The sequence below is a fragment of the Peribacillus sp. NPDC056705 genome, assembly GCF_043656335.1.
On sequence record NZ_JBHTYI010000023.1, the window covers coordinates 1 to 57,671 of the forward strand.

Annotated in this window: 58 protein-coding genes and 3 pseudogenes (1 of these 61 running past the window's edge); 13 read left to right on the forward strand and 48 right to left on the reverse strand. The window is 40.1% G+C overall.

The window, feature by feature from the left end:
• Positions 1–775: 775 nt before the first annotated feature.
• The 3 genes from ACFRAK_RS20605 to ACFRAK_RS20615 all read right to left on the reverse strand — a co-directional run bounded on the left by ACFRAK_RS20605 (position 776) and on the right by ACFRAK_RS20615 (position 3,923).
• A complete protein-coding gene (locus ACFRAK_RS20605; protein WP_394572371.1) occupies positions 776–2,242 on the reverse strand; it encodes an aminoacyl-histidine dipeptidase in 1,467 nt (488 codons plus the stop codon).
• Between the two features lie 38 nt (positions 2,243–2,280).
• Positions 2,281–2,889, reverse strand: coding sequence for a VanZ family protein (locus tag ACFRAK_RS20610; protein WP_387602882.1), 609 nt, complete (start codon positions 2,887–2,889; stop codon positions 2,281–2,283).
• 215 nt (positions 2,890–3,104) lie between these two features.
• On the reverse strand, positions 3,105–3,923 hold the full coding sequence (locus tag ACFRAK_RS20615) for a MerR family transcriptional regulator (protein ID WP_394572373.1): 819 nt from the start codon (positions 3,921–3,923) through the stop codon (positions 3,105–3,107).
• 106 nt (positions 3,924–4,029) lie between these two features.
• Between ACFRAK_RS20615 and ACFRAK_RS20620 the strand changes: the two genes are divergently transcribed.
• Complete coding sequence (locus ACFRAK_RS20620; protein WP_387603162.1) at positions 4,030–4,479, forward strand: GNAT family N-acetyltransferase; 450 nt, start codon at positions 4,030–4,032, stop codon at positions 4,477–4,479.
• 98 nt (positions 4,480–4,577) lie between these two features.
• Here the strand turns inward: ACFRAK_RS20620 and ACFRAK_RS20625 are convergent, their stop codons facing one another.
• Together ACFRAK_RS20625 and ACFRAK_RS20630 are read right to left on the reverse strand one after the other, a co-directional pair.
• A complete protein-coding gene (locus tag ACFRAK_RS20625) occupies positions 4,578–5,594 on the reverse strand; it encodes an ABC transporter permease (RefSeq protein ID WP_387704489.1) in 1,017 nt (338 codons plus the stop codon).
• Entirely contained in the window at positions 5,591–6,316 is a 726-nt protein-coding gene (locus tag ACFRAK_RS20630; protein WP_260285149.1) for an ABC transporter ATP-binding protein, read from the reverse strand. Before ACFRAK_RS20630 ends, ACFRAK_RS20625 begins: the two co-directional genes overlap by 4 nt.
• A 118-nt stretch (positions 6,317–6,434) precedes the next feature.
• Here ACFRAK_RS20630 and ACFRAK_RS20635 point away from each other — a divergent pair, with 118 nt between their 5' ends.
• On the forward strand, positions 6,435–7,034 hold the full coding sequence (locus ACFRAK_RS20635) for a TetR/AcrR family transcriptional regulator (RefSeq protein WP_387704491.1): 600 nt from the start codon (positions 6,435–6,437) through the stop codon (positions 7,032–7,034).
• A 227-nt stretch (positions 7,035–7,261) separates the two neighbouring features.
• Here ACFRAK_RS20635 and ACFRAK_RS20640 read toward each other — a convergent pair whose 3' ends face one another.
• From ACFRAK_RS20640 to ACFRAK_RS20660, 5 genes and pseudogenes are all read right to left on the reverse strand, one after another.
• Positions 7,262–7,453 (reverse strand): hypothetical protein, encoded by a 192-nt coding sequence (locus ACFRAK_RS20640; protein WP_076370632.1) that lies wholly within the window; start codon positions 7,451–7,453, stop codon positions 7,262–7,264.
• A 614-nt stretch (positions 7,454–8,067) separates the two neighbouring features.
• Positions 8,068–8,901 carry an STAS domain-containing protein gene (locus tag ACFRAK_RS20645; RefSeq protein ID WP_387704493.1) on the reverse strand — a complete coding sequence of 278 codons (834 nt, stop codon included), beginning with the start codon at positions 8,899–8,901 and terminating at the stop codon, positions 8,068–8,070.
• Positions 8,902–9,313: 412 nt separating this feature from the next.
• Positions 9,314–9,975: pseudogene (locus tag ACFRAK_RS20650) on the reverse strand (class I SAM-dependent methyltransferase).
• Between the two features lie 35 nt (positions 9,976–10,010).
• Complete coding sequence (locus tag ACFRAK_RS20655) at positions 10,011–10,139, reverse strand: hypothetical protein (protein WP_394572375.1); 129 nt, start codon at positions 10,137–10,139, stop codon at positions 10,011–10,013.
• Between the two features lie 93 nt (positions 10,140–10,232).
• Complete coding sequence (locus tag ACFRAK_RS20660; protein WP_387602899.1) at positions 10,233–10,853, reverse strand: class I SAM-dependent methyltransferase; 621 nt, start codon at positions 10,851–10,853, stop codon at positions 10,233–10,235.
• Positions 10,854–11,101: 248 nt separating this feature from the next.
• Here ACFRAK_RS20660 and ACFRAK_RS20665 point away from each other — a divergent pair, with 248 nt between their 5' ends.
• Positions 11,102–11,380 (forward strand): PadR family transcriptional regulator, encoded by a 279-nt coding sequence (locus ACFRAK_RS20665; protein WP_370662603.1) that lies wholly within the window; start codon positions 11,102–11,104, stop codon positions 11,378–11,380.
• A 16-nt stretch (positions 11,381–11,396) separates the two neighbouring features.
• Positions 11,397–12,116 (forward strand): pentapeptide repeat-containing protein, encoded by a 720-nt coding sequence (locus ACFRAK_RS20670; RefSeq protein ID WP_387602902.1) that lies wholly within the window; start codon positions 11,397–11,399, stop codon positions 12,114–12,116.
• A 207-nt stretch (positions 12,117–12,323) separates the two neighbouring features.
• Here the strand turns inward: ACFRAK_RS20670 and ACFRAK_RS20675 are convergent, their stop codons facing one another.
• The 7 genes from ACFRAK_RS20675 to ACFRAK_RS20705 all read right to left on the reverse strand — a co-directional run bounded on the left by ACFRAK_RS20675 (position 12,324) and on the right by ACFRAK_RS20705 (position 22,038).
• Positions 12,324–13,214, reverse strand: a complete 891-nt coding sequence (locus tag ACFRAK_RS20675) for a PhzF family phenazine biosynthesis protein (RefSeq protein ID WP_387704497.1) — start codon at positions 13,212–13,214, stop codon at positions 12,324–12,326.
• Between the two features lie 444 nt (positions 13,215–13,658).
• Positions 13,659–14,630 carry a UDP-glucose 4-epimerase GalE gene (gene galE / locus ACFRAK_RS20680; protein WP_387602905.1) on the reverse strand — a complete coding sequence of 324 codons (972 nt, stop codon included), beginning with the start codon at positions 14,628–14,630 and terminating at the stop codon, positions 13,659–13,661.
• Between the two features lie 97 nt (positions 14,631–14,727).
• Positions 14,728–18,330 carry a CDP-glycerol glycerophosphotransferase family protein gene (locus ACFRAK_RS20685; RefSeq protein WP_394572377.1) on the reverse strand — a complete coding sequence of 1,201 codons (3,603 nt, stop codon included), beginning with the start codon at positions 18,328–18,330 and terminating at the stop codon, positions 14,728–14,730.
• Positions 18,331–18,484: 154 nt separating this feature from the next.
• Complete coding sequence (galU, locus tag ACFRAK_RS20690; RefSeq protein WP_260285161.1) at positions 18,485–19,372, reverse strand: UTP--glucose-1-phosphate uridylyltransferase GalU; 888 nt, start codon at positions 19,370–19,372, stop codon at positions 18,485–18,487.
• Between the two features lie 395 nt (positions 19,373–19,767).
• On the reverse strand, positions 19,768–20,409 hold the full coding sequence (locus ACFRAK_RS20695) for an NAD(P)-dependent oxidoreductase (RefSeq protein ID WP_387602913.1): 642 nt from the start codon (positions 20,407–20,409) through the stop codon (positions 19,768–19,770).
• A 529-nt stretch (positions 20,410–20,938) separates the two neighbouring features.
• Positions 20,939–21,346: a disulfide oxidoreductase gene (locus ACFRAK_RS20700; protein ID WP_260285163.1), complete on the reverse strand. Its 408-nt coding sequence runs from the start codon at positions 21,344–21,346 to the stop codon at positions 20,939–20,941.
• Between the two features lie 2 nt (positions 21,347–21,348).
• Positions 21,349–22,038: a DsbA family protein gene (locus ACFRAK_RS20705; protein ID WP_387704507.1), complete on the reverse strand. Its 690-nt coding sequence runs from the start codon at positions 22,036–22,038 to the stop codon at positions 21,349–21,351.
• Positions 22,039–22,351: 313 nt separating this feature from the next.
• On the opposite strand from ACFRAK_RS20705, the gene ACFRAK_RS20710 reads away from it, so the two are divergent.
• Positions 22,352–22,786: an Rrf2 family transcriptional regulator gene (locus ACFRAK_RS20710; RefSeq protein WP_260285165.1), complete on the forward strand. Its 435-nt coding sequence runs from the start codon at positions 22,352–22,354 to the stop codon at positions 22,784–22,786.
• A gap of 45 nt (positions 22,787–22,831) precedes the next feature.
• Here the strand turns inward: ACFRAK_RS20710 and ACFRAK_RS20715 are convergent, their stop codons facing one another.
• Entirely contained in the window at positions 22,832–25,702 is a 2,871-nt protein-coding gene (locus ACFRAK_RS20715; protein ID WP_394572379.1) for an SH3 domain-containing protein, read from the reverse strand.
• 592 nt (positions 25,703–26,294) lie between these two features.
• Here ACFRAK_RS20715 and ACFRAK_RS20720 point away from each other — a divergent pair.
• From ACFRAK_RS20720 to ACFRAK_RS20735, 4 genes are all read left to right on the forward strand, one after another.
• Positions 26,295–26,900 carry a protein kinase family protein gene (locus ACFRAK_RS20720; protein WP_214790017.1) on the forward strand — a complete coding sequence of 202 codons (606 nt, stop codon included), beginning with the start codon at positions 26,295–26,297 and terminating at the stop codon, positions 26,898–26,900.
• A 34-nt stretch (positions 26,901–26,934) separates the two neighbouring features.
• Complete coding sequence (locus ACFRAK_RS20725; RefSeq protein WP_387602926.1) at positions 26,935–27,378, forward strand: DUF6376 family protein; 444 nt, start codon at positions 26,935–26,937, stop codon at positions 27,376–27,378.
• A gap of 124 nt (positions 27,379–27,502) precedes the next feature.
• Positions 27,503–27,931 carry an SRPBCC family protein gene (locus ACFRAK_RS20730; protein ID WP_394572380.1) on the forward strand — a complete coding sequence of 143 codons (429 nt, stop codon included), beginning with the start codon at positions 27,503–27,505 and terminating at the stop codon, positions 27,929–27,931.
• Positions 27,932–28,300, forward strand: coding sequence for an ArsR/SmtB family transcription factor (locus ACFRAK_RS20735; protein WP_394572381.1), 369 nt, complete (start codon positions 27,932–27,934; stop codon positions 28,298–28,300).
• 47 nt (positions 28,301–28,347) lie between these two features.
• On the opposite strand, the gene ACFRAK_RS20740 is transcribed toward ACFRAK_RS20735, so the two are convergent.
• From ACFRAK_RS20740 to ACFRAK_RS20790, 11 genes are all read right to left on the reverse strand, one after another.
• Positions 28,348–31,197 (reverse strand): YhgE/Pip family protein, encoded by a 2,850-nt coding sequence (locus ACFRAK_RS20740; protein WP_387603168.1) that lies wholly within the window; start codon positions 31,195–31,197, stop codon positions 28,348–28,350.
• Between the two features lie 2 nt (positions 31,198–31,199).
• A complete protein-coding gene (locus tag ACFRAK_RS20745) occupies positions 31,200–31,706 on the reverse strand; it encodes an RrF2 family transcriptional regulator (protein ID WP_076370178.1) in 507 nt (168 codons plus the stop codon).
• Positions 31,707–31,879: 173 nt separating this feature from the next.
• Positions 31,880–32,194, reverse strand: a complete 315-nt coding sequence (locus ACFRAK_RS20750) for a thioredoxin family protein (protein ID WP_387704515.1) — start codon at positions 32,192–32,194, stop codon at positions 31,880–31,882.
• 142 nt (positions 32,195–32,336) lie between these two features.
• Complete coding sequence (locus tag ACFRAK_RS20755) at positions 32,337–33,242, reverse strand: alpha/beta fold hydrolase (protein WP_387704517.1); 906 nt, start codon at positions 33,240–33,242, stop codon at positions 32,337–32,339.
• Positions 33,243–33,276: 34 nt separating this feature from the next.
• Positions 33,277–34,752, reverse strand: coding sequence for a sodium:solute symporter family protein (locus ACFRAK_RS20760; protein WP_387602938.1), 1,476 nt, complete (start codon positions 34,750–34,752; stop codon positions 33,277–33,279).
• The gene (locus ACFRAK_RS20765) at positions 34,749–34,949 is read right to left on the reverse strand and encodes a DUF3311 domain-containing protein (RefSeq protein ID WP_387704519.1); all 201 of its coding nucleotides are present in this window, start codon (positions 34,947–34,949) and stop codon (positions 34,749–34,751) included. The genes ACFRAK_RS20760 and ACFRAK_RS20765 overlap by 4 nt, the downstream gene beginning before the upstream one ends.
• Before the next feature lie 775 nt (positions 34,950–35,724).
• Positions 35,725–36,120: a VOC family protein gene (locus ACFRAK_RS20770; protein ID WP_387602941.1), complete on the reverse strand. Its 396-nt coding sequence runs from the start codon at positions 36,118–36,120 to the stop codon at positions 35,725–35,727.
• Positions 36,121–36,165: 45 nt separating this feature from the next.
• Entirely contained in the window at positions 36,166–37,443 is a 1,278-nt protein-coding gene (locus tag ACFRAK_RS20775; RefSeq protein WP_387602944.1) for a family 8 glycosyl hydrolase, read from the reverse strand.
• Positions 37,444–38,078: 635 nt separating this feature from the next.
• A complete protein-coding gene (locus ACFRAK_RS20780) occupies positions 38,079–38,765 on the reverse strand; it encodes a VOC family protein (RefSeq protein WP_387602947.1) in 687 nt (228 codons plus the stop codon).
• A gap of 191 nt (positions 38,766–38,956) precedes the next feature.
• Positions 38,957–39,604, reverse strand: a complete 648-nt coding sequence (locus ACFRAK_RS20785) for a pentapeptide repeat-containing protein (protein WP_387704521.1) — start codon at positions 39,602–39,604, stop codon at positions 38,957–38,959.
• Positions 39,605–40,100: 496 nt separating this feature from the next.
• Entirely contained in the window at positions 40,101–40,580 is a 480-nt protein-coding gene (locus ACFRAK_RS20790; protein WP_387602953.1) for a DUF4306 domain-containing protein, read from the reverse strand.
• A 130-nt stretch (positions 40,581–40,710) separates the two neighbouring features.
• Here ACFRAK_RS20790 and ACFRAK_RS20795 point away from each other — a divergent pair, with 130 nt between their 5' ends.
• Positions 40,711–41,382 carry a DUF6944 family repetitive protein gene (locus ACFRAK_RS20795; RefSeq protein WP_387704523.1) on the forward strand — a complete coding sequence of 224 codons (672 nt, stop codon included), beginning with the start codon at positions 40,711–40,713 and terminating at the stop codon, positions 41,380–41,382.
• Positions 41,383–41,484: 102 nt separating this feature from the next.
• Here the strand turns inward: ACFRAK_RS20795 and ACFRAK_RS20800 are convergent.
• Positions 41,485–41,857: pseudogene (locus ACFRAK_RS20800) on the reverse strand (VOC family protein).
• An 86-nt stretch (positions 41,858–41,943) separates the two neighbouring features.
• On the reverse strand, positions 41,944–42,345 hold the full coding sequence (locus ACFRAK_RS20805; protein WP_387602959.1) for a hypothetical protein: 402 nt from the start codon (positions 42,343–42,345) through the stop codon (positions 41,944–41,946).
• 167 nt (positions 42,346–42,512) lie between these two features.
• Between ACFRAK_RS20805 and ACFRAK_RS20810 the strand changes: the two genes are divergently transcribed.
• Together ACFRAK_RS20810 and ACFRAK_RS20815 are read left to right on the forward strand one after the other, a co-directional pair.
• On the forward strand, positions 42,513–42,932 hold the full coding sequence (locus ACFRAK_RS20810) for a MarR family winged helix-turn-helix transcriptional regulator (protein ID WP_387603171.1): 420 nt from the start codon (positions 42,513–42,515) through the stop codon (positions 42,930–42,932).
• Between the two features lie 12 nt (positions 42,933–42,944).
• Positions 42,945–44,144, forward strand: a complete 1,200-nt coding sequence (locus tag ACFRAK_RS20815) for an MFS transporter (protein WP_394572386.1) — start codon at positions 42,945–42,947, stop codon at positions 44,142–44,144.
• A gap of 68 nt (positions 44,145–44,212) precedes the next feature.
• On the opposite strand, the gene ACFRAK_RS20820 is transcribed toward ACFRAK_RS20815, so the two are convergent.
• The 17 genes from ACFRAK_RS20820 to ACFRAK_RS20900 all read right to left on the reverse strand — a co-directional run bounded on the left by ACFRAK_RS20820 (position 44,213) and on the right by ACFRAK_RS20900 (position 57,186).
• Entirely contained in the window at positions 44,213–45,412 is a 1,200-nt protein-coding gene (locus ACFRAK_RS20820; RefSeq protein WP_394572388.1) for a hypothetical protein, read from the reverse strand.
• A gap of 28 nt (positions 45,413–45,440) precedes the next feature.
• Positions 45,441–46,271 (reverse strand): hypothetical protein, encoded by an 831-nt coding sequence (locus ACFRAK_RS20825; RefSeq protein WP_394572390.1) that lies wholly within the window; start codon positions 46,269–46,271, stop codon positions 45,441–45,443.
• Positions 46,268–46,954 (reverse strand): ABC transporter ATP-binding protein, encoded by a 687-nt coding sequence (locus ACFRAK_RS20830; RefSeq protein WP_387602971.1) that lies wholly within the window; start codon positions 46,952–46,954, stop codon positions 46,268–46,270. The genes ACFRAK_RS20825 and ACFRAK_RS20830 overlap by 4 nt, the downstream gene beginning before the upstream one ends.
• Positions 46,951–47,331, reverse strand: a complete 381-nt coding sequence (locus tag ACFRAK_RS20835) for a GntR family transcriptional regulator (RefSeq protein WP_192206758.1) — start codon at positions 47,329–47,331, stop codon at positions 46,951–46,953. Before ACFRAK_RS20835 ends, ACFRAK_RS20830 begins: the two co-directional genes overlap by 4 nt.
• Positions 47,332–47,523: 192 nt before the next feature.
• Complete coding sequence (locus ACFRAK_RS20840; protein ID WP_260285187.1) at positions 47,524–48,279, reverse strand: AAA family ATPase; 756 nt, start codon at positions 48,277–48,279, stop codon at positions 47,524–47,526.
• A gap of 97 nt (positions 48,280–48,376) precedes the next feature.
• On the reverse strand, positions 48,377–48,961 hold the full coding sequence (locus ACFRAK_RS20845; RefSeq protein ID WP_394572392.1) for a YdbC family protein: 585 nt from the start codon (positions 48,959–48,961) through the stop codon (positions 48,377–48,379).
• Positions 48,942–49,493: a GrpB family protein gene (locus ACFRAK_RS20850; protein ID WP_394572393.1), complete on the reverse strand. Its 552-nt coding sequence runs from the start codon at positions 49,491–49,493 to the stop codon at positions 48,942–48,944. The genes ACFRAK_RS20845 and ACFRAK_RS20850 overlap by 20 nt, the downstream gene beginning before the upstream one ends.
• Positions 49,465–50,076, reverse strand: coding sequence for a GrpB family protein (locus ACFRAK_RS20855; protein WP_394572410.1), 612 nt, complete (start codon positions 50,074–50,076; stop codon positions 49,465–49,467). The genes ACFRAK_RS20850 and ACFRAK_RS20855 overlap by 29 nt, the downstream gene beginning before the upstream one ends.
• A gap of 6 nt (positions 50,077–50,082) precedes the next feature.
• A complete protein-coding gene (locus tag ACFRAK_RS20860; RefSeq protein ID WP_387602984.1) occupies positions 50,083–50,583 on the reverse strand; it encodes a hypothetical protein in 501 nt (166 codons plus the stop codon).
• A 61-nt stretch (positions 50,584–50,644) separates the two neighbouring features.
• Complete coding sequence (locus ACFRAK_RS20865; protein ID WP_394572395.1) at positions 50,645–50,992, reverse strand: hypothetical protein; 348 nt, start codon at positions 50,990–50,992, stop codon at positions 50,645–50,647.
• A gap of 501 nt (positions 50,993–51,493) precedes the next feature.
• Positions 51,494–51,634: a hypothetical protein gene (locus ACFRAK_RS20870; protein WP_387602987.1), complete on the reverse strand. Its 141-nt coding sequence runs from the start codon at positions 51,632–51,634 to the stop codon at positions 51,494–51,496.
• Between the two features lie 27 nt (positions 51,635–51,661).
• Positions 51,662–52,267 (reverse strand): undecaprenyl phosphate transporter UptA, encoded by a 606-nt coding sequence (gene uptA / locus ACFRAK_RS20875; RefSeq protein ID WP_387704565.1) that lies wholly within the window; start codon positions 52,265–52,267, stop codon positions 51,662–51,664.
• 105 nt (positions 52,268–52,372) lie between these two features.
• Complete coding sequence (locus tag ACFRAK_RS20880; RefSeq protein WP_394572397.1) at positions 52,373–53,539, reverse strand: MGDG synthase family glycosyltransferase; 1,167 nt, start codon at positions 53,537–53,539, stop codon at positions 52,373–52,375.
• A 237-nt stretch (positions 53,540–53,776) separates the two neighbouring features.
• Entirely contained in the window at positions 53,777–54,367 is a 591-nt protein-coding gene (locus tag ACFRAK_RS20885) for a DedA family protein (RefSeq protein ID WP_387704538.1), read from the reverse strand.
• Positions 54,368–54,385: 18 nt separating this feature from the next.
• Positions 54,386–55,087 carry a polysaccharide deacetylase family protein gene (locus ACFRAK_RS20890; protein WP_387704540.1) on the reverse strand — a complete coding sequence of 234 codons (702 nt, stop codon included), beginning with the start codon at positions 55,085–55,087 and terminating at the stop codon, positions 54,386–54,388.
• Positions 55,088–55,122: 35 nt separating this feature from the next.
• The gene (locus ACFRAK_RS20895) at positions 55,123–56,484 is read right to left on the reverse strand and encodes a sensor histidine kinase (RefSeq protein WP_387704542.1); all 1,362 of its coding nucleotides are present in this window, start codon (positions 56,482–56,484) and stop codon (positions 55,123–55,125) included.
• 3 nt (positions 56,485–56,487) lie between these two features.
• On the reverse strand, positions 56,488–57,186 hold the full coding sequence (locus tag ACFRAK_RS20900; protein WP_260285198.1) for a response regulator transcription factor: 699 nt from the start codon (positions 57,184–57,186) through the stop codon (positions 56,488–56,490).
• 423 nt (positions 57,187–57,609) lie between these two features.
• Between ACFRAK_RS20900 and ACFRAK_RS20905 the strand changes: the two are divergent.
• Positions 57,610–57,671: pseudogene (locus tag ACFRAK_RS20905) on the forward strand (COG4705 family protein) (it continues 644 nt past the right edge of the window).

Below are 57,671 nucleotides of genomic sequence, written 5' to 3' on the forward strand. Positions count from 1 at the left end.
GTCGTGTAATGAATATTTTCTGTTCGGCAGAAAAATTGGCCATAAAAAACACCCCATAAATGTTAGTTGGTGTCTAACATTTACGGGGCAGTTCAGATGAGACCAGCCTACAGTTTTTTCAAAAAAACGTTCCAGTTGATTTTCAGAAATCCGCTCCCTTTCCGCCGACTGTCTGACAAGCCTCCTCGGCACAAGCGCCTGTGGGGTCTCGGCTAGCCAGTAATTCGGCAGGAGTGTCGCAAATTTCTTCAATCCATTAAGGGTTACAGTAAAAAAACATCCGGGATAACCTGGTCTAAAACTTGTTTCGGAATAGACTAGCCTACGGTTTTTATTAAACAAACGTCTCAGTTGATTGGAACGGAAGGCGCGAGACTCCTGCGGGGAAAGCGCGTCCAGGGGAGACCCCGCAGGCGCCAAAGCGCCGAGGAGGCTCCCGGACCGCCCGCGGAAAGCGAGTGCCTGGAGAGGAAATCAACGACCCAGCCTTAATCATCGTCGGAATGAGACCATCCCGAACCCCCTTTTTAGACAAAAAGGTTTCAATCTAATGTTTTAAACAAAGTTGATTGGAACGGAAGGTACGAGACTCCTGCGGGAAATGCGAGTCCAGGGGAGACCCCGCAGGCGCCAAAGCGCCGAGGAGGCTCCCGGACCGCCCGCGGAAAGCGAGTGCCTGGAGAGGAAATCAACGGTCTATTCTTTATCAACTAAAAAAAGACATCCTATCAATTAACGATAGGATGTCTCTAAATCTATTGAATTCAACTGTCCTTTATATATCCTTCATTCTCTTTAATGTATAAACAAAGTATTCCCAGTTGTTTATGGTCGACGGGATGCTTAAGTGTTCTTCAGGTGTATGTACGGAAAACATATCCGGCCCGATTGAAACAGTATCCAACCCTGGTATCTTATCTATGAATACCCCACACTCGATCCCTGCATGCACAGCGATGATTTCAATATCTTCATGATATTTTTCTTTGTATGTCTCTTCAAATAATTTCTTGAGTTTCGAATCAGGATTATAGGGCCACTCGGGATAATCCGCGTCAACCAATAGCTCGCACCCAAGCATGTCGGCAATCGCCTTTGCTTGCGTGACCATATTATATTTGATGCTTTTGACCGAACTCCTGATTTCACTTTCGAATATCATTTCCGCTTCATTTGTTGTAACGACCCCTAGATTCGTCGAACTTTCCACTAATCCTTCTATTCCCATGCTCATTCCTTGAACGCCATGCGGGATTACCAGTAAGGAGGTAATGGCTTTAGTCACCGTCTCTTTGGAAAAAACATTTGAAGAAACCGTTTCGATTTTTTCAAACCTGATCAATACCTCAGGGTCGGAGGATTGCAGTTCATTTTTAAAAGTATTCTCCCATTGTTGAAGTCTCTCCATCATCTTCTGAACATCTTCTGCATGAATCAGTACAGTCGCCTCTGCTTCACGAGGAATGGCATTCCCTTTCAGCCCCCCGTTCATTTGCTGTATGTAGCAAGGGAATTCTGCCGTTAATTCATGTAATACTCTGCCCAAAAGTTTATTGGAATTCCCTCTTTCCTTATGGATGGACATACCGGAGTGTCCGCCTTTCAGCCCTTTAATCCTGATGTTATAAGATACAGCATCAACAATTGAAGCCGATTCCCATCCGATTGGCAGGACCTGCCGCACTCGTATTCCTCCTGCAGAGCTGACAAGCAGCTTTCCATCTTCCTCCGAATCGATATTGATCATCATTTTTCCCTTGAAGTGAGCCGGATCCACGGCAAGTGCCCCGTTCATTGTCGTTTCTTCTTCAGTCGTTATGACTATTTCAAGAGAGGGATGCGGAATATCATTTGCATCCAATAATGCCAAAGCATATGCAACAGCAATTCCATTATCCGCCCCCAAAGTTGTATCCGTCGCATACAACATGTCTCCCACAATCCTTAGTTGAAGCGGATCTTTCTCGAAATCATGAAGCGTGCCCTTGTTCTTTTCGCAAACCATATCCATATGCCCCTGGATAATGACGGTAGGTGCACTTTCATATCCAAATGTGGCAGGCTTTTTGATAATCACATTCAGCGCTTCATCCTGGATCACCTCCAGGTTCCTATCCTTAGCGAAGTGAACCAGATAGTCACTGATCGCTTTTTCATTAGCCGATCCTCTCGGGATTTCGGATATCGCTGCAAAATAATGAAACACCGGATGGCCCGATAATTCTTTTAACGTACTATACATGAAAAACATCCTTTCATTTTAAATATTTATACTGCCTCTCATCCCTTTACTTTTCCAGGACGGAATACTGCCACTCTCGTGAACAAAGGGTACAGAACGTACCCCAGATAAACACCAATCATATTCAGGATAAGGTCATCGACATCCAAACTTCCGCGCCGAAAAACAAACTGACAGATTTCGATGGCCGAAATCGAAAGTAATGGATAAAGAAATTTCCTTTTTGCGGAGGGTTCTTTCCCTTCCCTCGACAACAAATACAGCCCGAATGGAATGAACAGCCCCACATTGGCGCTAAGGTTATAAAATGACACAAGCCCGTTCATATCGTTCGATAAATATAAAAGAATCGTAGAAAAAGGGACCAAATTATACGAATATACCTGCCCTTCTGGTCGAAAGAACAGCAAAACCAATAATGATAAACTGTAGCCAAAGAGTATTGCCTGCCACAAAAGGCGCGGTATTCGGACCGTTTCACCTCGAAAAAAAAGAACCGCAAACGAAACGAAAAGAAGTATACAAAACCAGACAACGATGATCACTAAAGGATTCAAATATAATCGGAGCTGAAAGAAAAAAGGCAAACCGCACAAAAACAATGCTTGCGACAGCAAAAGGGAAAGCATGACCGATTTTAGAGACATATAACTCCCCCTTCTATTTCTTACCAATCATTGCATGTCCTTATATCCTAGGACAACTTTAAGAACCCGTCAACAACCGCAGAATATAAACCTGTCATTTAGAAAACTGCCAGTATGTTCGTCAAGAGGCAGCTTTTCAAGGCTAATCGATTGCTTGGAATGATTCATTCGCATGTTATAGTCCTCGCCCGAACTATGTGATTCTCTCCCCAGCCTTATTCCACTTCAACCATGATTTGCGTCAGGTAGTTTTCATACCCCTTTACCGCGACTTCATCCAAGATGTATTCTTCGTATGCAAACGATTTGAGGTTCAAGTTTTCACTCTCCATGAATTGCAATATTCTTTCGTACGTTTCGGAGATATTTTTATAACTGCCTTTATGATAGGCAATAACATAGAGTCCCTTCGGTTTTGAATAGAACGTGGGGGCTTTTCCCATGACTTTCGTGTACAAAAATGAATAGTCATCATGATTCCCGTCGATGATGTTTTCTTTACTAATCATGGCCCCGATAGGGAATCCTGTGTAAAATTCATTTTCCTTACAGAAATCAATGAAGTCAGATGTAGATTTTAAGAATTCGGCATCAGAAGAGTTCAGGATGGATTCACTAAGGAAGAGCTGTTCTTCCTCCTGAAGTTTCAAGGTGATTTGAGAGTCATCCATACAAATCGCTTTTTCAGTGAGGTATATTTTCGTTTCAATGATCTTCTGCACTCTGTGAAGGTTCTTTATCTTTTTTTCTAATTCTATGGTCTTTTCTTTGAAAAGCTCAATCAGTTCCATAGGTGACCTGTTAGTAAGAAACCATTTGATCTCTTTCAAAGGCATATTGAATTCTTTTAAAAGCGTGATGACCGAAAAAACTTCGAATTGTTGATAAGAGTAATACCGATAGCCCTTTTCGTTTTTTATATCGGGAGTAAGAAGCCCAATCTCATCATAATGAATGAGCGTTTGTTTTTTTACATTGCATAATTTGGCGAATTCGCCAGTAGTAAAATATTTGCCTACATTTCCATCGGACATTACGATCTCTCCTCTTGACTATATGGTAACCATATACCTTAGTGTATTAATATATCATGATAACAAAACGGATAACCAGGTGCGAAATGGGGAAGGAAAATAAATGATGAAGACCACTATACATGAAGTCTCGAACGAAAATGTAATGGATATTTTGAAATTGCAAATAAATGAAAAGCAAAAGGCTTACATCGAAACGACTGAGCAATGTTTAAACGACGCAAAGGAATGTAAATATTACAGACCAGTTGGGCTTTATTCGGATGATACCTTGGTTGGTTTTGCGATGTATGGTTTTTTCCCTGGGGAAGGTGAAAATGGCAGAGTGTGGTTAGACCGCTTTTTCATTGATGCTGAACATCAGGGTTTCGGGCTTGGAAATATCTTGTTGGAGGCTTTAATAAAAAGATTAATAAAAGAATATGATTGTCCTGAAATCTATTTAAGCATAGTTGAAGATAATCAGGCCGCCCTTCATTTGTATAGGAAATTCGGCTTTGCATTCAATGGCGAATCAGATTATAACAATGAAAAGGTCATGGTCAAAAAAGTATAAGTAACTAGATCTTTTTCAACTCAAAAGTATGTCCAGCAATACAAAAAAAGCCGGTTCCCCTTGTTCCAGGAATCCGGCTTTTTTTTAGATGGTTCATTTTAAAGTGCCCGGTACTTTTTTAAACTAATAATATTGATGGTGATAAAAACGGCTGCAAATGCAAGGAGAATGAGGAGATCAAGTAATACCTCATTGAACGTGAAGCCTTTGTACATAATGCCGTTCATGGCATCCGATGCATAATAGAGAGGCATGATCTTGCCGATTTTTTGCAGCCAGTCCGACATGCCATCCAATGGGAAAATCCCTGTAAAGAAGACTTGCGGCACGATGACCAGCGGTATGAATTGTACCATTTGGAATTCGGATGCCGCGAAACTCGATAGTAATGTACCAAGCGATAATGCAACGAGCGCGACCAGTATATTCGTCAGTAAAACGAGCCAAATGGAGCCAACAAGGACGATATCCAATACATTGACAGCATATAGGACGACAATTATGGTTTGAACGAGAGCAAATAAGCCATATCCGATCACATAGCCCGCTACGATTTCGTATCTTTTAATCGGGGTGGCAAGCAGCCGTTCCAGCGTACCACTTGTACGCTCTTTCAAAAGCGCGATTCCCGCTATTAAAAATACAAAGAAGAAGACGAAAAAGCTGACAAGCATCGGACTGAAAGTATCAAAACCCTTTGTGTCGGCATCCCCGTATACATATCGCTCCTCAATTGAAGGCGTGTTGTTTTCATTCCCTTGCAAAGCTTGCATCATTTGCATTTGAACGGCCTTTGCACGGGACGGTTCGTCGTTCAATAGTGTCAGTTTCATTTTGCCATTTTCAACATACAGCCAGCCATCCGTATCATTTTCAATCATTTTTTCCTGAGAAAATTCCCTAGCAGCCGTTACTTGAAAATCCGCTTGTTTCAATGCTTTGACCATGGTTTCATCACTGCCTGTAACAACGAGTTTCAAATCACTTGCTTCTGTATCGAAAATAAAATACATGAGCGTTAAAATGAGCAATGGAGCCAGGAAAAATAAAGCGAGTGTCCTTCGATCCCGGCGCAGCTGCTGAGTAATTCGAGTAACTAGAGAGGCCATTCTCATTTTAGGCCACCTCCAATCCTTAAAAAAACATCATCAAGCGTTTCCGCGGCAAATTGTGTTTTTAAAGCTGCCGGGGTTCCTGCCGCGATGATTTCACCTTCACGCAGCATCGCCAGTTTATCGCATCTTTCCGCTTCATCCATCACATGCGTCGTGATGATGATCGTCTTATGATCTTCGTTTCTTAAACGCTCAAGTTCCTGCCAAATCGATTGTTTCAGCAAAGGGTCTATTCCTACTGTCGGTTCATCCAAAATGAGAATCGCCGGATTTTGGATGAGTGCCGCCGCCAGTGACAGACGGCGTTTCATTCCCCCGGAATAATGCGCAACCCGAACATTCAAGTCATTCGTCAACTGTACGATTTCAGCTGCATATTGAATGCGTTCCCTTCGTTCCTTTTTCGAAAAACGGTATAGCTTCGCAAAAAATTCGAGATTTTCAGCTCCGGTCAGTTCTGTATATAAAGCATCGGACTGTGCCATATAGCCGACATCCATTAACAGTGCTTGATTTGGCACTTCATGATCCAGAACCGTGACTTTACCCGCATCGGGCTTAATCAATCCGACAATCATCTTAATCAAGGTCGTCTTTCCGCAACCGGATGGACCTAATAAGCCAAAAATCCCATTTTTTTCAATACTCAGACTCAATGGCTGAATGACCTTTTTCTGATGAAAACCTTTGGCAATTCCTTCAATGGAAATCGCGTTTTCCAATGTACACACATCCTCCCTCTTTAATTAACACGGTGTTGAGTGTATCATCATTCTAAGGCAGCATTTGGTCTAATACAATCAACACATTTGGAAAAATGTTCAGTGAAGGAGACATTCCATGGCATCGATTCATGAGGATATGGTACAAAAGACGAAAATGCAGATACATTATCATTTCATTGCACTCGTTGAAGCAGAAGGGTTCTCACATGTATCAGTAAAGAAAATTGCAGAGCGCGCCAACATTAATCGGGGCACATTCTATTTGCATTACACAGATAAATATGAATTGATGGATCACTTACAGCAGGAATTGTTAAAAGAACTTCAAACTCGCATTACTGCCATTTTGCCGAAAGAGGCTTTTATGGCTCTTCATCAACAACAGCTTTACCCGCCCTTCATAGAGATTTTTCAATTCATCAGTGAACATGCCCACGCATTGAGGGCCATTCTTGGTGATCAGGGCGATCCTTCTTTTGCCAAAAAAATAAAGCGAGTATTCGGTGAAGTACTGTTGGAGCGTTTGATCAGCCAGCATCCAGCAGCTAAAGATGAAGCATTCCGCATGTATATGCACGCCTTCCTGACATCTGCGATTTTAGGGGTGATTACTGAGTGGCTGGAAAATTGTGAAGAGCAGACGGCGGAAGAAATGGCGAAAATCCATTTTCAAATCTTGAACTTCATCAGCCAATTGCGTACATTCATACAATGAACGAATCATCAAAGGCATGTGCCATCAACATGCCTTTAAACCTGATTAAATTGGCCTCCGCTCCTATATTACCAACGGAAGAGGTTTTCATAGCAAAAAAACTCATTTTTAAATAAATGAGTTTAAAAGCAAAACAAGATATGGATTTTTCGCTCAGCGTTCCCGGATAGAACACAGGGATTTCATAATTGAATAATACCGCTAATGATGTTGGGATTTTAGTTGATTTACCTTAGGGAAAACAATTTTAAAAACGGATTCTTTTTCTTATCCGTTATCCTTAACTCATCCATGATGATTTGATCCTCATGATCGGCTATCCATTTCCTTAGTGCATCTTTATCCTGGCATTGTGTTAAATATGTCTGGCCACCCTTGCCTGTAGCATTAATAACATATCTATTGAACGTTTTCTCCATAATTGCCCGCCTTTTTAATAAAATGTCTTGAATATTTAAATACGAACGCACTGCTTTTTCCTTTATCATTTACAAAAGAAACATAATTTATATATACTATAAATTTTGATTGGCAATAGCATGTTCCGCTTGAAAGTATCTAATAAAGTACATCGGTGCCGGTTATCATAATCGTTTAATCGAACCTATCATAATGTGCTAACTAATATTTGTCAATACGTTTTTAAAATGTAAATGAAACGTAAATTTTCAGTCTTGTTAAAGATATATTTTTTTACGGTTTAGGGTTTACAAATGCCAAATAATAGGAGCGGGATACGTTTGTCAATTTAATGCATTCCGGCCTGAAATCAAGGGAATTGAGTACGGAGGGGGGTTCAATCATTTCGGGTTAATTCTGCCTTGCAGAAGGGATGAGATCAGCCATCGGCTGCACGCTTTTTGTGGCAAAATCGCTGTTCAAACGGAATTCATGACAACAGGTTCCGGCTTTTGCTTTATGGGCCCTGTACCTATTTTGAATGCAGCATCACTTATACATGCAGAAGACCCCCATATGGAGGTCTTCTCGATGAAGTTTATAACGAGCATCCCATGCCCTGGATATGTATGTATTATTTCATCGTACTGATTGCCTGGGCAAGAGTGGACTTTATCGTCACTTTATCAAAAGGAAGTTGAAGCTTAACGGCAGTCATGGCTATTTCCGGCCGAAGTCCTGAAAGGGTTGTTTCAATACCGATCAAATGTAAGGATTCAATCAATTGCGACAGCTGGTGTGCGGATGCACCATCTATTGCATGTACGCCCGATAGGTCAATGAAAAGCCTTGTGACATTTTTTTCAACGCACTTTTGTAAGGTGTTTTCAAGCAAGGTCATGCCCCTTGTCGTGTCAATATTGCCTATCAAGGGAAGCAACGCCATGTTATCTTTAAGGGAAATGATGGGCGTGCTCAATTCATCGATCGTTGCCTGTTGGGCTTTCATGATTTTATTGGCATATCGATGATTCGCTTCAGTAAACCTCTCCATCACTTCACTGAACACCTTCACCACTATCCGGTACCAGGAATTTATTTCTTCCTGTGGATATTGGTCACCATGCAATTTCACAAACCTGTCAATATAATCAAGGTATTGATCTTGCGTTCGAAAAAACTCCCTCAATATAAAATAGATCGGTGTATTTAAATGCTGCTCATCCTGACCGATATCTTCAATCCAATCACCAAGCCGCTTAAAGAATTCCCTCTCCTCCGTAACGAAGACCTGAAAGAAACGCAAATGGAATTCATTATTTTGCTGCTTAAGTTTTTTAATCACTTTGGGATCGGATGAACTATACACACCCGCTTTATCGCCTTTATTCAATGTTGCGTACCAATCATCAGTCAATTGTGCTGCCACGCCCAATAAAAAGGAATATAATTCTTTATTTCTATGCATAAGTTTCTCCACCTATTTTTTATAAAATAGCATTCCAATTGGTCTCAGTAATCAATAAATCGAATGCACTACATACAGAAATCAGCATTGTCAGGCATTGAAAGTTAAACGTTTCATCAGCTAAGGAAAAGCACCGACTCTTCAATACATGGATTGTCATTACCTGATGCCCAATGCCCCCCTCTTTCCATATACCTTCCCAGCTGTTTTTGAAACCACGCAACCACTGTTTATCAAAAAAAATTTGCAGGAACCTAATCTATTATTCTGGTAAATCTGCGTTCACCCAAAAAGCATTTTATTATTAAAGTTTACCATTTTTATATTTGGTTAACAAATCCCCCCTTTTCTTCAACAAAAAAGGACCTGTTCCCAGATCCTCCGTTTAAAACCATCGCATCACCATTTCACCTTACTTTTTCATAAATAAGGCCGTCCATAAACCTTCCACCCCAAACGTTTCATCCGATTGTTCCATTTTCCTCATTTTACGTATTTCCACCACTTCGAATTCCTTGAAAATCATTCTGAGTTTTTCTTCAGTAAAACCTAATCCGCCTTTAAGGCTCCTTTGCCTGTATACCTCCCAATCTGAAAGTTCTGCACCACCCAATATGCCGCCTTCGACAAAACAAGTAATTGAATACAATCCCTTAAGCCTTAGCGCCTTTTTCACCATCTCTAAATAATTGATCCTTCGATGTGGCGCAATATGGTGAAAACAACCTGAATCATACACGAAGTCATATTACCCTTCCACTCCAAATCAAATATATTCCTTTGAATGAAGTTCACGTTCACTTTCTTTTCTGCCGCTCGTTCTTTTCCCCATTCCAGTCCTGCCTTCGAAAAATCCACCGCATCAACGGAACAGCCCTTTTGAGCAAGGTAAACGGCATTTCTCCCAGGTCCGCACCCAAGCTCAAGAACCTTTCCTGGCCCAATTGACCCTCCATCAAAATATGTAACCAAATTCTCATCAGGGAAATTTTTGAAAAAGGGAACCCCCTTTTCACGGTCTTCATAAAAATCATTCCAGAATGAAGTTGGCTCACGCAATAACGAGTCCAGCATATTCAATAGATCTTCATAGGTATCCCGCCATTTAATTATACTGGTTTCAGCCAGATGCCCCTATTCTTACTCATCGCTACTTTGGCCATCTCTTCTATAATGCCGACACCGTACCTTTTGCCAAGAATGTTCAGTTGAGCCAATTTGGATAATGTGGCGTCCATTCCATTAAGACTTCCAGAATGGCATCATTTCCATTACTATTCAATTGGGATAGGGGTCCTTTCATATTTTCCAATTACCACCAAACCAATCTATCAAATCCGCTTACTGATGATTATCTTCCTATACATTCCATTCAGCATGATCGGTCGATCCTCTTCAACTTTCAAATTCTTATCATGTCTAATGAACAAGTCTTCAAACCGCAAGCCAATATCCGTTCCTAAAAATCTAATGATGGGCCGCAGAAGCTTTTTGGGTAGTGATAGCACTTCATCTTTAGAAATAAACTTATCGAATAGTATGATTTTCCCCTCGCCTTTTAAAACCCTGATCATCTCCCGTAGGCATTCATCGGCATTAGGTACGACGGAAAGAATCAAACTTCCTACTATATAGTCAAACGATTCATTATCGAATTCCATATGCTGTGCATCCATCTTGAGAAAATTGATCGATGTATTATCAAATTTCTCCATCGCTTTATTTAGCATATCGGCTGACAGGTCTATCGCAGTTATCTCCAGGTCAAGGTTCTTGATCAACTCCAAATCGGCCCCAGTACCTACGCCCACAAACAGAACCTTTGCATGATCTTGGAAATGCATCTCTTCAAATATTCTTTTCCTGGCATCTAAAAAGAGATGAGAATTGAAGATTTTGTCATAAATCGGCGACCAAACCTTATAAATCACTTTATTCCACGAATTATTCAACATCCCCACCCCCTTGCTTACTTTTTCTATAAAGCATTAAAAATCCCTTCCAAGCGGATATCATATCTGGCTAATTAGTAAGAATGATCTCCATGCGGCGCTTAAATGCAGACATTACACCTGCGCGATTCATTTTAAATACATTACCTTGACTGTCATAGTAATATATCTTAAGATATACCAAAGGAGGTGAGGATTTGGTTCAACGACAACTATCCTCTGACTTGCTTCGAGGACATGTAGATACGATGATTCTAAAACTCCTGCAAAGTGGCGATAAATATGGTTATGAAATCAGCAAACTGATATATATGGATTCGGATGAGCAATATGAAATTAAGGAAGCGACGATGTATTCCAGCTTAAAGCGACTGGAAAAGGACGGATGCATCATCTCTTATTGGGGAGATGCCACACAAGGCGGGAGAAGGAAATATTACAAAATCACCCCGATTGGGGAAGACACATATATCCAAAATAAAAATGACTGGGAGCAGGCCAAGCGAATACTTGAGCGCCTCTTGTAAGAAAGGAAGATGAAATGTGATCGAAAAATTGAATACACATGTTCATAACATTTTTGCCCCGTACAAAAGTGCAAAAACAGCAAAGGAATTGGAAGAAGAACTGCTGCAAAACTTACTGGAAAAATACAATGACCATAGAAGGAATGGTACCAGCGAGCAGGAAGCGTATAAGCTGACTGTGGATTCGATTGGGGAAGTATCAGAGCTCATGGAATCGCTCAATCTGCAATACAATGTGCTTGAGCAGGCGATAAGCATGGACTATTCCAGGCAACGCTTATTGGATTCCGACTTCCGCTCGGTTTCGGTGCATGATGGAAAATTTAATTCCTGCGATTTAAGCCGTTCTGATTTCAGCCATTCCGACCTGACGAACAGCACATTTAAAAGCACTAACTTAAATAATTGCATCTTTGAAAACGCCAATTTAACCAGTACCCTATTTAAAAGCGCAAATTTAAAAGGAGTTACTTTCAAGAACTGCATTTATAATAAAACCCATTTTAAAGGCTGTAATTTATCTGGTCTTATTTTTGATAAGGAAACATTCAAACAAACCATTTTCGAGGGTTCTTCATTGAAAAAGGCATCATTCCGCGATGCCACACTCATCAATGTTCAATTTCGGATGTCGGATTTAAAGAAAATCGACTTTACTGGAGCTTCGATGGATAAACTCACTTACAACTTTTTACATGGAGCTAAGGTTGATCTTAGCGGCGTGACCATCATCTAAAGGAGGACTTTACAATGACTTTACCAATAGCGATTGTCGTATCCACCTCAATCATTTGCGTGACCGTGTTTCTGACTGCGGTCGTTTTAAAAGGAATGAGCATGGGAGAATGATTCAACAAGAACCCTGTGCTAAGACACGAAAAGTCTTAGCACAGGGTTTTTATATGCTTATCATCCAACCGCCCATCCCCCTCTGCATGAACCTTTAGACTTCCACTTCAAATTCTTTAACGTAGACAGCATTCCCTGTGATTTCAATATCGAATGTATCATGGTTTTTGGCAGCCGTAACGCGGACTCTGCCATCCTTCCCGATTTCATGTCCCTGTTCGATTAATAGATGCACCTCATCTTCAAGACCATCCTTTATGTATTTTGCATAATAAGCGCCCATTACACCTGAAGCCGTTCCTGTCACAGGGTCTTCAAGCGTACCTGAAAATGGCGAGGAAAAATGCCGGGCATGCATATGGGCATCACTATCATACGTTTCCAGGCAAAAGGGATGAACTGAAGCTCTTGGCATTTCCTTTAATAATTGCGGAAACAGTTTATTGTTCGCCTTCATCCTTTTGAATGAATCGCGTTCCTTTACCGGAACCAGTAAAGTCCATAAACCTGTACTTCCATAAACGATAGGTAATTCATTTTCAAGATCATCTATATCAAGCCCGAGGGAACTGGCCAAGCTACCCTTATCTCCGCTAAACGCTTCAAACTGTGGCGCGGCCTGCTTCATCGTGATGTATACCTCTTGATCCGCAGTCGTATGGATCTTGATTGGCAATATTCCCGCTCCTGTTTCAATCATCAGCTCATCCTTATCCAGCAATCCCCTTGTCTTCAGCGCATGGATGGTAGCCATTGTCGCATGACCGCAGAGATTCATTTCATGTCCTGGTGTAAAATAACGGATTCTAAGATCCGCAATATCGGACTCCATGGGAAAAGAGGTCTCATTGAACCCCACCTTCAGCGCTATATCCTGCATTTCCTTTTCCGTCAGTCCATCCGCATCTAAAACGACACCAGCCGGATTTCCTTTATTCGGTATACTACTGAACGCATCGTAATGAAAAACCTTTACCATCTTCAAATCTAACATCTCCTATTAAATGAATGGTGCTTCTCTTTAGTAATTCTTTATCTCCATCAAAATCCCTTTTTCGTCCTATACTCAGTGAAATGGCCACTGATTTTATCATTTCCCGCCAGAAGATTCCCTCTTCAAGCGTGTGAAGGGCGAGATGAGTGGCTGTTGGCCTAAGCCAAAGTATTCTTTTGAGTAGGCTGGTCTCATCCCGAATCATGTTTAAGATCCGTTTATGTATGGAAGAAATTTGCGACACTCCTGCCGAATGACTGGCTAGCCGAGACCCCACAGACGCTTGCTTTGATGAGGCTTGGCAAAAATCCGGCGGAAAGGGAGCGGATTTTTGAAATAAGCTGGAATGTTTTCAACTAAAAAACTGCAGGAAAACTCGTATTTCTTAGAGTTTTCCTGCAGTCTGAAAAACGACTATCGAGTCCCAAGGGACCATTAATTCATTTGAGATTTATGCCATTTCCACGCACTTTCAATGATTTCTTCCAAATCTATCGATGCTTTCCAACCAAGTTCTTCATATATCTTATTGGCCGAAGCAACCAGGCGGGCGGGATCTCCAGGGCGACGGTCAGCATACTCGATGGTCGGTTTCACTCCCGTGACTTTTTCACAAGTGTCGATTACATCCTTAACCGAAAATCCTTTTCCATTCCCAAGATTGTAGGTGGCCGTATCCTTCTTCCCGGATAATAGGGCTTGAAGCGCGATTATATGAGCTTGGGCTAAATCCGTTACATGGATATAATCACGGATGCAAGTGCCATCTTCTGTGTCATAGTCCGTACCAAACACGGAAATCTTCTCACGTTGCCCTAATAAATGTTGTAAAATGATCGGAATCAAGTGTGTTTCCGGGTCATGGCTTTCACCGATTTCTGCCGATGCATGTGCTCCGGCCGCATTAAAGTAACGCAAGACGACATAATGAAGTCCATATGCTTTTGCGAAGTCTCCTAAGATCTGCTCTACCATCAATTTCGAGCGGCCATATGGATTAATCGGATTGGTTGGCTGATTCTCATCAATCATATCAACATTCGGTATCCCGTATGTAGCTGCCGTTGATGAAAAAATGAACTTCTTAACATCATGCTTGAGCATGGTATTCAACAATGTAAGAGTTGCACCTACATTATTTTCATAGTATTTATAAGGATCTTGGACAGACTCCCCAACCAAGCTATTTGCAGCAAAGTGCATAACGGCTTTAATGGGATACTTAAGGAAAATATCATTCAAGACCGCTTCGTCCCCTAAATTTCCTTCCACCAGGATGGCCTTCGAATCGACCAGCGAACGAAAACCGGTTGATAGATTATCCAGAATGACAACCTCTTCAGTATTCACTAACTCTTTTACAAGATGACTTCCAATATATCCAGCACCGCCAACGACCAAAATCATATAGAATTTCCCCTTTTACTTTAAGCTTAAATGAATCATTGCCAAATCTCGTAATATTTCATTAGTGGGAGGTTTAATGATAAGAACCTCCCTCATTTTATAAGCATTTATTGAAGGTTTCCATGGCCAATCCATTATATTGGGTGTAATCAAACTTCGCTAGTTTAGGATGATCATTACTAACCATGGTAGATAAGCCCTTTTCCAGCCCATCTATACTATTTTCGACAAGTAAACCATATTTGCCGTTTTCCAAAACGGTTCGGTTAGCCACTATATCAGTAGCCATGATTTCCATTCCTAAAGTCATCGCCTCCAATAAAACCATAGGCTGCCCTTCATAATGTGAAGAAAGAACGAAGCAGTCACATTTTTCCATGAACGAAAATGGATTTTCTAGCTGGCCCAGAAGATGAATGGAATGATTTAAGTCCAGCTCATCAACGATTGACTGCAAATCTTCCTTTAATGGGCCTTGTCCTAAAATATACAGTTTACTATTTTTGTGTTTTTCATGAAAGCCTGCGAAAGCATGAATCAAATTATCTTGACCTTTTTCAGGTGATAATCTTCCCATATTGACAAAGTTAAAATCATTTTTATCAGGATACGGAACGAATTGATTATTCACTTCCAATCCATGGACCTCTTGCACGCATAACGCCTGTTTATCGATCCAGCCTATAGATATCCCATCCAATGATATATGGGCATAAGTACCAAGTTGGGTAACCGCTTCTTTATCAAATTCCACGATCCGGCCATTGAAGCTTGGCCCATTTTCCAAGACCATGGCATCTTGCAGCCCATAAGGATTATCCCAAATATTATAATCGCCCAAGTTAATTTCGGCAGTGCCGCGAACTTCCCGTTCTTTTAACAGGATTGGCTCTTCTATGACTTCGAATGCCCCCGTATTTAACCAGCCTATTTTCTTATTATCGATTTCGAAAAGATAATAGCCGCCTTTGTTTGTTCTGTTATACTTTATGATCCTGACGATTTGCCCTTCAAAATCGATTGCCCTGCTCACTCTTTTGGCCTTGTAGTTCGGATAAGCCTTCGTCCAGATTGTATGGTCCTCCGGATTGGTTATTTTTCCGTACTTCTGATTACCCGTGTTTATTTCCTTCAGCGTCCTATTCCCAATCTTATCAATGAACTTTTTATTGTTTTTATAGTTCCTGGATATTATATACTTTCTTTTCATCATGATTTGCAGCTTGTCATTTAAGCTCATGTCTTCATTGATTGTACAATGTTCAAGCATGGATAAAGCTGAATTATCTATCCAGCCTATCATTTTATCTTTTACAGATATTCTGCTATAAATCGAATGCTGGGTTTTTGCTTCCTTATCGACTTTTACAATGATCCCTTTAAAATCATGACTGCCAGAGATTTTGTACGTGCCTTCAATCTTATACGGCAACGACCAAATATAGTTCGACCGAGGTTTTACTAACCTTGCAATCTTATCCACTTCTTTTTCATAAATGATGCTGTCCGGCAACAGATCAACAGCTTCTTCACTAATCCAGCCAATGATTTGATTGTTATGGCTGAATTTGTAAAAAGTGTTCTGTTCGGCATGGGCCTTTCTTGAAATCACGATTTCAGCACCTTCAAATCGTTCTTCCAGTGGAAATTGATTGGCATTCGAAATTCCCGGAAGGGCATTCCAAACATGATTATCCTTAACATCCCTTAATATCGCCCTTGCTTTGAAGTTTTCTGTGATCAATGCCTTTTCATCATTTTCGATAACCTCAGATTCATTTGGCACGATTTGAAGGATTTTATCCGGGTTGATCGAATTCATTACATAATCAAACTTATAGTAGTCTGCATACTCCAATAGATTCTTTCGGTTTAATTCCATCGTTCCCTCAGAAACACTTACAAGCTTATCAAATCGATTGTATACGGAAAACAGTCCCCTTAGATTGATACGGTGAGGTCTCTTTCCATTAATGATGCGCTCACTATCAGAAAGCAAATCATTATGCATATAACAAACTTTCTTTTTTGCATCTGCAGCCAGCAGATATTTAGCCCAATAATGGCTATAACCGCTAAAATCGATCACAAAATCAAACTTCGTTTTACCGAATAAACGTGCATGCTCTCTAATATAGGCATTTTCCGGGTAAAGCTTCTTCCCTAAGAATCCTCTTTCCCCTCTGTTATGGATGAATTTATCTTTGTAGACTTCCAAAATTTTATACACAGGTAAGCCAGGTTTGAATAGAAAACGCACATTCTTATTAACCTTGCCCATATTTTTCAAAACCTCGTGAGAGTGAGGCGTGGCAGTAAAACAGCTGACATCATATTTCTCATAATCAATATTATTCATTAGATTAAGGAAAGAGGATGTAATTCCGTTATCCCTCAATCCACCTGGATAAATCAATATTTTTTCCTTTGCGGAATCGAGGCCAGTAATTGTGTTCAGCTGTTTCGTAGACTTATTAAAAATATTTTTGACTATTCTCTCTGTTACTTTTCCGTCCTCATGGTTCGTGAATTTCCCTTGCATTTTTTTATATTTATCGGAATATCTCAATTTCACATTTTTAATATCTTTAATGGCCAGTGCCAATTCTTTTGAGTTAAAAAGCATCGGTCCCGGGAGTTCATCATTTTGGAGATATTGACCCCTTTGCTCAGCATAAACGTCCGTATCCCATGTGTAGAACAGAATTGGCTTATCGGTAACAAGGTAATCAAAGAAGATGCTGGAATAGTCCGTGATAAGTAAATCGACTGCAGCAAGCAATTCATTTGTATCCACATGATCAGGTATTAGTCGATCCTTGATTTCCGAATGCTTAGTGGCTTCTTTATAAAGATAAGGGTGCACCTTAATCAATATATTATATTGTTCACCGACTTGACTTTGTAAATCATTCATATCTGCAATAATTTGCAAAAGATCGTTATCCACTTTAGCCAGATTCGTCCCCTTCCAAGTCGGGGCATATAAAATACTTTCCTTGGCATCGCTGATTTTCAAACCTAGATTTCTTAGATAATCCTTATACTCCCCCGGATTCGTGTTCAGCGTCAAATCGATCCTCGGATATCCTTCTTCTATAATTTCACCTTTATACAAACCATTCAGTTTATAGCTTTTTGTAAACATATTAGTAGTATGGGCATTAGGGCTCAAGATGAAATCCGCACTCAAGAAGTTCCTGACAACGTTTTGAGAATGTGAAGGGTTACCGGGTATATCAAAGCCCATATTTTTAAGGGGCGTTCCATGCCAGGTATTGATGTAAATTTGCTCGCTTTTAGGGATGAAGAAAGACTGGAATGTGGAGTTATTGATTAAATACTCACTTGTTGCAAGCCATTTTAAATATTCCTTTGAATTGCGTTGAACGAATTGAACATTCGGCATATCCTTATACTTCGCCATTACACCTGAAAGGACATTGAAATCCTGGATGGACCAAATGTGCATGAAATCTTGATAGTCCTGATTTTCCAGCATATATTTAAACATCGCGTATGGACTGTCAGTCATACTGTTTCCATCACGACTCTCATATAGAATGGTGTTTTTTTGCACGCTTAATTTCTCATAATACTTTGCATATTTATTTACACGCTGATGATTTTCCTTTAATAAGAAATTGGCGATAGGCTGTTTAAGGAAATCTACTTTTCTTTTTATTACCTTCTTATTCACTGAATAGGCATCCCCTTTTATCGATTTATTCACCATTCAAAATTATGTTTGCCGTTCATTAACCCAAAATAACAACTATGAATGATCAATAGTTGGAGATTTTTTAAAATGATTACTCTATTAAATTTAAAGTGTATGAATGGGCAGTAAAAGTTTATTTGTCCACTGCCTTATGCAGGTCGAGGATATTTTCCATTATTTTTATGATATCATCCCTTAAATCAGGACGTTGCAGGGCAAATTCAATGGTCGTTTTCACAAAACCATCAACAACACCGACATCAAAGCGTTTTCCATCAAAATCGTAAGCGAAGACTTTTTGGATTTCATTCAGTTTTTGGATGGCATCCGTTAATTGGATTTCACCGCCGGCTCCTGTTTCCTGCTTGGCCAGGAAATCGAATATTTCCGGAGTCAGGATGTATCTTCCCATGATGGCTAAATTGGATGGTGCCGTTCCTTGTTTTGGTTTTTCGACGAAACGGTTCACTTCGTATCTTCTGCCTTCTTGCGTAAGCGGGTCAATGATGCCGTATCTATGTGTTTCGTTCTCATTTACCGGCTGCACTCCAATGATCGACGAACCTGTCGCATCATATTCGTTGATTAATTGACGTATGGAGGGCACATCGCTTTCCACGATATCATCGCCTAAAAGGACGGCAAAAGGCTCATCACCAATAAAATTACGTGCACACCAAACAGCATGTCCGAGGCCTCTCGGTTCTTTTTGCCTAATGTAGTGGATATTAGCTAAATTGGATGGGTATCTCACCTTCTCCAATAAATCGAATTTCCCTTTTTCACTCAAGTTATTCTCAAGTTCATATGCATGATCAAAATGGTCTTCTATCGCTCGCTTATTCTTTCCTGTGACGATGATTATATCTTCAATTCCCGCTTTCACGGCTTCTTCTATAATATATTGAATAGTTGGTTTATCGACTATTGGCAGCATTTCTTTAGGCATTGCCTTCGTTGCAGGCAAAAATCTAGTTCCCAATCCTGCTGCAGGAATAATCGCCTTTTTAACTTTTTTCATACTTTGTAACTCCTTCACATTAAGATAAATCTACAAAAAACACCATTTTTTTCTGAATCATCCTTTTTATAGTAACATAGACTCGTATATTGTAAATATATTAACAAAAAAAATACCCTTCTTTTGTAAAAACAACCATAATTTTAACTGCCATTCCATGCAATATCCCGCTTTCTACTTGAAAAAAATAAGGCCATTCCTCAATATTTCAGGAAATGGCCTTATTTTTTTTCACTATATGACTACTAGGTCCAAGGACCTGATTATTTAGTTCGACTTATCAATTCATTCGTTTTTAACAAGTCGGGATCTGTTGGAATCAACAGCCTGCCTATAATTCATACATTTCAACGCAAAAAAAATGGACGTCACCACAAGGAGCGACGTCCACTAAATTATTCAGCTTCGGCAACAACGGTAAAGCGTTGGTTGATGTGCTGCGGGTTTTCAATTTCATCAAGTACCGCAAGGGCAAAATCGGCATAACTTACATAGCTTTCACCCTTTGAGTTTACAAGAAGGTTGTCTTTGCCCAATGTATACCCACCTGTTCTATTTCCTTGCGGATCAAAGAAAGCGGAAGGGCTGATGAACGTCCATTGGATGCCAGTGGCATTTTGTAGATCGCCAAGGTTCTTGGATTGATTATAGGCTGTTGCATAGTACTCTTTAGGGAACTCAGGCGTATCCAATACACGGATCGTTTTTGCCTCGTCAACGAAAAGGCTTCCAGCTCCGCCAACAACGATCAGTTTAGTTTGAGGAGCCCCTTTCATGGCCTCAATCAAGATTTTTCCTGCCTCGACATGCAGATGTTCTTTCCCTGGAGCAGCGCCAAATGCATTCACTACCACATCGAATCCATTAATATCTTCAGCTTTCAGATCGAATACGTCTTTTTCCAGCACGGATGCTCCTTGAATTTGGACTTTAGCTTCATCCCTGACAATGGCCGTAACATCATGTCCCCTAGTCAATGCTTCCTTTAAAATCAGACTTCCAGCTTTTCCGCTCGCACCAATAATACCGATTTTCATTTTAAATTCCTCCTATATATTGTTTTTGGAACTTCAATTGTAACTTAATTACTTACATGTAATAATATAAGTTACAGGTTGCTATTTTGTCAACTTTATTATTTAGAGGAGTTCGGAGATATATTCAGTTTCGGGGATATATCCTGGTTTTTCGTCGATATTTTGCAGGTTTCGGAGATATATCCTGTTTTTCGTCGATATTTTGCAGATTTCGGAGATATATCACGGTTTTTTGTCGATATATCGCAGGTTCCGGAGATATATCACGGTTTTTCGTCGATATATCGCAGATTTCAAAGATATCTCCTGATTTTTCATCGATATTTTGCTATTTTCGGAGATATATCCTGGTTTTTCGTCGATATATTGCAGCTTTCGAAGATATATTTTGGTTTTTCGTCGATATTTTGCTATTTCCTGAGAAATATTCGATTTTTTCGTCAAGATATTGCAGGTTCCGGAGATCTATCCTGATTTTTCGTCGATATATATAAAAAAGCACCATTCATTTTAGAATGGTGCGCTTAAATTAGCTGTTTTTCTTTTTCATTAGCAGTCCCATGCAGATTGTGATGAGAGTAAACGCGATAAAGGCCAAAAACGGGATCGTGATGAATCCTAGCCAATTTATATATTCACCTGAGCAGGGAACACCGCTTTGACACATTTCGAACTGCTTTAATGCTGGGATTTTTTGCAGACTATAGTGATATCCTGACACCAACATGCCCAAAATCGATAATGGGAGGATGTATCGGTAAACTTTCAGGTCTTGCTCATAAAAGGCACGTCCCAATAAAATAATGAGCGGGTACATCAAGATCCTTTGATACCAACAAAAGGTACAGGGTACATAATGGAGAATCTCACTAAAGTAGAGACTTCCAGCAGTGGCGATGATCGATAGGATCCAAGAAAATAATAGTGGCTTGTTCATCACTATTTCTCCTTCGCTGCATCATCAACCATTTTCTCTAAATCATCAATTGTATTTCCTTCAAACTTCTTGCCATTGACAAATAAGGAAGGAGTTCCGGAAACGCCCAATTCGTCGGCCAAATCCATATCCTTTTTCCATTGGTCCTCGGAATTGCCTGCTTTAAAAGAGGAAACGACTTTTTTCACATCTTTGGCATTTGCGATTTCTTTCAATGCTTCTTCTAGGAATTTGTCCGTAAACACATCTTCCTTTTCATATTTCAGGTCCTCTGGCTGCTTATCGTACAGAAGCTCATGGAATTTCCAAAAGGTATCATTTCCTAATTCCTGATAAACACTTTCCGCAAATTTAGCGGATCTGGTTGAATCGACGTTAATGAACGAATAATTCATGAAATAAAATTGCGCTTTTCCTGTATCAATCAATTCGCTTTGTATGGAAGGAAAGAATTGCTCCTCGAATGTCTTACATACTGGACATTTATAGTCACCAAATTCGACTATTTGGACAGGTGCTGATTTTTCACCCAAATAAGGCTGTGATTTATAATCGATTTCTTTAACGGCTGTATCTTCGTCCTTCCCATTTGCCAAAAATATAAAGCCAATAATGATTACAGCGATTAACCCTATCATCCAAAACGTGAATGCAGAAGATTGTTTTTGATTACCCTTTTTTTTATTAGCCATCATATACCTCCATCACTTGTAGTTGTGTCGATATTTCTTCACCAGCCATAGCGGCCGATTTCGGTTCCCCCCTCCTGTTGCTTTCACCTGTAACTGATTCATTTACACGTTATAATATAAGTTTCACCATGCTGGTTTGTCAATTACACATACTTTTTATTTTTGCCTTTGCAGAAACGGCGTTACTTGACAAGGATACGGTTAATGGATAAATATTATTCTTGCAGGCCATTATAACTTGTAACCACTTGAATTACATGTTAAATAATTTATACTATATAAGAATAGAGATTTTAAAGGAGAGAAAAAAGAGATGTCCATCAGTACCCGCTTTTCCGTAGGAATCCATATATTATCTCTTTTAGAAATAAACAAAGAAGGCGTTAACACTTCTGATTTTATTGCAAAAAGTGTAAACACCAACCCAGCCTTAATCAGAAAAATCACCGGCATGCTGAAGAATGCAGGTTTAGTGAACGTTCGTCCGGGTATCGCCGGAGCAACTTTGGCCAAGGAATTGTCGGATATCACTTTGCTTGATGTTTATCAGGCTGTCAACGTTGCCTCGGATAAAGAATTATTTGGAATCCATGAAAATCCTAATCCAGCATGCACTGTTGGAAGAAATATACAAAACACAATAGAGCCCATCTTTTCAGTTGCGGAGCTTGCCTTGGAAAAAGCATTGGGAGTGGTAACGATCGAGGATGTCGTTAGGGGTATTCTGGAAAAGGATAAAACCAAATAGCAAAAAAAAACACATGAGTCGGACTCATGTGTTTTTTTACCATTATTATTTATACTTAGGAACTTCAATGGTCAATTTATAGGAATCTAGTAAACTATACAAATTATAAATCTGTTTCACTTGTTTTGTTGCCCAGCCAATATCAGTCGCATATTGGTGTGAAGCATATCCATATTTCTCTGCAGCCGTAGGATTCCATCTCATTTTGTAAAGCGTGTCCTGTCCAGCAGAGATATATCCTTTGGCGATGAATTCGGCACCGCCTATGATGGCCGCCTCCGGAGTGAACCAGCCAGCATTATAGGCGTATTGAGCGCCGCTGCTTAGCGCCGTTCCGTCAAATGCTCCCACTCCATACATATTATAGACCGTTTTCCCGTTAACCTTTACGCCAGTCGCTAACGGTGATGTGCCATTCCCGGTCTCCAGCAAAGCATGTGAGATCAGGTAGATTTCATTAACCCCATATTTCTCCCCTGCCGCAGTGAAGGTTGCAGCTTGGCCTTGCAGAATCCCTTTTCCTGAAAGGATTCTATTATTCACTTCAGAAACGTCCATGTTGGTGACTTGAGAGAGCTTGACGAATTGGAATGATTTGATTGGATCATCCACAAAATTATTGGGGTTAAGATTATATTCTATATCTTCCGGACTGGCATTTACCCATGTCTTGTTATAGTCCACCTCATACCAATAATATCCGTCAGAGCCCTTTACTTTTGATTTAATATTCAATGATTGATTATTGCTGACAGGACCGACTACCCAATAATTAGATCCAGCTCCGCCCCTGACACGCCAACCGGTTCCTTTAACCGTACCTTTTGTAGAATTGATTAAAGTTAATCCATCTTCGCGTATGTAGGTTTTATAATTTTTATCCGTTTGACCATTTACGGCCATTTGAATTTCAACCATCTTTTCCATCGTAAGATCATATTCTTTATCGATCCTGATTATCGATCCATTCGAACTTCCTGGACCTTCCGGTGCTTTGACCGTTAAATATTGCGTACTCACATATCCCGTTTTTCCATTGGCCGTGACTCTTGACCAGCCATTTGATTCTGAATACACCGTTACCGCCGTATTGTTTACAAGCTTGGCTATAATTGAAGCGGAAGCTGATGCTTGTGACCGCATATTCAGACTGGAGCCATCATTCACATTTACATATTTAATTAACGTGTTTTCTTCTCCGTCCGGATTCTGCTCCGGTAAAGAACCAGGCTTCGTTGCTGATAGATATTGCGAATTGACATAACCTTCTCCGCCATACGCTTTAACTTCTGACCAGCCATTTGATTCCGAGATGACTTCTACCTCTACACCCCTTGCCAATTTCACAATGACGGAAGCACTTTCTGACGGCTTATTCCGCATATTCAGTGAACCCGAGCTGACATTTACATATTTCGTTATCGTTTTTTCAGGTATGGATGGATTGGAGTCCATTTCAGGTTTTGTCGTTGAAAGAAAGTCAGTACTGACATACCCTTCAATCCCATTGGCCTTGATCTTCGCCCAACCTTTGGATTCCGAATAGACCGTCACTTCCGTTCCTTTTGACAGCTTTGCGACTATACTCGCGCTATCTGACCCGCTTTTTCTCATATTGAGCGTTCCTGAGCTGACATTTACATATTTCGTCGTCGTTTTTTCAGGCGTTACTGCCGTTGATCCCGTTCCTGGTTTTGTTGTCGATAGATATTTGGCACTGACATGGCCGTCTTTTCCATTTGCTTTGACTTTGGCCCAGCCATTTGATTCCGAATAGACCGTCACTTTTGTTCCTTTTGAAAGCTTTGCGACTATGTTCGCACTTTCCGATCCGCTTTTTCTCATATTGAGCGTTCCAGAGCTTACGTTTACATATTTCGTCGTCGTTTTTTCAGGCGTAACTGTCGTTGATCCCGCTCCTGGCTTTGCCGTCGATAGATATTTGGTGCTGACATATCCGTCCTTTCCATTGGCTTTGACTTTCGCCCAGCCATTGGATTCCGAATACACCGTCACTTTCGTCCCTTTTGAAAGGATGGCGACAACGCTTGCGGTAGCTTTTCCGCTTTTCCGCATATTCAGTGAACCCGTGCTCACATTCACATATTTCGTTGCCGTTTTAGCCGTTACCTCAGCTTTGGTCACCGTTCCTGGTTTCGTTGATGATAGATACTTCGCACTGACATATCCTTCTTTTCCATTGGCTTTGATCTTCGCCCAGCCTTTGGACTCCGAATACACCGTTACCTGTGTGCCTCTTGTCAGCTTTGCGACTATGCTGGCACTATCTATCCCGCTTTTCCGCATATTCAGTGAACCCGTGCTCACATTCACATATTTCGTTGCCGTTTTAGCCGTTACCTCAGCTTTGGTCACCGTTCCTGGTTTCGTTGATGATAGATACTTCGCACTGACATATCCTTCTTTTCCATTGGCTTTGATCTTCGCCCAGCCTTTGGACTCCGAATACACCGTTACCTGTGTGCCTCTTGTCAGCTTTGCGACTATGCTGGCACTATCTATCCCGCTTTTCCGCATATTCAGTGAACCTGTGCTCACATTCACATATTTTGTCGTCGTTTTATTCGTTACCGCTGTTTTCGTTAAAGTCCCTGGCTTCGTTGCCGATAAATACTTCGTACTGACATATCCTTCTTTTCCATTGGCTTTGATCTTCGCCCAGCCTTTGGACTCCGAATACACCGTTACCTGTGTGCCATTTGCCAGCTTTGCAACTATGCTTGCATCCTCCGCCCCGTTTTTTCTCATATTGAGCGAACCGGAACTTACATGTACAAACATGACGTCTCCTATATTCGCCTGTTCCGCATGTAGTGGAGCTGCAGATATTTTTTCTTCGAAAGCAACGGTAGACAACACTGCAAAACAAAAAGTTGGTATAATTAATTTCTTCATCTCATTCTCCCTACTAAAGAATTATATTTCTAACATTTATTTAAATATCGGTTAAAATAAGTATAATAATATAGGCATATATGCTCATTCGTCTAAAATATATCATATTCCGTTAGAACTACAGGGAGATAAAGGAGATTGTAACATAATAGTAAACTAAGATACATTTAAGTAATAAAATAGAAACATTTGCAATGATGGGTATGTATCTGGCAAACAAATGATCAATATAAAGTATATTGATATAATTACTGACCACTCAAATTAATGCTTTTGAGACGAGCATCTTCCTTCCTTTACTGAATATATATAAAGGGTGGGCACACGCTCCTTATATTTGACGGATTGAGGCAATAACCTATATAATTACTGTATATAACTTATAAGAATCCTTCTGTTAAGGGGAGTAGCTATACAATAAAGTCGTCAGTACAGGATTTAATCCTCGGCTTTATTGGCAACTGATTTTAGTTGTTTGCAAGACCTTGCCGATTATTTGGTGAGGTCTTTTGATTTTTAAAAGACGGTATGACCAATAATCGGTTATACCGTCTTTTTTGATTCGAAAAATTGCACAATAGAGGTGAAAAGTATGCAGAACTATAATGAGTTAGCTCAAAGCGTTAAGATTTCCGATGATAAAAAGCATATATTGCTTGATGCCGACCCATCTTTATCACTTATCGGAAAAGGCCGAAGCGCATATGTATTTAAAATACATTCCACCAATAAGGCACTTAAAGTGTTTTTCCCGGATCATACTCACACAGCTAAAGTTGAAGCTGAAATATACAAAACCGTCCAATCCATCGAATACTATCCAACCCTATATGATGCGGGGGTAAATTACCTGGTTATAGATCACATTGAAGGCAACACTCTTTTTGAATGCTTAACATTGGGAATCCCGATAACGGAAGAAAACATCGCGGAGATAGACCATGCCCTGCAATTGGCAAGGAAAGAAGGATTGAACCCTTCGGATATCCATTTACGAAACATCTTCATCACCTCCGAAAAAAAGGTGAAGATCATTGACGTTGCAAGGTTTAAGCAAGTGAAATCCTGTAATCAGTGGCACGACTTGAAAAGTGCATTTCACCTTTTCTATTCGAAGTCATTTTTTCCGAAGAAGATCCCCAGCTTCATACTGAATTCCATTGCAGCGATTTATAAAAAGAGATTTCTGCCCATCTGATCCTTACCATAAAAAAATCACATTGGAGGCATATATGAAAAAAATAATGACCATTGCTCTACTGTCCATACTTACATTAAGCGGATGCTCAGCTTTAGAAGAAGTCAATTCATCATTGGAGTATGCAGATCATGCGACGGAGTATGTAAATACCGTTAAGGAATTTGCCAATGAGGTGCCTGCATTGTCACAGGACGCCGTAACGAATGGCGAAGCAAGAGCAAATCTTGAAAAAGAACTGGAATTGATGAAAACGGAAATTGAAGAATTCAATGCAATGGAACCACCCCAAATCGCTGAAGGCATCCATGAGAAGATCGTCAGCTCGAATCAACAGCTTTCAGATGGAATTGAATTATATCTGAATAATATTGAAAATGGCCAAATTGACCCTAAGGCATTAGAAGATTCAGAGATAATGAATTCAATCGATACTATAACAGGATTGGCAAAACAAATTGAAGAATTGGGGAATTAAGCATCCTGCAATGAATAAAAAAGAATCACTTGAAACAAATTATTGACATGAAACCAAAAGGTTTTATATAATCAACAAAGCGAAACCAATTGGTTACATATTTCAGTTAAAAAGGAGAATCAGTATGGAAAATCAACATACACTACAGGACATCAAGAAGACAGTTATTCTTGAAGCCCCTATCCAACAAGTTTGGGATACAGTTTCGACTGCAGAGGGCATAGCTTCATGGTTCATGCCAAATGATTTTCAACCGAAAGTGGGACATGAGTTCCATATGCAATCACCTTTTGGTCCATCTCCTTGTAAGGTGACGGAGTTAGATGCTCCTCATCGTCTTTCATTCAGTTGGGATACGGACGGTTGGTTCATTTCCTTCATTTTAAAAGAACTGGACGGCAAAACGGAGTTCACCCTTATTCATGGTGGTTGGAAAGAGCCTGAAACGATTCTTCCGAGACCGAATGAAAAAAGCTCAGTGATTCGCGAGAGAATGGATCATGGCTGGGAACAGATTGTTCATGCAAAACTTAAAAAGGTTGTTGAGGGCTAAGTGTCTGCAGCAGAAAAACATGATGTATTTCAGGCTATCGCCGACCCAACCCGCCGAAAGGTCCTGCAATTGCTTGCTGAAGGGGATTTACCCATTTCAGAAATCACTTCTCACTTTTTCATGAGCCGTACAGCGATTGCCAAGCATCTTCATATCCTTTCTGAAGCTGAATTGGTCAGTGGCCGGAAGGTAGGCAGACAGAAACGCTTTCGGCTTCAGCCAGAACCTTTAGCGGAATTGAAACAGTGGCTTTCTTTTTACGATCAATTCTGGGATAACAAATTATCCATCCTTAAACATGTGATTGAACATTCAGGGGAAAATGGATTGAAAGTCATCGATAAAGAAAAGGACATGGATGAACCTTAATGAAGAAAAACCCCCGGCTCATTGCACCGGGGGTTTTTTCCATTAGTTTATGCTTCCATCTCCAAATTGTGTGCTTTGCGCTTCTTGATGACCATCGTTAGCAATAGCAGTAGATTGAAGACAATGATGCATCCAGTAAGGAATACTATACTCGTTGTCAATGCATCCGCTCCCAGGCTCGTGCTCATCGCCTGACGGAAGCCCATGACAGAGTATGTCATTGGTATGAACGGGTGAACATGACTGAAGAAGTTATTGGTCAGTTCCACAGGGAACATTCCTCCGCTTGCACCTAGCTGTAATACAAGGAATATCATCGCCAATAAACGACCCGGATTTCCAAATCCTACGGTCAAGAAGGTGACGATGAACATGAAGGTAAGGGAAGTCAGTATGGAAACCCCAATGAATTGCCCCATGTTCTCGACCTGTAAATCCATTCCCCAAATCATGATCGCATCCAACACTAATGCTGAAAGCGTCGCTTGGATAAACAGGACCGTAAATTTACTGAACCACCATGCCACTCCTGAAGTAGGCCTTGTGGAAGGCAAGCCTGTCGGGAATCCCATATTGAAAGCAATCGCTCCTACAAATAAGCCAAGAGACAATACATAAGGAGCCAGTGCATGACCATAATTCGGCACGTCACTGCTTTTTTGTTCTTTAACCTGTGTCGGTTCGGCAATCATGCTGTAATTATCATCGGTTGTTTTGTTTTCACTTATTTCTTCTGCTCCATCACCGAGTTTTTCCGAAAGTTCGACCGTTCCATCTTTAAGTGAGGATATGCCATCACCCAATTTTCCGGATCCTTCAGCAAGTGCCGAGGAACCTTCATTGATCTTACCTGCCCCATCGGCAAGCTGGATGACTCCATTGCTTAAAGTAGGCAGATTGCTTGCCAATTGTTCAGTGCCCTTAACAAGTGCTGATGAGCCATCATTCAAGGCAGCTGAGTTGGCATTCAGTTCATTGGCCCCGCTAGCAAGTTTGCTTGCTCCTTCGCCAACTTGGCTAACACCGAACGCATATTTCTCAAGACCATCCCCAAAGGAGGTTGACCCTGCTTGAAGTTGTGAAACTCCATCTACCAACTGACCAGATCCCTCAGTTAGTTTTGATAGACCATTATTCAACGAGGAACCGCCTTGTGCTAGCTGGTTGATCCCCTTCACTAATTCTGGTGTCCGTTCATTTAAACTTTGTGTTGCCGCCGTTAATTGATTGCTGCCTTCTACAGCCTCATTCAAGCCGCCATTTAATTGGGTTGCACCAGGAATCAATTGTTCTTCAAGTGCGTTCCTTATTGCCGTATATCCGTTTAACGCTGAAACGGCGTTTGGATTGACTTTATTCACCGCATTATTTAAATTGGCCACTTGTTCTGGAAGCTGGCCTAATCCATTCAATACAGGCATTACATTATCCTTCAATTGCGTTGATAAGTCGGATACACTTCCGGCAAGAGTCGAGGCGATTTGTTTTTGTGCCTCCGCTTGGTTTTGAAGTTCATTTTGAATGGCTCCGATTAATTCGGATTGTTGTTCACTTGTCATGCCTTTGAATGCTTCCGTGTTTTGAACGGCATTGATCGTGCTCTGACCATTATTCGCAATGGTTGATTGAAGTTCCGTTAAGGCCGCTTGACTGTTATTGAGGTCTTCAGTAATGCCAGATACGGTACCGGACGCGCTGCTTCCTGCAGGAATCGCTTCTTGCAATTGATTTACACCGCTTTGAATGCTTGTCAGTCCTTGCTTAAGCTGACTCATCTGTTCTTCTGCGGGCAATTGGCCATCCATTTTTTTCAGGCCGTCATTTAACGCTTGGCTTCCTTCTGCCAGTTTATTGATTCCTTCATTTAAACTTTGCTGACCTGATGCCAATTTTGGAATTCCTGTCGATTGGTCCGTCAGCTGGCCTGCATTTTGTGATAATTGATTCAACCCATCATTCAAATTCGCACTGCCTGTTTGCGCTTGTGCCAATCCCGTATTTAAAGTTTGCGCTCCTGGAACCACTTTGGCGAGCCCAGTGGAAAGTTGGGATGAACCTTGTAAAAGTGCTTCACTATTATTAGTTAATTCCCCTGTGCCTGATGCAAGTTCGTCCGCACCCTTTTGCAACTGGCCGACACCGGAAGTATATTGTGATATCCCCTTATTTAAATCCGACGCGCCACTTTCAAGCTTGTTGGCTCCTTCCATAAACTCGCCGACGCCGATTTGAAGTTTATTCGCTCCATCTTTGAAAGTTAATGTGCTTGAAGCTAATTTATTCAGATTTGCCGTCACTTCTTTGTTTCCATCATGCAGTTCTTTTGCGCCATCATCCAGTTTTGATGCCCCATCTGCTGCATCATTGAATCCCTCTCCGATTTTATCAAGCTGGGAGAAAATCGCTTCTGCATATTCTTTTGTGACACTTTCGGCAATTTCCGTTTTCAAATTATTCGCTGCCTGTTTTCCGACCGTTTCAGAAACGAAACTGCGCCCTGGATTCACGTCATACGTCAAATTCATTTTTTTTGGCTTATCATCCATGACGGTTGCAGCATTTTTCGAAAAGTCCTCAGGAATGGTAACGACCATATAATATGTACCATCATCAAATCCTTTTTTCGCCGCTTTTTCCGTTACGAAATGCCATTCTAAATCATCATTGTCCTTTAAGTTCTCGATTAGCTCATTACCGACTGATAAGGTTTTACCCTCATATTCCGCCTTCACATCCTTATTCACGACTGCAACAGGCAATTTGCCTGTCTTTCCGTATGGATTCCAAGCGGAACTAAGAAATAACCCCCCATAAATAATCGGGACGAACAGTAAAACGATCGCGACACCGACCAGTTTTCGATTTGTTAGGAAAAGCTTCCATTCTTGTTTAAGCATGTTCACTTCTTTTCACCTTTCTTTTCACGCAGTACATCACTCAATGACGTTGAATTCCAATTAAGAGTCGGTATATCCGTGGTGCCAAAGCTTTCTTTCAGCAAATCTGCCACTGTTTGGCTGGAAAAGAACTCTATCAAAAGTTGATCCGCCCGGGAAAACATCCGACGAAGGACATCCATCCCCTTCTCTGCATACTCTCCATCTTTAAACGCTTTTTCTATAAGTCCCGTATCCGGAAACATCGAAATCGGGCCTTCCATCGCCTCAATAATTTCAAGGTTTTTAATCTTATCTACACTTTTGGCAAGAGTAAGGCCGCCATTATTACCAGGAACGGAAGTGATTATCTGCTTAACGACCAGTTTTCTTATGATTTTTTTCAAATAAGAAGGAGACACCTCCAATCGCCTGCTGATCTCATTAGACGAAAGCGGTACATTTTTATCCTGGGTGGAGAGGATAACAATGATGCATATAGCTTGCTCGACCCCTTTTGTTAATTGCAAATCAGTTCACCTCTTTCAGTATCTATGTGGATGTTGGATATCCATAATGGATATTCGGTATCTATAATTAAAACCCGTTTCATCTTAGAAATCAAGTTAATTCTAGAAAAAATTTCTAAAAAAAAGATGAACCCCTTATGACAGCATGATAAGGGGTTCACCTTTCAAGGTTTTTATAGGTCATTTAGAAATTCATTGACCGCTTCTGGAGTTTTAGCATTTGCACTGTGCAGATGTGCAATCTTTTCCCCATTCTTAAATACTAATAGTGATGGAATTCCCATTACCGTTTGCTCTTCAGAAATCTCGGGGAACTCGTCACGATCGATTGTAAACCACTGTTTATCTTGATGTTCTTGAGTGATTTCATCGATGAACATGTCTAAACGTTTGCAGTCTGGACACCATGTTGTCGTAAAAATCCCGACCGTCAGTCCCTCTTGATTGATTTGTTTACGGTATTCTTGTTCAGTATCGATATTTTTCATGATCGTCTCCTCTGGTCTTTCTTATCATCATACATTAATCCATGGATTAATGTACCCAAGGATTAATATATAATTAATTCCTTTACAGCACAAACGGTTTATCCTGGATCCATCCAACTCTTGCACGGTTCATGTACCTTTTCTATGCTTTGGGCAACGCCGCATTTTCCTGGAGTCCCAATCTCTCGTTTATGAAAGAGGAAACCCTTGAAATGAACTCCTTATTTTCATCAATGAAAAGATAATGACAGCTTTTTACAAAAATGATCAATTCACTGTCAGGAATCTTTTCGGCGATGAGAATGGATGCCTCAATAGGAGTGATCCAATCATGACGGCCGCCTGCCACTAATGTTGGACACGGTATTTGATCCAGCTGGTCCACTAAATCAAATGTTTTCAAAAACTTGGCCCCTTCATTAGCCGCTTCCCAATTAAAGTTCGATTTCTTCTTTCTCATCATCTCTTTTTCCGCTTCAGTTCTTACTTTTCCCCTTGATGAGTAAAAATAGAGCGGTTCCATGACTATACTGAATTCAGCCATAAGCTGTTTTTCCATAGCCCCGTCAAATAGAAGTTTTGCCATCCTTTTTTGATCATCCGTACCGGTTTCCTCTATTTTCACCAGCGCCTCTTCTCCAAAGATGTGGCTTGGTGAAGTTGCGATCAGAAGAAGGGCAGCCACACTGTCCGGATACCGAATGGCGTACTTTTGTGCAACCATCCCCCCGTAAGAATGGCCCAATACAATAACCTTTCCCAACCCTAAATAGTTCCGGATCGCCTCTAGATCCTCCACGTTATTCTCCAGGTTATATGTTGATTTCGGACCGCGTTCAGAACGGCCGCAACCGCGCTGATCAATGTAAACCAACTGCATCGATGCCGAAAGCGGCGTCAGGAATGGTTTAAATCCAATATGCTCGCCCCCAGGTCCTCCATGAATGACGAAACAGACCGGCTTCTTTCTCCATGAATTCCCTTCAGGCACCAATTCCGCCCCTTCCACATCGAAATATATCCTTGTTCCGTTAACTTTAGCAAACATCATGGCCCTCCTCTTTTACATCCTCTTTTTATTATCAAGCAGCTTCCCATTCACCTTTATTATCCTTGGAAAGTTTCCTTGTAATAAGACTGACGCCAATCATTACAATCACATTTATGAGGAGAGCGACAAGACCAATGTTCAAATCTTTAATGGCTTGCGGCAATCCCGGGAAAAGTGTCCCAATTGTAGCGCTTGTTATGGTTGTATACCCAACAGTGGCTAAACCGGCAATGATGCCTGCTGACGCACCCTCTTTCGTCACGAAGTTACTTTGCAGGAGACTGGCGATGAAAGATGGGAATAATTGAGTCACCATGCTGTATCCCATCAATAAAAGGGCCACGATCGTATTTCCTCCAGTCAAAGTAAAATACACGGCAATGAGAGCAAGAACAGGTACAAGCAACTTGGCAATCGTCGTGATTTGTTTATCCGAGGCGGAAGGAGAAAAATGCTGATACACGTTTTTGGCAAGCAAAGTCGCTGAACTCATTAAAATCATCGAGCCAGGAACAAGGGCGGTCAATAGGCCCGCTGCCCCGATAACCCCCACAAACCAAGGATCGAAGGTATTGATCGAAAGCTTCAATAACGCAAGATCCATATCCGATCCTTGCAACCCAGGAACTTTAATGATGGCGGCATAGCCGACAAAGATCGCACCGACGGATAATGCTCCGTAAAGCGGAAGAATGAATGCATTTTTACGGAATGTCTTGGCACTTTTAGCTGTATATGCAGAACCGAATGTTTGCGGCCACATATAGAAACCTAACGTCGTCAAGATGATCGTGGATATAAACCATGAAGCACTCATCCCCATATCGGGCAGTGTCAGGAAATCAGGCTTGACGGCATCGACTGCTTCGAACATCGGCTGGATTCCGCCAAAATAATGAAGCGGAATGTAAATCCCTAAAAATAACGCGACCAAAGCGATCATGATGTCTTTGAGAACTGCTGTCCAAACCGATCCATGGATACCCGAAATCATCACATAAGCCGTAACTGAAACAGCTCCGATCCAAACGGCAACCGTCGGGGAAATCGAGCCATATGAAGTAGTCGAAACGATGATGCCCAGACCCTTTAATTGCAGAACCAAAAACGGTACCAGGGCCAAAACACCGACGATTGAAACAAGTACCCCCAATAACGGGCTTTTGTACTTTTTAACATAAAAGTCTGCTTGTGAAATGAGCTTGTGTTTATTTCCGTAGCTCCAAATGGCAGGATAAATCCAATAAGAAAACAGGTAGCCCAATGCTGCGAACGCCGTTCCGTACAATGCCGGACCGCCTATGCCATATGCCCATCCGCTGGAGCCCAGGAAAGTGGAGGTGGAATAGATTTCTCCCGCCAGTAATATCATGATGATGAAAGGGCCGAATCCGCGTCCGCCGACTGTCCATTGTTCAAGGTCCATGTCCTTGCCTTTTCTTGCCCTAATCCCTAAATAGAGTGACAGCAACAGGAAACTGAAAATAATGATGATCGCTATATTCATTTCTCTTCCCTCTCTTTATTCTTGGGATCTAGCATATAAATGATAAAAACGACTAAAGCGGTAAAGATCAGCCACGAAAAGTTCCAGAAAAAGAATAGCGGCATGCCAAGAATGTACGGCTCGATACGATTAGCCCAAAAAGGCCCGCCAAGTATGGCGATTACAGGAATTAAAGAAAGAAAATAAATTAGTTTCATGAGATTCTCCTTGTCTAATGATATGAACTGAATGTGGTGACACGAACATTGATAACTTTGATTCATCACCTGCAAAGCAATCGTGATGAGGTGCGGAGCCGCCGCAGTTTCATAGTCCCCCTTTCTTCCGTCGTCAATATGTGATATTACTTTTAATCTAGCAATCCGCATGCCAATATTGGAATTTTCAGAAATATTGGTTATATATCAAGGAAATTAGTTTCACAAAACTTATGATTGAGGATAAATCAACGTGCTGTTGATGGGGGTATCCTTTTTAATGAGTAAAAAAATTTTTACAAGTAAAAATTTTTTTCATCCCTTAAAGGGAATAAGAGTCTCTACCATTTTTTATTTATAATCGTTCCAGGTGATTTCAGAAATCCGCTTCCTTTCCGCCGACTGTCTGGAGAGGAAATCAACGACCCAGTCATAATCACCGTCGGAATGAGACCATCCTGAGCCCCCTTTTTAGACAAAAGGGTTTCAATCTAAAGTGTTAAACAAGGTTGATTGGAGCGGGTGTGCGAGACTCCTGCGGGAAATGCGAGTCAATGGGAGACCCCACAGGCGCAAAGCGCCGAGGAGGCTCCCGGACCGCCCGCGGAAAGCGAAGGCCTGGAGTGGAAATCATGTAGTACCACCAGGTCTCGTTTAAAAATCATGGTTTGCAATTTTTCGACCGTCCGCGCCTCATGGTCTGGGGTGTCACTTACGAACACCTTTGGTAAACAAACTGAAAAAAGCCACTATCCAGTGGCTTTTTTCACATCATTCATATTGGGAGAGTAAGTTGCCAGGAAACACCAAATTTATCAGATATCCATCCGAACTTCTTACTAAAGGAATAATCACCCAATGGCATAAGCTCTTGTCCGCCATCAGCTAAGCTCGAATAAAGCCTGTCAATTTCCTCTTCACTATCACATGTAAGGAATATTGAAAACGAAGGCGTAAACGTAAATTGATGCTTAACATTGCTATCGATGCACATAAATTCCTGATCTTTCAAGGTAAAGGTAGCCTGCATGACACTCCCCTCTGTACCTGATTCATTGGCACCATACCGTACCATGCTGGTTATTTTCGATCCTTCGATTAAAGATGTGTAATAATTCATTGCTTCTTCCGCATTTCCTTCGAACATCAAGAAAGGTGTGACTTTCATCATTCTCATCAAACTCCTGTTCTTCTTTAATTAAGCTTCTTCATTGAATCACGGCGCCCACCAGTTACCTGAAGCCACGATCATTGTCTGTAATTTTATCGTATTGGCAAAATAGTCATCATCGTCTTGTTTCTGTATCGTCCTATCCCATAATTCGTTGATCCATTGCTGGTTGGAGGAATCAACCATGGCACTCACCATGAATGGAGCAACGAAGGTTGTACTATTCCCTTCTTCCACGGCTTTTCCGCTCAGCGTATAGCCGGATTGGATATTTTCAGGATTGCCATCCGTTTCCGCTTTAATCCAATCATTCATCCTCTTCAATTGCGGCAGGGCTCGTTCATCACCAGTCAGTAAGTAATCGAGTGTATAGCGCCAAGGGGTCCTGCTGCTGTTCCAGCTGTAATTGCCGTCATTCTCCCCTTCTAAAAAATCAGCATGAGCCGGCTGATATTCTCCCCTGGATTGTACAATGAAGTCCGGCATGAGACCAGTATTGCCGCTTTTCTCCTTATAAATCGAATGAATGATCGCATAAGCCTTATCCGTTACATCTTTCCATTCATCAGTCCCGGTTGCCGCCTCAAATGACTTAAAATGATTGAGAAGAAGGTCAGATGAACGAGTCGATTGTCCGTATACCTTATCTTTATCTTCCGCCCAGTCCCCTAGCTTGACCAAGGACTGCGACGGATTTATCTCATTCGACATGATCGCAGCCAAGATGTCCTTTGCACTGGCAAGATAGTCGATTTCCCCTTCACTTCCCCACTGGCGATCGGCCAATAACAACGAATAGGCGATATCCATATCGCCATCAGTTGCTGAATCGGCATCCCCTGGCGTATTGATGATTTTACCCGACTTATCCTTAACTTGCTGCCATGCCATTAAGGAAGGGTCATTATCACTTCCATGGGCTTTATAAAAACGATAAAGACCATCGAAGTACTGCTTGTCTTGGCTGCCTGCCATGATTGCCGTTATCATCATCCCATAACCGTGCGCTTCAGAGACGGTCACTGCATTCTTGGGCTCTGCATATCCTTTATCATTGTAAAAAATATAATATTGATCACTTTCAGCAGCTGGCTGCTTAAGATATTCATTTTTCCAGGCTTTATAAAAATTCGCTACGCCAGCATCCAACTCCTCCTGTGAAACATTGTCAGGCTTTATCGTACCCGCTTGATAGACTGTATGCTGAGGAAATGCTTTTTTACCGACAAGCTCTTTCTGTTTGGTTTGAGGTACCCATGCTATCGAGGCAATGACCCCTAGAACAATCACGCCCAATGCTATCAATAAACTTCTTTTTTTCATGGCTGGCTCCTTGAGTTATGCTGCAGTATTCACTGCTATTGTATGTTCGGCTAGGAACATAAAAATGGTGCTGCTAAAATATATGTTATCAATTCTTCCTCTATTAAACATAACTTTTCTTATGTAATTGCACTATATCATAAGTTTTTTGGATATTTATGTTATTATAAACGTCAAATTCTGTGTGTTTCTATTTATTTTAAAAAAGGAGTGTATTAATGAAAAGAGTCTGCAATCAGTGCCAAACTGAAATGATAAATGATTGCAAAGTAAATGTTCAAGGCGGAATGAATGGGATAAAGATTAGTCAAAAGAAAGGGATTTTCAGTAGTGTTTCTGCAAACCCTAAAGCATCCTTATGCCCAAATTGCGGTTATGTAGCTTTCTATATTGATGAGTTTAGAGAATTCACTAATTGAAAATACAAATATATACAGCTAACTGACGTTTGTGAGAATAGTAAGTTAGCAAGTATATATTTATGTTAGGAAGAAATATCAGATTATGCTTTATCATGGCCTTATATAAAGAAAGTTGGTAATAATAGTAACTAGTTCATACTTGAATTGAGTAATAAGATTAAATGGTGGTTTGGATATACATCTATGGGCCGAATGAAGTGTATGACTAAAATATCATTCCACTTTTTTCAATTCCATAACTCCTTTGCCATCCATTGAAATATCCAGTTGCTGATTTATGACTATCGAAAGCGGAAAGATTTCCGAATCTTTATTCGAAAAAATCCACCGCCGTTTCCTTGGACCTAAAAGTAAAAACGAACCTGCTTCGTGTTCCCCCATGAAATTCAATCCATCTTCACATATTTCTTCACCATTCCTTACAGGTACACCATTACTGATCAACTGATTTCCCAAAGCCCTGACTTCATCTGTCGTAATGTTTATTTCACTGATGCACAGGATGTTTTGAGCTGAAAAATACCTAGCCTCGGATTTGGGTGATACGGAATATCTTGATATGAACTCAACAATGTTGCCTGAAGGGTCTGTAAAATAAAAAGCATGTGCATCAGAATAACTGAAATAAACTTCGTCATAATCATCTTCTATAGTCAATTCCACTTTTGATTTCGCCCATGCTTTTGCCGAAGTGAATAAATTGGTTGGAATGTTCAGGGCAAAATGATAAAAAGGCTTTTCTTTGTGATGATATCTTTTAATCTCAAGCACACTTTCCCCTGCCTTCATTTCAAAAACATCATCAGTTTGCGATAATAACTCAAATCCTAACACATCAACATAAAAATCCCGCATTTCTTCCCATGCATGACTATACAAAGTGACCTTATTGATAATCAACGTTCAATCCCCCCATTCCACCTAACAAATATTGTAAAGCAATCCTGTATTTGTGCAAACATTCCGTACTTTTCAAAGTCATATATTCAAATACACGCTGCCCATTTTTACTATGCCAACTCAAAAAGGACCACCAAATTCGGTGGTCCCTCATGTCAGCTCCATTGAGTCATTTTTTCATCTTAAAAGGTTCACTCTTTAATTTTCAGGCCCAGCATGGCTGCAAATACGATCGCTTGGTCCGGGGAAACTTCGCATCCCTTTAAATCTTCCATGGAAACGGTAAGCCTTTGAAATGTAGAACTGCTAATATCAATTCCTTTGAGCGGTGTCCGGGAAAAGTTCACTTCATTTAATCTACATGTTTCGAACTTCACTTTGATGAATTTACACTCATAAAAATCAGCACTTTCCAATGAGCAATGATCGAACTTCACTTGCTTTAAACTGGAATAACCAAAAGCACTTAAATTCAAGTTGCAATTCTCAAAGCAGACATTCCCTAAACTCGCGTCAGACAGGTTAATGCCTAATAGTTTGGACTCTTTGAATTCCACCCGATGAATCGAGCCGCCCATGAAATCGGCATTCGTCAAATCGCAATGATCGAAAATGACATCCGTCAGCTCGATATTCCTGAATGATACTTCGCTGAATGTCACATTTTTAAAAACGACCTGGGATAATACGATTTTGTCCATCTTTTCTCTATCGATCGTACAATTGGTTATCAAACATGAATCCAGATAAGGCTCATCTTGATAATATATTTCCTGAAAGTTCGCTTGAGTTAAGTCTTGAGGGATCTTTGGCTGTTCAATTTTGATTTTGCCTGACATCTTATCACCTTTTCACTTTATTTCTTCAATCACTGGATAACTTTTTTCCAACTGCCTCACACTTCTTTACCGGAAACGGTATGATTTATATTTTAAAGGTCTGAACCGATATGGGTCCACCGCTGGTAATATACTAACCGTAAGCTATATTTCAGTGAAGTTCAATCTAAGAATTTCGCAAAAATGACTATTATTTTTCGTTATTTTGTGTCATCTTCCATCAACATTTTGCAAAAAAAAAAGCTGTTTTCGCATACTTTGTTGCTATTCACCAAGTAGTGCGGTGTGGTTGATTTCCCATCCAGATGCTCGCTTTCCGCGGGGCGGGCGGTGAGCCTCCTCGGCGTAAACGCCTGTGGGGTCTCACCTATCCCGCTGCTCCCGCAGGAGTCTCGCACTTCCGCTCCAATCAACCTTAAATTGTTTCGTTTTAAAAACAACAATCTTTACGAAAAAAGCCAAAAAAAAAGGCTGCCTCATTGGCAGCCTTTTAACTTTAAACTTCAGTATGTAATCCTGTTGGCCTCAGGAAATAATATAGCGCTGCACCTATTACGGCTATCATTCCGCCTACCAGAAAAAATGCTGCAAAGATATTTCCTCCAACAGTCGGGGAATTAGATACAAAACCAGTTGAAAGCAGAAAAAGGACACCCAATCCCAACAGGAAAAGAGCCATTTTTTTAATACTTCTTTTAAATAAGATATATCCCGTAAGTATGATTAAGTACGATGCGGCAAGGACCATAAGAAATGGAAATAGCGGTTTGAATTTAGCGGCATACACGAAATTATCTAAATTCGAAATATCCTTTGCCTCCATCGCCTGAACATCATTTACTTGTGTGAAATGCGTGGAATACTTCCATTCCCAAGGCCTATCCATAATTTCGCTGCCTTCATACCAAGTACAGAACGTAAAAACCATGAAGAAAAATGCAGCGATAATCATTTGCAACAAAGTGTTAAAAGTCAATATCATCTCCTCCATCTGCCATTATACCAATAAATGGTTTGTTTTTAAATATGCCGGTAAAAGCAATATGTAAACAATCACTTTTTCCTGAATAATATAATCTACCCTCTTTTAAGGAGTGTTTGGGAATATGACTATACGTGGAGAAGATCTTCTTCTTTCGGGAGCATGGATACTATTTATTGGTTCACTTATTGATACAACCGGGCAGACCCAGCAAACTTTCACCCACAGCAATCAGGGGAAAGATTTAATCGTAAAAGGAAATGCGATTGAAGCATTCGGAAATTCGTTGCAAGCCATCGGGAGAACTAAGCTGTTAAAACCAGAGAGGGAGCTAGCTCAAATATATACCATCTTCGGTGCTTGGCTTGAGGCTGCTGGTAATAGTACAAATGCAGTTGGAGTAAGTATTGAACTAAATGGTGCTGAGGAAGACGGAACAAAAATAGATGCCCTTGGCAGCGGCGTCCAAGGGCTTGGTGCAGCTTTTGAAGCAGTAGGTGCATTTCTTGAAGAGGATTCATCCTATAGGGAACTTGCGATTATAGGAAATAGCTTCATTTCCTTAGGCTCTTTTTTAGCAGCGATCGGTAATATTTACGTTTTAAACGAAAAAAGTGTAATTGGAGAACAGATTCTATTGATCGGTAGCTGGATTCAAGTTATTGGTGCATTTATATTACTTCATGCTATTACCCTTGAGGTTGAACACATTAAACACGAGGAACACGAGAAAAATCCGAAACATGGAAACGGCAATTCTTATCCCTATTCTTATAATAATTATTCCTACACCTGATAAAGGCGCTAGCTAATGCTAAAGATGGATGTCGTTAGTTCTTATTTATCATAGTGCAGTTGCTATGCCATTTCCCTTCATCTTACCAATTAACGAAAATACTTAAGGTGCCGCCAATTCAACTTTCATCCTATCTGGGCCTTCAGAGTAAACACATAATGTTCCTTCCCACCGGCGAATGGGTACTTGTCAGCATAGAGGATGGTAATTCCTCTGTCCCTTAATTTTCTGGTGATCTCATCAACCTGATGACGGGAGGTGGCGTGAAAGGCTAAATGGTTAAAACCCACTCGTCCCCGATGAAGGGAATGTCAAGATACCTTGTTTCTGCTTGTACAAAAACAATGTACATATCATCCAATCTCCAACTCTTCCCGCTTTCCTTGGAATGACTCATAATTCATTACCAGCCCCAAAAAACAACGCTCCTATTTAAATTTGAAACATTCAGCTCATGAAAATCCCTACAGAACAAAAAAGGGCTGTTGCATTATGCCCTTTTTCCCCGAGCCCTTTATCAATACCAATAAAGGTCTCTATACAACACTTACGCAGGTCCACTTATTTTAAGATTTCGTCATAAAGCTCTCCGCCGCCATTTATTTTGATAATTTTCAGGCGGTTGGTATTTTTGACGAAAACGGTTTTATATTGTTTTTCACCGTTCAGCTCAATAAGGAAGACTCGTTTATCATCGTTATCCGTTTCCTTATTGAAGGTATAGTCTTCGTTGCCGATTTGCTCGATGATTTTGTCATATTCAGGCAAAGAAGACCACTTCTCATGTTTAGGATTTGCTTGAGTTTCTGTTTGCGAGGCTTGTTTTTGTTGTTCATTTTCAGTATTGGTTTGATTTTCATCTGATGTTTGTACAGATTTCCCCTTGTTTTCATCCGCTTTGTCATTATTGCATGCAGTTAGCATGGCTGCTGCTGCAAGCAACGCGATCATAGATTTATGCATGTTTACATCATCTCCTATTCCTATATTCCCATTCACTTTAACTAAAAACCAAATTTAGCTAATCACTTCAAATCCGAGTGGACAGAAAGGATTTATTTTGCTATTATAGTTACCTAGGGTAACAATTACTAAAGCTAACTATATATTATGTATAAGGGGTGTTTCTGATAGAGACTTACCAAAAGTTCTTTCAGCAACTTTTGCTGCTGTACCGTCCGTTTGAAAATAATCTTAATATCCAGCTGAACAAGCATGATTTACACAGGGCGCAATGGTCCATTTTACATTTCTTATTCAATTATGATTCGGCAACGCTAGTAGAGCTTGCCAATTATCAAAGTGTGGAAAAACCCACGATTACGAGGACCATTACCCGTTTGGAAGAGCTGGGATATGTCGAGCATGTGCCCAGCAAAGATAAACGCGAGAAAAGAATGCGGCTTACGGAGCTTGGCTCAAAGATCTACAGTGAAGTCCGCGTGACAATCGATCAATACGAACAGGACATCTTGAAGGGGATTACTGAAGAGGAACAACTCGCAGCCATACGCATCATGGGCGAAATAAGAAATAACATTATAAAGTAAGGAGATAATAACATGGATCAATCCAGAGCCAGACTGTGGACGAAGGACTTTGTCATCGTTTCGTCCATCAATTTTTTCATAACATTAATCTTTTATTTACTGATGGTGACACTTGCCATCTATGCCGTAAATGAATTGGATGCTTCTACAAGCCAAGCCGGACTCATATCGGGTATTTTTATTATCGGGACGTTAATCGGACGTTTGTTCATCGGCCGTTTCATTGATTCAATCGGCCGCAAGAGAACATTATTCATCGGTTTGATCTTTTTCACTTTGACAACCCTTCTATATTTTGTGGACCTTGGAATTGGCTTCCTGCTTGTTAACCGCCTGATCCATGGGATGGCGATGGGGATGGCCAGTACTGCGACGGGAACGATCGTCGCGCAGATCATCCCGGCAACTCGAAAGGGAGAAGGCATCGGCTATTACAGCATGAGCGCGACTCTTGCGACGGCAATCGGTCCTTTCATCGGTCTGTATATGGCTCAACATACAAGCTTCCAAGTGATTTTCAGTTTCTGCCTGGCTTTAGGGGTGCTTTCTTTAATTACTGCATTCTTCCTATATGTCCCGGCATTGAAAGTAGCGGCAAAAGTTACGGAAAGCAAAGGATTCAAGCTTTCCAATTTCATTGAACCTAAGGCACTGCCCATTTCAATCATTACTTTGTTATTGGCATTCTGTTATTCCAGCGTCCTTTCTTTCATCAGCTTCTATGCCATCGAAATCAATCTGGTCAATACAGCAAGCTTCTTCTTTGTCGTTTATGCAGTAGCTGTATTGTTATCGCGTCCTTTCTCAGGACCGTTAATGGACCGGAAAGGATCGAACTTCATTATGTATCCAGCGTTCATGCTTTTCGGGATCGGCTTGCTGCTTTTAAGTATCACAACCAATAGTTTCACTTTACTTGCAGCTGGTTTCCTCATCGGCCTTGGATTCGGTAATATGCAATCAAGCTCGCAGGCGATTGCCGTTAAACTTACACCGCCTCACCGAATGGGGATGGCAACGTCCACCTTCTTTATCATGCTTGATGCAGGACTTGGATTCGGCCCTTATATTCTCGGATTCATCATTCCAGTAACGGGTTATAGCACACTTTATGTCATCCTGGGCGTTGTGGTCATCGCAACCTCCGTCCTTTACTACTTCTTGCACGGTAAGAAGGAACGTGCAGCTAGAGCGAATCTGGCTTCCATTTAAATGATATCAAAAGCAGGGATATCCCATTGAGGGATATCCCTGTTTCATTTAAAGCTTTTTATAGGTCCTTATTTTATTTCCAATTCATCAATATAAAGTCCAAAACTTTTGCTGTTCTTTTTATTTATGACTGTTTCACCTTTATATAAAGTCTTTCCAGTCTTTAAATCTGTTATTAGAAGTTTGGCAGGCTTGTTTGATTCGCCTTCTTGATTCATTTCGTTTAACAGGAAGTACACACGCCCGTTTTTAAAGGCAGCGGTATATTGTTCTTCCTCATTAGCAGCTATATCCAGCTCCGTATCATTTGTTAACGTTTGACTGCTAAGGTCAAATGTTTTAATGCGATATTTTCCCGATTTCATTTCAACTGCATATAGGTTTTTCCCGTCTGCATATCCTGATCTTGCCATGTCCAGGCTAAGCGGTCCTTTTTTAACCGTTTCTAATTTTTCCGTTTCATAATTATAAGATATCAGCTTGCTTTCTTTTAATTTTTCCTCAAAGGGACCCTCCTCATGATTTACTCCTTTGATTAACGAAATTAATACCATGCTGTTTGGCTGGGAAGGAGCAACATCAATTGGCATTTCAAAATCAACTTGATTAGGGTAAGTAAAGGTTTCAGATAAAAGGGTTTTATCGCTCAAGACTTTTTTATTAGCTAAATCGATCGTATACAGATGAACTTCTTTCGTTTGCTTCTCATTGTTTGAATTCACATCGATCATCGTTAAAACCTGTAGTTTTGAATGGACCAACTGCACATCCCTGACATCAATATTCATGATTCTCTCTTGATGGGGAAGTTCAATTTGGAAAGAAGTTTCTCCTTCGTCTTTCTTCTCCAGTAAACCGATATCAAACTCCGCTTCCATTTTGCCGTTATTCGTAAATTCGCTATTCACCCAAGCGTAAGCCAGAAAATCATCGTCTTCATATAAAGAACTAATGGAATCCTTGCCACGCATAAACGAACGATGTTCTTTTATTAATCTTTCAATTTGATGATCATATCTGTCAGACCATAATGGCCTATCGCTGCCATATGTGGTTCGATTGGATTCAATCGTCAATGGTTCATAAAAATCACCATTTTCAAGTGTTGCTTGTACGATGACCGGATCAAGCTCTTTATCGCTGCCTTCAATCGTCTTGAACGTATACCTTGGAAGGCTGGAAGCGGAGGAAGCTACTTTGACATAATAGGTCCCGATGCTTAAGAGGACAACCAAGCTAATAATGATGCTGCATAAATAACGTTTCACCTTAATTCACTCTCCTTTTTGATTGTTTTTATACGGTAACGCGGTTTTTCAATAACCATGAACCAAGCCAAACTGATAATCCTGTTACGATGATTCCCAATGTGAGCAGAAGACCGAATAATTCATTCGAGTAAAAATGGAAAATTCCACCATTCATTATGAAAACAGGAGCTAAAAACAGCGCAGCAGTAACTCCGCCATACACCAACCCCAATACGATTCCTTTAATGCGGAAACTCCGTTCAAACATGATTGCTGTGAATACGACCGACATGACCATAAGGCCGATCCCATAGGATAGCAGGAATTCTGTGAAGTTGTTTGGAATGATCATTGCCAAAATTTGACTGGTTTTAGTTATAGTAGGAATTGACATTTCATTCAAGAACGCTTCCGGTATTTTTGAATTAAATAGCGCATTTTCCATTGGTAAAATGATGATCTGGAAAGCAACCATTCCTAACACCATCAAGAAGATGGCCGTGGCTTTGGAAAGGTAGATCGATAATCTGGATGCCGGTAACATCAACAGGCGATAAATGAATGTATTTTTTCCAACCCAATCACGGTACCAAATAAGGAAAATGTAAAAAATAAGGGCAACCGCACACAGCGCAATCGGTCCTGCAAAAAAGAGGGTATGGACGATATGGGTAAAATCAATGGCTCCATAATTGGCAACATAAGCGGCTTCCGATAGTTTTTCATTTGATATGATCTCCTTGGCATCATTAAGAAGACTCTTCGTTACGATCAGCACCCCGGCAAATTGCGAAACCAAGGTTATCAACAATAAGCTAAGATAGATTTTACTAAAACGGTTGATTTCAAAGTTGACTAGCTTTATATAACGCATCATGCTTGATACACCTCTCTCATTACATCGACTACCGATTTCCCTTCATCTTCACGCATTTCTTCTGTATTGAACTCTTTAAGGACTGTGCCATTATCCAATAAAATGACCTTGTCGATCAAATGTTCGATATCACCGATTTCATGGGTCGTGATGACGACGCCCCTATCTTCAATAAGGTGGCTCGCAAAGACATCAGCGATTTGCTCGCGGCTGAATATATCGATTCCCGAAAATGGTTCGTCCATCAGCACATAATCCACGTCAAGGGACAGTCCCAGCATCAAGTTAAGCTTAGCCGTATTGCCTTTGGACAATTCCGAAATGCGGCTTTCCTCTTTCAGCTTGAAGAATTCAAGCAATTGAACGGCCCTTTCCTGATTCCATGAATGATAGAAATCCTCCATGAAAACCATTGCCTGTTTTACCGTCATTTGCGGAAGCATCGTCGGTGCGTCCGGAATGAAGGTGATTTTTTCATAACTATCCTTAGTCATCTTTTGACCATCGATCAGGATTTCCCCTTTATATGGCGTCAACCCCATGATCGCTTTGAGTGTAGTCGTTTTACCGACACCATTTATCCCAATCAGGCAAGTGACTTCGCCTTTATTCGCGGTGAAGGACACACCGTCCAATATTTTTTTGCGGCCATAATTTTTGGAAACTCGTTTTACCTCGATCATTTACCTTCCTCCTCCCTTATTTCTTCCGAATATTTTTCTTTAACGACACGAAGCAACTCATCGACTGGTACATTAATCGGACGAATCGCGTCGACAAACGTATCGACGGCTGCCAAAATCAATTCCTGCCTCACAGCCTGTAAAATCGTTTCATTCGTCGTAATTTGACTGGGAAAATTCCGTTCAGTATGAATCAAACCCTGTTCCTCCATTTCTTTATATGCTTTTTGAGCGGTATTAGGATTTATGTTCAGTGTAGCCGCCAGTTCTCTTCGGGAGGGAATTTCCTGTCCGGCCACGAATTTGCCTATGGCTATTTGTTCTTTAAAATGCCTAACGACTTGCAGATATACCGGTTCCCTGGTATTTACGTTCATTAAAACCACCCCCTATTTATTTAAAAAAAGTCTGATATGCATAAAGTCTTGCGTGTATGTACTAAGTGGTTCATACACCTTATAGATGTACTATACCTGTAATACACTTGAACTGTCAATAATGAATTTCAACAAAATGAAAAGCCCGAATGCGCAGTGCAATCGGGCCTTTTTAAAGGAGATGCTAAAATCTCATTCGAATAGATGATGCAGCAGCCGATCTTTATCTTCAAAAAACTGTTTCATTAGCAAGTAGTGATTGGACTCCTCTAACGTAACCTCATTCATTCCCTCATCTGTAATTTGGAGGATTTTAGCATCCGGGTAGGCCATGATGATCGGGGAATGGGTGGAAATGATGAATTGGGAACCTTGTTGAACAAGTTCATTTATCCTGGCCAGCATCGATATTTGTCTCAATGGCGATAAAGCAGCTTCAGGCTCATCGAGGATATACAATCCATTGCCTTGAAATCGTTCTACAAAAGCTGAAAAAAACGATTCCCCATGAGACTGCTGGTGAAGTGATTTTCCACCGAAGGAATCGATGATTTTCGACCCGAACGATGCCTCCCTATCCAATTCCTCAATATTCGTAGCTAAATTATAAAAGGTTTCCGCCCTAAAGAAAAAATGATCCTTCGGTTTGTACACGCCTTTTTTCAAACGGAGGTACTCGTCCAAATTGGAATGTGAATCATAATTGGAAAAATTGAAATTCAACGTTCCACCTTCCGGATTGAAGCCATACGCAATTGCAATGCCTTCAAGCAAGGTGGACTTCCCCATTCCATTTTCCCCGATAACATAGGTAACACTGGGATGAAAAGCCACTTCTTGAAGGTGCCTGATAACCGGCAGGTCAAGGGGGAAATGGTTATACGAAGATATTCGGTCTCTATTCAGGTAGATGCCCCTGATGTACTGTGAATCATAATCTAGTTTCATTTGTAATCACCTTCTGTAGAATATATTGGGAGCGCTGAAATGTCCATCATTCTTACATTCCACTGCAAACCAAGATGCCATTAATCAATGTTAGATTCTAAATGACCGCCCACTTTGGATGCAATTCAATCACTCCCGCTTCTCTTATCAAGGCAGCCAATTCCTTATCCACATACCGTTGATGTGAATATTCATTGTCCCATAATGAGGCGGCCAGGTATCTCCCGGATTGTCCTTTTCCGATTGCACCAGACAGCATGCCCGGTGTCATCCCTTTGTTCCATATGTTCCTTTGCACCTGCTCAAATCCGGCCCTTTTATCATTTTCAACAGAACAGTCAGCCACCCGAAGTAATTTCCCCTTGCAAAAAAACGCTGTCATGTCTGTTGTTCCTATATTGAATATTTTCTCATAGATATCGACAGAAATATTTGTATATGTACTTCCTTGGTCACTCTTCCCGAATATTTCATCATGCTGATTCTGCATGAAACTTTGATAGGATTGAAGATCTTTCCAAATGGACAGAATGCCTGCTTCATAGAGTTCATTTCTATTCCACCCTCCGATTTGTCCCATGAAACCAGAACAATGGCGCAATTCCCCCCATCTCTCTTGTGCTTTTGAGAATGAACGCTTGTTTTCCTCATTCACTTGGCATTTAATCCACTTCATTAACATGATGATCCCCCTTCTCATTCAAGGATGCTGCCCAATGTTTCGCCCTTTCATCACTCTTTTTTATGAAATCATTTTTCCCATTTACATACCCTTTGATATCATCTGGGAATTCCGCTGCCAAGCGCTGCTTCAGCCTGCTATACCTTTGTGCTTCCTCAGGGTGTGCCAGCAAATAATCCCGAAAAGCGAGGTGTCTGGCTATTTCTTCATGTCCTTTTTGAAACATGTGAATATGGTGCGACCTCTCATCCCCGCCTTTAAGAAAAAACCTTCGTCCAGCGATTCCATTCTCACCCCTAGCATCATAACCTATCTCTTCCATCTCTTTATAAAAATCAGCGACACATTCCACATCTTTAACCACTGCCAAAATATCTATTACTGGCTTGGCATGGATTGCAGGTATGGCCGTACTGCCAATATGGTATAAATTTATCATTTCATGCCCGAAAATATCCTGTAATTTTTGGCATTCATCATGAAATAGCTTGGACCACTCTTCCTTAAATGGTACGACTTCGACCTTTCTCATGAAAGCCTCCTTTTAGACGTTCCTGGCAGTTATAATTTCTGCCGTTTTCTGCATTTGCTAATTCTATGACACTTAATATAAATGGTGCTTTTGCTTTCGTGTACCCCACAATATCAGCAGGATGCTTTTGAACTAAGGATAATTTTAATTCCTGATATTGACTTCGTATGTCAGGATAGCTTCTTAGATAGTCCCCGAACGAAAGTTGATTCTTCCACTGTTCACTTCCGTATTTATAGATATGCAAATGGTGTGTTCCCGCTCTCCATTGACCTTTTCTAAAAAAAAGTCTTTCGGGAAACTCTTTATGCAGGACAAATTCATACCCAATCGATTTCAAGGGTTCAATGAACATGTCAGCTTCGGCTAAATGATGGACGCAAGCAATGATGTCCAAAATCGGTTTTGCTCCCAATCCTTTGATGGACGTACTTCCAATATGCTCAACACAAAGGGAATCGTTCTTTAATACCTCCATTATCCTCGCTTTTTCCAGTTGAAATTCACTGACCCAATCAGGATTATACTCTTCGATCTTCACTGTTTTTTCCATATAATCATTCAACTTTTCATGAAATGGCATTGTCAATCATTTTTCATCACGTGACCATTTGACGAGAGGATCCTGCGTGCTCGGCTCATAGTAAGTTCCGACATACACTTTCTCTTTTCCGGTTATTTTATTCGTCCGGATGACTGTATATCTTCCTATATCATAATTTTTGGTAAGATAATATTTCCGGTATGAAAACCCTTTTTCCGGACCGGTTAACTTTTCTTTAGTTTTATACCCTTGGGGCTTATTCAAGCTCTCTTTCACTACACTTTTAATATTCAGCGGCGTGCCATCAAGCTTAACATCACTTCGGAAATTGCCGTTGCTGTTCTCGGTTTTCCCTGACGGCACGGATGCGATTTCGATCGTATCTTGGATTTGTTCCGAGAATGTTTTTGTGACACTGTATGAATAAAGGATATTCATGGAACTTATATTATCTTTCATTTTGCCAGCAAATTCAGGCATGGCAAAATTCAACAAAAAGGTGATCGATATACATACGATTAATAAGGTAAGCGAAATTTTTTTCATATTTCCTCTTTCTTAATTACGTATTTGTATTCACAAGAATATTGAACATCCTCTGACATCATCAATTCTGTAAATCCCCCTGTTTTGAATCATTAGGAATAATGCCAAATTTCACAATCAATAGTAAGGCAAAAAAAATAAAACAACTGAAACTGGTGTTATCACTTGTAAAAAATTCACTAGGTATAATACGTGATGCAAGAAGTACATTTAAGATATAGGCAATAAGAAAACCCGCATATGAAATGCAACTCAGATAGTTTCCAACAACTGTTCTTTTGTAATGAACATAATCTGATTTATTTCCTTTTCTGATACTAACTATTTGCCGTATTTGTATTATGAGACCGTATGTGAACGCAATGATCAACATTACAATAATAAAAAAACTAATTATTGCTTCAATCACTTTTTTATCCCCCCCTTTAAATAGTTCTAACACTAATAGATATAAGCTTTAGGACGGTTACTATCCGTGGAGAAAGTGATACAACCTTTTGAAGTTCATAATCTGTTGGTTTCCTTATTTCCATGAATGAAAGCATGCTTTCTAAGGGCTAGTACATGTTAGTTAAGTAGTTCTATTGCCATTTGGAATATTTGTTCTAGTAAAAAATATTACTAATACATTTTCTATACTATTTATAAGTATTCTATTGCTTCTATATTCCTTCCCTTTCAAATTTACATAAAAGAATCTTAATATTATGAGGAAACCTAACAACGACCGTTAACCCCATCCATTTCAAATGGCGTTTCTTAAATGTGGCTTTCTTGATTTTTCACGTTCACTACTTTCGTTCACATCATATACGGATTACGGATGATAAAGTTTCAAAATAAAGGAAGAAACACCAATCTACTTCCCCATAAATTAATTAAAAAGACCACCAAATGGTGGTCTTTTTAATTAATTCATATTATAAAACCCAACTGCTTCCATTGAATGTCCCCTTGGAAATCTATTACCGTCTATATCGATGATTCGTTGTGAAGTTTTCACGTTTATCGGTTCGGTTCCCGTTGTTATAAAGGCTTTTGTAAGGTTCATTACAACCCTTCCTTAAATCCATAAACTTCATAAAACTTTGTTTTTCTTTTTTTTCATGTAACCGCGAATGATCATTCCGGCAATAATGAGAACCGCCACCACTGCGATTGGCTGGATATAGGGCTTGGCCATCTCATTAATCTGTCCCCAATTGCTTCCTAACTTCATCCCGAGGAATACAAAAAGCACAGACCATGGAAGTACGGCAAGTAGCGTATAATTCGTGAATTTTATTAAAGACATTTTAGAAATCCCTGCTGGTATCGAAATAGCATGTCTGACAACCGGAATGAACCTAGCCGTAAAAATGACGCTTGGACCATAGTTAGTAAACCAAGATTCCGCTAGTTCAATATGTTTTTTGTGAATGAATATATACTTTCCATATCGTTCTAAAAATGGTCTTCCCCCATAATATCCGATTAAATAAACAAATATTTGGGCGATGGTTCCTCCAATCGTTCCAGCAATAACCGCCCCAACAAAACTGATGCTACCTTGGGAAACTAAAAAGCCACCATAGGATAATACAATCTCACTTGGAATAATTTCAATCATAAGACCAAGGGTAATTCCAAGGTACCCATAATCCATGAGTGTAAGTAAAATAGTTTGGATAAAGTCGTTCATAATTCAACTTCTCTCTTTCATTTTCGCTTTATTCAAAACGAATCACAAATGTTGTTATTAACTCCCCTTGTTAATGGGCCACTGGCGACAAGGTTAATGGAATGACCCTTAGCTATAAATAACTTTTGACTGATTTGTGAGATAGGATGGCTTATTGACTTGTTTAAGATTAAGAATCAATTTCATAATGCCCACCATTTCCTCAGGGTTTTCCAATTCCATTTCCTTTTGATAAGTTTCGATTGATTTATCCCACTGATCCATTTTTTTATGGTCCTTTAATATATTAAGCATTTGTTTTTCAAATGAGAATTTGCGATTGATTTCAAATACAAGTTTATTGTCTTTTAAATACTGTAGATTAATTTCCTCCTGTCCCGGCAGCATCGAATGGACAAAAATCGGAAGTCTTTTCCGAAGTGCTTCACTAATGGTAACACCACCTGGTTTCGTAACGATTACATCCACTTCTTCATAAAGGTCGTTCATTTCCGATCTTGATGAAATATAAGGTAATGGTTTAATATGAGCTAAATCCCATGTTTTGATCTCATCAAATAGTTTTTTGTTGTTGCCACAAAGTACAAAGTAATCAAAATTGGTTGATTTCTTTAACTCACCAGCTAAATTCAATATCCCGCCAAGGCCACTATTTCCTCCTGAGATTAAAACTTTGGGCCGATCGGTGTTTTTTAAACCACGGGCCTTTTTAGTGATTTCCTCATGCACAGGGATACCTGTCACCATCATACTATGTTTCGGTATTTGATTCTTGGTTAATAGCTTTTCTTTCAATTTTTGACTTGGAATAAAGTGAAAATCAATCCCCTTGCTTCCCCAGACATTATTAATAAAGAAATCTGTATATACGTTGATAATTGGGACATTGCATTTCCCTTTTAATTTTAACTGGCTTAATAGTTGGGAAGGAAATCCGTGTGTACACACAATTAAGTCTGGATTTTCCTCATCTATCAATTGTTCCATTTTCTTCAAGAATATAAGTTGACTCCATTTAAATGGACGTTCCTTTTTCGAGTTAACGTAAAAAAGGTTTTTGTAGGCGAGATTATAGGTTTCAGGTGCATAACGGATCCATTTTAAATATCCGGCCGTTATCATTTTTTCTAAAGAATTATTCGTATAGCTTAACAGATCCACTTTTTTCAAAATGACTCCGTTTGTATGTTTTTTTAACAAATCCATTAAGGCCTCTGCAACTTGATGATGTCCCGACTGCATGCGGAAGAGAGGTAAAAACAAAACCTTCTTCATATATGTCATCCCCTATAGAAATCATTCTTTTAATCGATAGATACGTACCAAGAAAAAAGCCCATTTGTATGTTCAAGATCTTTTTCCCCCTTACAATATATCACTGTTTTTGTAAAAACCTTTCTTTTTAATCAATTTTTAATGATATGTTCATGGTATCATAAGCCCCAGTCCCAAACTTAATAGCCCGATTAGAAAACCAATTATAGAACTGGTTATTCCAATCGGGACGGTAATTTATTCTTTTTTTTTCCTCTTCATATAATTGATAAAAATATATATCAATAAAAAGACTAAAAATACGACACCTAAAAGTGGAACATATTCCGGATTTATATGAAAGGCATTCCCTATATAATACCCTGCCACTATAAAAGGGACAGTCCAGAGAACCGTGCCTAACAGGGAAAGGAGAATAAATTTGAACAGGGGAATACGATTGATTCCTGCGAAATACGGACTGATTTGTCTTATTCCAGGTAAATAAAATCCAAACACGATCGTTTTTTTTGTATTTTTCATATACTTTTTCTGTACTTTCTCCCAGCGATCATTGGTAATGCCCACGTATTTCCCATATTTTTTTATAAATGGATACCCCACGTATTTCCCACATACATAAGCGATAAGCATCCCTATAAAGGCTCCGAGAAATGCACTGAGCACGGCTAAACCAAATGAGAGTTTATTTTGCCCAATCAGGACTCCAATTAGAAATAGAAGAGATTCTTCCGGAGCGGGAATCCCCACAATGCCCATGAATAAAAAAAGAAATATGATTAGATAGCCATATAAGTCAATAAAATGCAGAATACTATCTATGTTCATAAAGTCCCCCCGAATCAGTTATAAGTCTTTTAATGTAATAAATTGTGTTCCCTTTTTTATGGTCTCCTCTAGGTAAACTTCCAAAACTTCAATCATATATCGGGGTGCTTCTTTATCCGCCCCTAAGGTTTCCCCACAGTCATGGAGCAGGAGGATCGAATTTTCCGTTGAGGTTGTCCGCAATTGATTAAGCAGGTCATTCCTGCATGTTTCCACTTTCCAATCTCCGAAAATGTCTGACCACATGATCACTTTATATTTCTTGCTGGCTATTTTCGTGAAAATATTAAAATGGCCCCATGGAGGCCTATAAAAAGTGACTTTTTCATGCGTACATTCCATTATCGCCTTTTCCGTCATACTCAACTGTTCCGATAACTGAAAGGGCGAGAGGATCCAGCTTGAAATATGATCAAAATGATGGATTCCAATTGTATGCCCCTCTTCATGCATCCGTTTAATGATATCAGGGTTATTTTTCACTTTACTTCCCACAACAAAAAACGAACCCTTTATCTCGTACTTTTTTAAAAGATCAAGTAATTGTTCCGTATATTCAGGGTTTGGGCCATCATCAAAAGTAAGGGCTATCCCATTATTCCTCTTGTTTTTTTTGGTAATGCCCAGACTGCATACACGAATAATTACAGTAGGGAAAATCGAATAAATTAGAAATAACAATACTATGATACTCAGACTAATTATCCCTATATGTGTCACTCACAGAACACCTCATTCTTGTATTTAGCAGCAAATTACCTTTTGGGTAAGGATAATACCATTTCTGTTCCAATTCCGGCGATACTGGCTACTTTAATCTCCCCATTATGTTGATTCATTATATTTTTGGCTATCGACAAGCCTAGCCCTGTTCCGCCTGTTTCCCGACTCCTAGCCTTATCCACCCGGTAAAAACGTTCGAAGATATTTTCCATTTCATGCTCAGGAATACCAATCCCATAATCTTTTACCCGAATGACCGTAGAGTATAACTGATTCTCTACATACACATCAATTTTGTCTGTACTATATTTGATTGCGTTATCCAAAAGGATAATAATCACCTGTTTTATCTTCAATTCATCTGCTGTAATCGTAATGGTATCTTCTTGATAATGAAAATTTATTTCTCGCCCATAGACCTCTTTGAATTGTTTAAGCACGTTCTCACATAAGGTTATTATATTCACTGATTTAATATCTAAAGTATTTTCCATTTCCGTATCGGCTAATTCCAGCAGCCTTTCCGTCATTTCCTGTATTCGGGTTGCCTCTGAATGAATTACATTTATAACATCCAATGCCTTTTCTTCGCTTTTTATCCGGCGTCGGCGCAAGAGATCTGCATAACTCTTTATTATCGTTAGCGGAGTCTTTATTTCATGTGAAGCATCTGAAATGAATTGCTTCTGTTTATCCAAATTCACATCCAATCTGCTCATCATCCGATTGAAAGTAACAGCCATTTTTTGCAGCTCATCTTTTGTTTCCTCTTGGATGACGATTTTTTTCGGAATTCCGCTTTGTTCAATATCCTCCATCGTATCAATCATATTGGAAATAGGTCTCATGATTACACTCGATAACCACCTGCCGCCAAGCAGCGATAACCCCGCCCCTAATAGGGTACAAAATGTGAGAATGGAAAGTAATACATCCTTCCCTAATTCAAGTCCTAGTAATCTATCTCCAATTTCTAAAGTTCCAACAACTTTACCTTTGGATTGGATAGGAACCCTAACGATTAATATTTGTTCTTCTTTATGCGCTTGTTTAATTGTAGTTCTATACACTTCTTGTTCAGAAGAAAATTCCCCTTTAAATTTCGTAAGCAAATAATGGTCGCTGGACACTTCGCTACTGATTTTAGAATCAGGTTGAATGATCCTTATAAATGAATGATTCGTCAAATATGCGGTTAATTTTTTTTCTAATTCATGGGGCGTATCATCCATTTGTATTTCAGCAATGACATTTTGCGCTTTATGAATTAATATATCTTCTTCCATATTTACAGTAATCTTCATAAAAGAAAAAAATACAACAGCATTGACCGCAATCAACACACAGAGTATCCAAGCCGTAGTAATCAGGTTAATTTTTGTTGTAATTTTCATTACCTATTTCTCCCTTACAGTATAACCAATTCCTCTTACCGTCTGAATAATTGTCGGGTCAGAAAAACCTTCTTCCGTTTTCTTTCTTAAATGGCGGATATACACATCGATTACATTGGTCTCCCCTTCATACTCATAACCCCAAACATTCATCAGGATATTTTCTCGCGTCACGATTTTGTTTTTATTGGATAGTAAATAAATGAGTAAATCAAATTCCTTTGGGGTTAACGCTATGGAAGAATCCCCCCTCTTGACCTCTCTAGTATCGAGATTAATGAATAAATCTTTTATTGATAAGATCGTTTCCTCTTCTCTCGAAGCATTGGCAGTTATTGAATTATGACGTATAGCTGAACGTATTCTTGCCAATAACTCATCGATTTCAAAGGGCTTCGTTATATAGTCATTGGCCCCTTGATCTAGTCCTGCCACCTTATCCATTGTAATATTTCGAGCTGTTAAGAGGATGATTGGCAGTAAAGAGTTCTCATTTCGGATCCTTCTTAAAACTTCTATGCCATTCAGTTCAGGTAACATAACATCTAAAAGTACTAAATCTAATTTTTCTTGTAATGCAGCTTCCAGCCCCGACTTGCCGGTATGGGCAACAAGCACTTCATACCCCTCATATTCGAGTTCTATCTTTAATATCGTCGCTATCTGGACTTCATCTTCTACAACCAGAATACGCTGTTTCATTTAAAACCCTCCTACTTGAGTGGTATATGGCAAGGAGTTCACCACCACATGTATTTATCGTATCTAGCTAGGAATATTACTTGCATCTTAAACACGAAAAATTGTCCTCCGCTAAATAATTCAATCCCCTTTATATTTGCTCCAAAGTCCTGTATTTTAATCGTTTCCTTATAATTGAAATGCTCTTTCTACAATTTAGCATTCTTTTGCTTTTTATTTCACTTTTTAATTGATTTTTAATCCTTTTTTCAAGTTGCGTTAAGGTTGACTTGATATAGTGTCAGGGAACAGTAGAAATAGACAATAAGGTTTTATCGTAAACGAAATAAAACAAGAGAAGATAAGGGAATGAATGATACAAAAGGCTCATCCATCGGGCGTCAGATGTTGAACAAGGTTCCAGAAGTCATCATTTAATTCTGGATAATCAAAATAATGGCAACCACTGTGGGCGAGACGGCTGCAGACTTCCTGAGTGATAATCT

Excerpts from the sequence above, each read along its gene's own strand:
- ACFRAK_RS20605 (WP_394572371.1), bottom strand. The coding sequence starts at position 2,242 with ATGTATAGTACGTTAAAAGAATTATCGGGCCATCCGGTGTTTCATTAT.
- ACFRAK_RS20610 (WP_387602882.1), bottom strand. The coding sequence starts at position 2,889 with ATGTCTCTAAAATCGGTCATGCTTTCCCTTTTGCTGTCGCAAGCATTG.
- ACFRAK_RS20615 (WP_394572373.1), bottom strand. The coding sequence starts at position 3,923 with ATGTCCGATGGAAATGTAGGCAAATATTTTACTACTGGCGAATTCGCC.
- ACFRAK_RS20620 (WP_387603162.1), top strand. The coding sequence starts at position 4,030 with ATGAAGACCACTATACATGAAGTCTCGAACGAAAATGTAATGGATATT.
- ACFRAK_RS20625 (WP_387704489.1), bottom strand. The coding sequence starts at position 5,594 with ATGAGAATGGCCTCTCTAGTTACTCGAATTACTCAGCAGCTGCGCCGG.
- ACFRAK_RS20635 (WP_387704491.1), top strand. The coding sequence starts at position 6,435 with ATGGCATCGATTCATGAGGATATGGTACAAAAGACGAAAATGCAGATA.
- ACFRAK_RS20640 (WP_076370632.1), bottom strand. The coding sequence starts at position 7,453 with ATGGAGAAAACGTTCAATAGATATGTTATTAATGCTACAGGCAAGGGT.
- ACFRAK_RS20645 (WP_387704493.1), bottom strand. The coding sequence starts at position 8,901 with ATGCATAGAAATAAAGAATTATATTCCTTTTTATTGGGCGTGGCAGCA.
- ACFRAK_RS20655 (WP_394572375.1), bottom strand. The coding sequence starts at position 10,139 with ATGGACGCCACATTATCCAAATTGGCTCAACTGAACATTCTTGGCAAA.
- ACFRAK_RS20665 (WP_370662603.1), top strand. The coding sequence starts at position 11,102 with ATGATTCTAAAACTCCTGCAAAGTGGCGATAAATATGGTTATGAAATC.
- galE (WP_387602905.1), bottom strand. The coding sequence starts at position 14,630 with ATGATTTTGGTCGTTGGCGGTGCTGGATATATTGGAAGTCATCTTGTA.
- galU (WP_260285161.1), bottom strand. The coding sequence starts at position 19,372 with ATGAAAAAAGTTAAAAAGGCGATTATTCCTGCAGCAGGATTGGGAACT.
- ACFRAK_RS20695 (WP_387602913.1), bottom strand. The coding sequence starts at position 20,409 with ATGAAAATCGGTATTATTGGTGCGAGCGGAAAAGCTGGAAGTCTGATT.
- ACFRAK_RS20700 (WP_260285163.1), bottom strand. The coding sequence starts at position 21,346 with ATGAACAAGCCACTATTATTTTCTTGGATCCTATCGATCATCGCCACT.
- ACFRAK_RS20705 (WP_387704507.1), bottom strand. The coding sequence starts at position 22,038 with ATGGCTAATAAAAAAAAGGGTAATCAAAAACAATCTTCTGCATTCACG.
- ACFRAK_RS20710 (WP_260285165.1), top strand. The coding sequence starts at position 22,352 with ATGTCCATCAGTACCCGCTTTTCCGTAGGAATCCATATATTATCTCTT.
- ACFRAK_RS20715 (WP_394572379.1), bottom strand. The coding sequence starts at position 25,702 with ATGAAGAAATTAATTATACCAACTTTTTGTTTTGCAGTGTTGTCTACC.
- ACFRAK_RS20720 (WP_214790017.1), top strand. The coding sequence starts at position 26,295 with ATGCAGAACTATAATGAGTTAGCTCAAAGCGTTAAGATTTCCGATGAT.
- ACFRAK_RS20725 (WP_387602926.1), top strand. The coding sequence starts at position 26,935 with ATGAAAAAAATAATGACCATTGCTCTACTGTCCATACTTACATTAAGC.
- ACFRAK_RS20730 (WP_394572380.1), top strand. The coding sequence starts at position 27,503 with ATGGAAAATCAACATACACTACAGGACATCAAGAAGACAGTTATTCTT.
- ACFRAK_RS20740 (WP_387603168.1), bottom strand. The coding sequence starts at position 31,197 with ATGCTTAAACAAGAATGGAAGCTTTTCCTAACAAATCGAAAACTGGTC.
- ACFRAK_RS20750 (WP_387704515.1), bottom strand. The coding sequence starts at position 32,194 with ATGAAAAATATCGATACTGAACAAGAATACCGTAAACAAATCAATCAA.
- ACFRAK_RS20755 (WP_387704517.1), bottom strand. The coding sequence starts at position 33,242 with ATGTTTGCTAAAGTTAACGGAACAAGGATATATTTCGATGTGGAAGGG.
- ACFRAK_RS20760 (WP_387602938.1), bottom strand. The coding sequence starts at position 34,752 with ATGAATATAGCGATCATCATTATTTTCAGTTTCCTGTTGCTGTCACTC.
- ACFRAK_RS20765 (WP_387704519.1), bottom strand. The coding sequence starts at position 34,949 with ATGAAACTAATTTATTTTCTTTCTTTAATTCCTGTAATCGCCATACTT.
- ACFRAK_RS20770 (WP_387602941.1), bottom strand. The coding sequence starts at position 36,120 with ATGATGAAAGTCACACCTTTCTTGATGTTCGAAGGAAATGCGGAAGAA.
- ACFRAK_RS20775 (WP_387602944.1), bottom strand. The coding sequence starts at position 37,443 with ATGAAAAAAAGAAGTTTATTGATAGCATTGGGCGTGATTGTTCTAGGG.
- ACFRAK_RS20785 (WP_387704521.1), bottom strand. The coding sequence starts at position 39,604 with ATGTCAGGCAAAATCAAAATTGAACAGCCAAAGATCCCTCAAGACTTA.
- ACFRAK_RS20795 (WP_387704523.1), top strand. The coding sequence starts at position 40,711 with ATGACTATACGTGGAGAAGATCTTCTTCTTTCGGGAGCATGGATACTA.
- ACFRAK_RS20805 (WP_387602959.1), bottom strand. The coding sequence starts at position 42,345 with ATGCATAAATCTATGATCGCGTTGCTTGCAGCAGCAGCCATGCTAACT.
- ACFRAK_RS20815 (WP_394572386.1), top strand. The coding sequence starts at position 42,945 with ATGGATCAATCCAGAGCCAGACTGTGGACGAAGGACTTTGTCATCGTT.
- ACFRAK_RS20825 (WP_394572390.1), bottom strand. The coding sequence starts at position 46,271 with ATGATGCGTTATATAAAGCTAGTCAACTTTGAAATCAACCGTTTTAGT.
- ACFRAK_RS20830 (WP_387602971.1), bottom strand. The coding sequence starts at position 46,954 with ATGATCGAGGTAAAACGAGTTTCCAAAAATTATGGCCGCAAAAAAATA.
- ACFRAK_RS20835 (WP_192206758.1), bottom strand. The coding sequence starts at position 47,331 with ATGAACGTAAATACCAGGGAACCGGTATATCTGCAAGTCGTTAGGCAT.
- ACFRAK_RS20840 (WP_260285187.1), bottom strand. The coding sequence starts at position 48,279 with ATGAAACTAGATTATGATTCACAGTACATCAGGGGCATCTACCTGAAT.
- ACFRAK_RS20845 (WP_394572392.1), bottom strand. The coding sequence starts at position 48,961 with ATGTTAATGAAGTGGATTAAATGCCAAGTGAATGAGGAAAACAAGCGT.
- ACFRAK_RS20850 (WP_394572393.1), bottom strand. The coding sequence starts at position 49,493 with ATGAGAAAGGTCGAAGTCGTACCATTTAAGGAAGAGTGGTCCAAGCTA.
- ACFRAK_RS20855 (WP_394572410.1), bottom strand. The coding sequence starts at position 50,076 with ATGCCATTTCATGAAAAGTTGAATGATTATATGGAAAAAACAGTGAAG.
- ACFRAK_RS20860 (WP_387602984.1), bottom strand. The coding sequence starts at position 50,583 with ATGAAAAAAATTTCGCTTACCTTATTAATCGTATGTATATCGATCACC.
- ACFRAK_RS20870 (WP_387602987.1), bottom strand. The coding sequence starts at position 51,634 with ATGAACCTTACAAAAGCCTTTATAACAACGGGAACCGAACCGATAAAC.
- ACFRAK_RS20880 (WP_394572397.1), bottom strand. The coding sequence starts at position 53,539 with ATGAAGAAGGTTTTGTTTTTACCTCTCTTCCGCATGCAGTCGGGACAT.
- ACFRAK_RS20885 (WP_387704538.1), bottom strand. The coding sequence starts at position 54,367 with ATGAACATAGATAGTATTCTGCATTTTATTGACTTATATGGCTATCTA.
- ACFRAK_RS20895 (WP_387704542.1), bottom strand. The coding sequence starts at position 56,484 with ATGAAAATTACAACAAAAATTAACCTGATTACTACGGCTTGGATACTC.
- ACFRAK_RS20900 (WP_260285198.1), bottom strand. The coding sequence starts at position 57,186 with ATGAAACAGCGTATTCTGGTTGTAGAAGATGAAGTCCAGATAGCGACG.